Source organism: Pedobacter jaeyakensis (assembly GCF_054461315.1).
Window position 1 is genome coordinate 576,052 of sequence record NZ_CM136921.1, and the last position, 57,671, is coordinate 633,722.

Here is a 57,671-nt window from a genome sequence, read left to right on the forward strand (position 1 = left end):
CCAGGCAACTCATTGAAAATATTGGCTCCAATAAAATAAAAATTATCGATACTATTTGGGATGAAACACTAAAACAGGGAGGTGCCGTTTTCGCCGCAGAAACAGACAAAGCTTTCGATGCTATTTCTAAAGACGCGGATTGGGCATTTTATATCCAGGGGGATGAAGCTGTACATGAAAATGACCTGCCATTAATAAAGATGGAAATGGAGAGCTGCTTGAATAAAAAAGATATTGAAGGCCTTTTATTTAAGTACAATCATTTTTATGGCTCATACGATTTTATCGCTGAATCTAGGCGATGGTATAGAAGAGAGATAAGAATCGTTAGGAGAAATCTGCCCGTAAAATCTTATAGAGATGCGCAAGGTTTTCGCATTGATGGAAGAAAAATAAGAGTTAAACTGATTGACGCTCACATAAACCATTATGGGTGGGTCAAGCCCCCTGCAGGTTTGGTCCGAAAAAAGCAAAACTTCAATACATTTTATGATGAAAATGCAAAAACTGAAGTTGTGCCAGACACTGCTGAATTTGATTATGGTAATGCGGATAGTCTTGTTTCATTTTCTGGTACTCATCCTAAGTCTATGAAAAATAAGATTCAATCTGTAAATTGGAAGTTTAGTTTGGATCCCACGAAACTCAAGAAAAAATTAAGTCTGAGAAGAAAGTTGTTAGAAAAATTCTATCAGCTTACAGGTATCAGATTGGCCGAGTACAAAAATTACAAAAGAATTGCTTAGGCTTCTTTTTCAAAAGCTTCAACGAATTTATATATGTTGAAATCGCTCTTGTCTAAAGCATTGATCAGCCTTTGCTTCAATTCTATCCTATCAACATTCTTCATCCTTGCATTTTGAATCAGCTTGTAAACTTTTTCAAGATACAGGAGCAAACGTCTATCGTTGGTAACCCGTGAATCATCTGATATCCATCTAAATAGTTCATCCACACCCAGCCCTTTGTCTGCAATTGTTTTAATAACTGGAACCACATCCTCACGTTGGTGCAACATCTTCTTTAGGTTGTTAGCAAAAGTATCCGCTCCTTCTCTATCTGATTTATTTACAATAAAGGCATTTCCTATTTCCATCAATCCAGATTTGATATGTTGAATTTCATCTCCCGCCTCTGGAACTAGCACAACAATAACCTTATCGGCCAAGCCGGCAATTTCAATTTCAGATTGACCCACACCAACAGTTTCAACAATTATATAGTCGAATTTAGCAGCCCTCAGCACATCACACATTTCAATAATTTTAGCAGATAACCCTCCTACAGATCCCCGCGTTGCAACAGAACGAATAAACACATTAGGATTATTAAACTGTGCTCCCATTCTAATCCGGTCGCCCAGCAGCGATCCAAAATTGAAAGGAGATGTTGGGTCAACCGCAAGAATAGCAACATTTTTATCCAAGCTTACCATCTGCTCAATTAGCGCGTTAACCAAAGTGCTTTTTCCGGCCCCAGGAGGCCCAGTTATCCCTATGATTGGAATATTACGTTTAATACTTAAGGACTGTAAAAATTCTTCACTTCCGGAAAGCTCATTTTCTACCAAAGTCAAACCTCTAGCTAGAGATAAAAAATCACGTTGTTCAATACCTTGTAGCAATGTTTTTATAACACTCATCTCAAATCTTACTTTTATAAAAAGGTAGAAGATATTTACCTGCATAAATAATATACAATAATATAAACTCAATAAGTAAATTTGATGCTTTATGGAAAATAGTGTTTCTGTTATCATTCCTAACTACAACGGCAGGCATCTTCTTGAAGCATATCTTCCTTCTGTTTTCAAAGCGCTGGAGAACTCAATGGCCATTTACGAAGTGATCGTGATTGATGATGGTTCTAACGATTCAAGTATCGCCTTCTTAACACAAAACTACCCAGAAGTAACGCTTTTAATAAATGATGAAAATCGAGGTTTTAGCTATACCTGCAACCACGGCATCCAAAAGGCAAAATATACGTTAACCCTTCTGCTTAATTCAGACGTAAAACTTGACCCAGATTATTTTAAAAATCAATGGCAGTATTTTAAAAAAGAAGATACTTTCGGAGTAATGGGTAGAATAATGAGCGCAGATGGATCGCATATTGAAGATGCTGCAAGGATATTATTTTACAAAGGCCCACGGCTAAAAGCAAATAAGTTCTATTACAGCAGCAAAAATGATGACCATGAAGTTTATACGGCCTATTTATCTGGAGCGAATGCTTTAGTCAATACGGCTAAACTAAAAGAGCTTGGGGGGTTTGATGAAATTTACTCTCCTTTTTCTTCTGAAGATTCTGACTTAAGTACCAGGGCTTGGCTTTTGGGGTGGAAATGTTATTACGAGCATAACGCCTTGTGCTACCACCAAGTGAGCGGTAGCACCAAAACTCAAATCAAATCTGATTTTATTAAGAAAATCTATTTCAGAAACCGGTTCATATTTAATTCCATCCATTTAAGTGGAGTCAGAGCGATCGTATGGCCTATCTATTTAGTGTTATTTGAGTTGATTCCAAAAATTATCCTTGGGAATTTCTGGGTACTCAAAAGCTATTACAACTATCTTTCTTTATTTCCTTTGATTAAGCAGTCAAGAAAAAACATAGCTACACTAAAAAATAAATATCAGTCAACTAGAAACGCAAACTCTATAATTGATGTGATCAATGCGTCTGTGCAATCCAAATCTATTGAACTGTTGTAACCTATTAAAGGATTGAATAAGAAAATGTAACTTTGCTCATTAAATTCATTTAATGAAAACTTATTTCAGATTACTTTCTTTTGCCAAGCCCATTGAAAAGTTTGCAATACCTTATGTAATCACCACGCTACTTGCAATTTTCTTTAATACATTCAACTTTGCCCTATTATCCCCATTGCTGGATACACTCTTTGCGGGTGATAAGGCACCTTCTTTACAGGATAAAGTAACATCTTCAATAGATATTCTTTCCAAATTCAGGGAATATATTAATCACTCCATAGTAACTAATGGCAAAAATGACACACTGATTGTCGTGTGTGCAGTTATACTTGTATCTGTATTGCTGTCAAACTTCTTCAGGTATTTCAGCCAGCGTTTTATGGAAGATTTACGTGTTCATACCTTATTAAATCTCCGTAAAACTGTATTTAATAATGTGATGGACCTACAAGTTGGTTACTTTAACAATGAACGTAAGGGCGACATCATTTCAAAGGTTGCATCAGATGTACAGGTAGTTCAATTTTCAGTTACCAACACCTTACAGGTAATTTTTAAAGAACCCGTTCAGTTGCTTTTTTACGTGTTCCTTCTTTTATCAATATCAATTAAGCTCACATTATTCTCTTTATTGGTCATCCCTATTTCAGGTTTTATCATTAGCAAGATCGTAAAAAGGCTTAAGAGGCAGGCAACCCAAGCGCATGAATCATTTGCAAAGATGATCGGCTTTTTAGATGAATCTTTAAGCGGAATTAAGATTATTAAAGCATTTAATGCTACGGAGAGGATAAAAAATAAATTTCATCAGGAAAACGTATTCTATTCTGATTTGGTTAGAAAAATGGTCCGCAGGCAACAGTCAGCCTCACCAGTATCACAATCCTTAGGTGTATTGGTAGTCGTTAGCATTGTCATTTACGGCGGTTCACTCATCATAAATAAACAATCTGGAGCCCTTCAACCAGCAGATTTCATTGCTTACATAGCAGCCTTTTCACAGGTTATGCAGCCAGTAAAAGCATTAACCGAGGCATTTAGCGGGATACATTCTGGAATCGCGGCAGGTGAACGGGTGTTAGAAATGATAGATACAAAGCCGGAGCTTGTTAACAAGCCTGATGCCGTAAAATTAGATGGCTTCAATAATGCATTAGTACTTCATAATGTTTCATTTGATTACGGACAAAAAGAAATCCTTAAAAACATTTCAATCGAAGTTAAGAAAGGCCAAACTGTAGCACTTGTCGGGCCATCTGGTGGTGGAAAAAGCACATTAATGGATTTGATACCCCGCTTTCACGACCCAAAAAATGGCACTATCACGATCGATAGACACAAGTATTCAGATCTTCTTGTTGAAAGTATTAGAGACCAGCTGGGTATCGTAAACCAGGAATCTTTCCTTTTCAACGATACCATTTTCAATAATATTTCTTTTTCAAAACCAGAAGCTACCGAAGAAGAAGTCATCGCTGCCGCTAAGATTGCCAACGCCCACGAGTTTATCGTAAATACTCAGGATGGCTATCAAACATTTGTAGGAGATAGAGGTGGAAGACTGTCCGGCGGTCAGCGTCAGAGAATCTCTATTGCAAGAGCGATATTGGCTAACCCCCCTATTATGTTATTAGATGAGGCTACCTCTGCCTTAGATACCGAATCTGAAAAACTGGTTCAGGAAGCTTTAAATAACTTAATGAAAAATAGGACTTCTATTGTAATTGCCCACAGACTTAGCACTATACAACACGCAGATGTTATTGTGGTACTCGACAATGGGGAAATTAAAGAAACAGGGACACACGTGGAACTGATGGCCCAGGGTGGTCTATATGCCAGGTTAATAAACATGCAAACCTTCAGTAGTTAATATGGATTTTTCTTTTCTAAATCAGGTAGAAAACAATTGCACCTATGAATTTGAATATTCAATAGGAACACTTACTACCAAGATAGAAGAATATCAGGAAATGGTCCAGTCATTTATACAAGCGGGCTTTCAGACAGACGATTGCGAGTTTTTGTATATCGACAATTCAACCGGCAATAGCGTTGATGCATTTGAAGGACTTAATATCCTTTTAGAACGGGCCAAAGGAAAATATGTGATCCTCTGCCACCAGGATTTGCTAATTAATAAAGACAGAAGGTCTGATCTTGATCAACACTTAAAGAACCTGGATGATATTGACCCAAATTGGGCAGTTTGCGGAAACGCTGGTGCAGCGGGGCCAAACTATATAGTTTATCATATCTCTTATCCAAATGATGTATTTAAACATAAAGGCACCTTCCCTTTAAAAGTATCATCTCTTGACGAGAACTTTATCTTGGTAAAGAACTCCTCAAGATTGGCCTTATCGAACAATCTTTCCGGTTTCCATTTGTATGGAACAGACCTCTGCTTAAATGCAGAGTTACGTGGATTTACCAGCTATGCCATCTCATTTAATTTGACCCATAAAAGTTACGGAAACCGAGATGAGTCCTTTTATACAATCAGAGAAAAGCTGATCAATAAATACAACCACTTTTTTAGGAACAGGTGGATACAATCTCCATCAACTGTATTCCATCTCTCCGGGTCTTATTTTGGCCGACTGCTCGCCAACCCAATATCTTTGTTTGTTGTTAGGATGATAAATGGCATTAAGAAGAGGAGAAACAATGGCTGATGACCTCATTTCTGTAGCGCTCTGCGTATTCAATGGTGAGCATTATCTGGCGGAACAATTGGATTCCATTCTTAGGCAGGACTACAAAAACATGGAAGTTATTATTGTAGATGATTCCTCCACAGATGGCTCCTGGAAATTACTTGAAAAGTTTAAACAAGAATATCCCCAAATACAGCTTTTTAAAAACACAGAAAACATTGGCTTCAACAAAAACTTCCAAAAAGCGCTTTCACTTTGCAATGGACAATTTATCGCTATTGCAGATCAGGACGATGTATGGCATTACGATAAACTATCCATTCTATACCAAAAAATTGGAGAGAACTTACTTATTTACCATGATTCAGCATTAATCATTGAAGGAAAATTAAGTGAGAAAAAAATAAGTGACAATCATAATTTTGTAGCCGGCAAATGTGAGCAATACTTGTTATATGACAACTGCGTTTCAGGCCATGCTTGCTTGATAAACAGGGAACTTTTAAACTATATAACCCCATTCCCAAACGATTTATATTATGATTGGTGGATGGGATATACCGCTGCAAATCTTGGCAGATTAGCATTTACGAATCAATCCTTAGTTCAGCATAGGCGCCATGCAACAAGCTCTACCAGTAATGATAAAACCACAGGCAGGCAGAAAAGGATTAACAACCTTCGTATCTTTAAGGATCATAAATTAAATAGCGAAGAAACTAAGCAATTAATAACAGAACTATTAAAAGGATACCACGAACTGGCTCAAAAGAATTTTTCATTGAATTTGTTTAAACTGCTTACTGCAAATGCAAATACGTTTTTCTACGCAAGGCGTAAGTCGCTTTATAAAAAGATCCGATTTATAGTTAAAGAATGTATACGCTGATGAAAAAAATTATTAAAAAACTAGCTTCATTTTTTTTCTCCAGGCAACCTCCAAAGACACCCATAATAGGGGCTGAAAAAACTATTCTGGTAATTGACGACTATGTTCCCTACCATGATAAATCTTCAGGCTCTAAACGCCTGTTTGAATTATTAAAACTTTTTAAGTCGCTGGATCTAAACATAATCTTCCTGCCGGATGATGGAAAGCTTACGCAACCTTATGCCACAGACCTTCAAAGTATAGGAATTGAAATCCTCCACTTCGAAAATAAAAACGATTTAATCAAGAAACTCAATTCGAAGCTAAATAGTATTCATTATGCCTGGATTTCACGGCCTGCCCTCAATGAAAAATATCAAAACATTTTAAACATCAACACAAAAAAAATATTTGACACGGTAGACCTTCATTACCTCAGGATGCTAAGGCAGGCAGCGAACGAACACAACCAAAAGTTAAAGGCCAAGGCTTTAAAAACTAAGTCCATAGAACTAAGCTTGGCAAAAAAAAGCGATGCAACCATAACTGTTATTGCAGTTGAAAAGGATACTTTGAAGCAGGAAGGCATCAATAACGTCTTTGTGATTCCGAATGTTCACTATAGTAGTGTCGAGAAAGAACAACCTGAATTCATTAATCGAAAAGGACTTCTGTTTATTGGAGGCTATAAACACACCCCAAATATCGACGCCGCAAGGTGGCTTGTTAACGACATCATGCCGATGATCTGGAAAACAGACCCAACAATACATTTAACATTACTTGGCAGTGATCCTACTCCTGAAATTCAAGGATTTAGCGCGCCAAATATCTCAGTGCCCGGCTATATCCATGATGTCTCCCCATTCTTTAATAACAACAAAATCTTTATTGCTCCATTAAGATATGGAGCTGGAATGAAGGGCAAAATAGGACAAAGTCTGGAATTTGGATTGCCAGTAATATCAACTGATATCGGAGTAGAAGGAATGGATTTACATGACGGCAAAAATGTACTTTTAGCAAATACCACTGAGGAATTTGCAGAGAAGGCTTTAACGTTGTACAATTCAGAAGTACTCTGGAACCAAATTAGAGACAACTCTATACAAGCTATATCAGATTATGCCCCAGCCGCAGTGACACGAATGTTAAAACTCTTATTTGATACTATTGATGAGTAGCCTATCTATCATTACTATAAATTATAACAATCGGCAAGGTTTGGAAAAGACCATAGAGAGTGTCTTAAATCAAACCTCAAATGATTTTGAATTCATCATTATTGATGGAGATAGTAACGATGGCAGTAGACAACTAATAGAAGAAAACGCCGAACACTTCAGTTATTGGGTAAGTGAAGCGGATACAGGTATCTATAACGCAATGAACAAGGGCATTAGAAAATCTACGGGCGATTACTTGTTGTTTTTAAATAGCGGCGATACCCTTCATCAAAAAAATACCCTTTTTCAAGCAAAGAAAGCTATGATTGGAAGTGCTGATATCTATTACGGCGATATCATATACGTTGAAAATGATGTAAAAACAAGGAGATCCTTTCCAAATGAACTAACTTTCTCTTTCTTTTTAGAACACAGCATCTCTCATCAGGCCAGTTTTATCAAAAGGTCCTTATTTGAGGATGTCTTTTATTACAACGAACAATATTCCATCATTTCTGATTGGGAATTCTTTATTTATGCGATCTGTAAACTCAATGTTCGTACACATCACTTAGATCAGATCATCAGCAACTATGACACGGAGGGATTGTCTTCAGATATCAATAACCATCCGAAAATGCATCATGAAAGAAACATGGTTATCGAGGAATACTTCTCTGCATTTAAGGAGGATTATAAAGACATTGGATTCCTCCAATCAAAAAGGGGAAAGCAGCTACTTATTATTAAGAAGCACAGCTTTACTTGGAAACTTTTAAAAGGGTTCATCAGCATACTTTTGATATTTTTACCCAAGAATAAAAATTAAAATGTGTTTTTTGAGATTAAACGATAAGAACAATTACAAAATTGATCATTGCAAATGCCACAGGTCTCAGTAATAGTACCCAACTACAATCACGCAAAGTATCTGAATAAGAGAATTGACACTATTCTAGGCCAAACCTATCAGGATTTTGAGCTCATTCTATTAGATGACCATTCAACTGACAACAGCGTTACAATCTTAGATGGTTATAGAGACAATCCAAAAGTTTCGCATATCATTTTCAATGAACAAAATAGTGGCAGTACCTTTAAGCAATGGAAGAAAGGCGTAACGTTAGCAGCTGGAAAATACATTTGGATTGCAGAAAGTGATGACTGGTGTGAACCAACTTTACTGGAAACACTTATTAATGGTATAGAACAAGATAAAGATTGTATTATAAGCTATTGCCAATCATACTGCCTTAATGATGATGGTAAAATTATTTTTCAGTCCATCCATCCAGTCCTTTCTGAACTAGTTGATGGTCATAATTTTATCCAGAAATATATGTCTACTTCAGTATCAATTTTCAATGCTAGCATGGCATTATGGAGAAAAGATAAATTCAGCCTGATATCCGAGAATGAATTAATATCATTCAAGTTTTGTGGAGACTGGTATTTATGGGTTCACTTAGCGAAAATGGGAAAAGTTCACATAAGTGCAAAGCTCCTTAATTATTTCCGTAAGCATGATAACGACGTTAGTGGAAAGTCATACAAAAGCGGACTAAATTTTATTGAGGAACTGAAGATTATTAACATCATGTACAATGATAGGCTTATTGATGAGCGTACCTATTATAAAATATATAAGAAAAAATTTATTGATTACTGGAAAGTGAAAGATAGTATAGATCAAAATAACAGGTTAATAATTAAAAACCTATTCAATACTTCTTTATCACCAAAAACGAATATCAATAAATTGAAAGTCATCGCCTTATGGGACGACTTCAGAAAAGGTATAAAAAGAAAAAAATAATTAACAATGGAAACGGGAATATCTGTTCTAGTTTGTACGTACAATGGATCCAAAAGGCTTCCAAAAACTCTTGAATATTTGTCTAAGCAAAAAGTAGAAAATGGAATTAGATGGGAAGTTATCTTAATTGATAATGCTTCAACTGATAATACCGCTGAAATAGCCGAAATCGAATGGAATAAGTATGAAGTAAAAGCAGTTAATTTAACATTATTGAAACAAAATAATCCCGGAAAAATCAATGCATTACAACTTGGGTTATCTAAAGCTAAGTTTGAATTTTTTGTCATTTGTGATGATGACAATTGGTTGGAGGAGGACTATATCCAAAATGTATATGATATACTTAAAAATGATCCAGATATCGGGGCTGTTGGAGGACAAAGCATAGCAGTCACATATTCTGGCGAATTGCCTAATTGGTTTGAAGACCATCAAGCTGGATATGCAGTTGGGCATCAGGGCAGATCGAGCGGAGATGTCACTGAAAGAGGCCATTTGTGGGGTGCTGGTATGGGAACAAGAACACAGCTTTATAAAGAAATTTATAGAAATGTTCCTTCACTACTCATTGGGAGATCGGGGAAAAAACTCACTGCAGGCGAAGATTCTGAATACTGCCAAAGACTAATCTTAAAGGGGTATAAATTATACTACGATTCTAGGCTTAAATTTACGCACTACATGCCTGCAAACAGGCTAACTGTTGAATATAGGACAAAGCTATTTGAGGGTCTTCAGGAAAGTAATCAAGTCTTAGATAAGTATGCTTTGGCAATAAAAACTAGACTAAAATACAATAAAAACATTTTCAGTAAATTCAGACTTATTTTAGCCACCAAATTAAGAATTTTGATTGCGGGGTCGTCAAAAGAAAAACAAAAACAAAGAGACGTCTTAGTATTCGCATTCTCACCAACTAAAAATCCGGACCCAATCTCACTCAAAATTCAAGAGTTTATTAAATCTTGAAATCACATATGCATATACATTAAACTTCAGGCAATATCAAATAATTGAATGAAAAATTATCATACTAAATCTCCTGTACTTTTGTTAGTTTTTAACAGACCCGATTTATCAGATCAGGTATTTGCACGGATCAGAGAAGCACGACCGCATTTGCTCTACATAGCAGCAGATGGACCAAGAAAAGATAAGCCACTTGAAAAAGACTTATGTGATAAAGCTAGAAAAGTCAGTTCTAAAGTTGACTGGAAATGTGAGGTAAAAACACTTTTTCGAACCGAAAACTTAGGATGTAAAGAGGCTGTTTCTTCAGCCATTGATTGGTTTTTTGATCATGAAGACGAAGGTATAATACTCGAAGATGACTGTCTACCTGCTCCATCTTTTTTCAGCTTCTGTGACGAATTGCTAGAAAAATATAGAGAAGATAGTAGAGTACGTCACATCACGGGGAGCAATCTACAGCTAGGGAAAAAATGGGGTGATGGTTCAATTTTCTTTTCAAACAATACAGGCGTTTGGGGTTGGGCTACTTGGAGAAGGGCGTGGAAAGACTATGATAAAGACCTTAAGAATTATTCTGAACAAGACATAAGAACACAGTTCACTAAAATCTTTGATGATCGTTTCATAGTCGATTCATGGGTAGATACTTTTAATGCCTTAAAGTCAGGTAAGATAGATACCTGGGATTTCCAATTAACAATTATTAATTACCTCCACTATGGTTTGTCCATAAACCCAAATGTTAGTTTAATAAAAAACATTGGATACAGACCTGATGCCACGCATACGCATACTGATCAAAATATATACGAAAATGTACCTTTAGAAGATATATACGAAATCATCTATCCAAAATTCATATTACCAGAAAAGCAAGCGGATTACGACATTTTTAAAAGAGAATTCAGCTTAGAAGAAAGGTGGAGAAAGCACAATCTTTTACGAAGAAAATTCAAACGATGGCTAAAGAGTAAGTTTCTAACTACGAGCCAATAGACCAACGAAGTTTAGTTTTTAAGATTAAATTAACGATTACAAAGGAAATAAAGTAAGTGAGAACGTACCTACCAACACTATATAAAATCGCTTCCACCAATGTCATCGTAGAAACTTGCAGGTTGAAGGGCCTGAATATTTCCGAAAGCACTTTAAGTATAATAATTTGGTGCAACAGGTAAATTCCATACGTGGTTTTACGAGGTTGAAAAATCCTGTTCACCTGATTTATAGATCCAACTTTTAATAAAATTACGAAGAACGATAGCGAGTATAATATGTTCGTTATTCTTAAGGTATTATAAGCATCCTCGCTGCCCACAGACTTCAGATAAACGATCTCAAGATTGGATAGTATAAATAATGCTGTCGTTAATCCAATTAACCATATATATGAGGTCTTCTTAATGAAGGCAAATACTTCATCTATATGCCTGTTCATAAGAGCGCCAAGCCACAAGAAAAAGACAAATCCGAATAAAGCAGTAGTATGCTGAGTGCGAATCCACCCGTAATGTAAATTAACGCTATAAAAAAGAGAAGCCAAACCAAGTATTATCCCAAATCGCAAGCTGTATAGGTATTTTTTAAAAGCCAGCAATATCCCAATACAGATTAAGAAGTTTGGGATAAACCAAAAACTTGTCGTAAATATTACGTTGTAATATTCCGTACCCAAATAGTCCATAAAAGGAGATGGCATATGCCGTTCACCATTGTATTTGAAGTAAGCAACGTACAGTAACCCCAATACATTTATCAGTATAAACATGTTAAGCCAGAATGCCCATGGACCAATAGTACTTTTAAGCCTGTTCTTTAAATATTGAACGGCTGTGTAATCAACAAATTTATGGTTGATCAGAAAACCTGCAATCAGAAAAAAAGCAATCGTTGCAAACTTAAAGAACTGCATAACTGCCGCTTGCGCAAAACTGGTATAAAAAGACCCATAATTAGCCGCCCCAAAAACTTCTGTATGTTCAAACACAATACCCATCATAGATAAACACCTAATTGTGTCAACAAAATCGAAATTCTTTTTTATAGTCTCCATTCCCTTAATGATAGATTACAAGCTTTTTAGACATTTTGATATCTGTACCCTCGTAATATAACAGATATATTCCGGCGGCATATTGTGTAGTTGAAATATCTTCTTCATGGTAGCCTGCATTTCTGTAGTCGTCAAAAACAATTGCAACCTTTTGTCCAGCCATGTTGTACATCGTAACTTTTATGCGTGATGCACCTGACAAATTAAAGCGCAATTTTGTACTGTCATTGGCAGGGTTAGGCGCGTTTTGCAGCACCGTCGATACCTGAAAGTAGAGTGCAATTTCCTGGTTAATCGCATCAAACCATACCAGTCCTAATATGTTGTAGCCCCTGGCATTTGGATGGATTCCATCAGCATACAGTTGCTTATTCTTACCAATTACTGCATTTATATCTGCCACCCGTACATTCTCTTCCTTGGCCAGGGTTTTATAGGCATTATTTACCAACGTAATAAATCTGTTTCTCCTTTGTGACAGGAGCGCCTCAGGCGTTCTTCCGGGAATCTCCACAAAATATTGGAGTGTCCCAAGGATAACGTCCAGATTACTGGCTTTGGCCCGTTGGATCATTATTCTCATGTTATCGACCGTCGTACTAACCCGGCCATTTCCATTCGCCAATTGAATAACATCATTAGCACCCATTAAAATAAGTAGAAACCCCGTTTTATTGGCAATGGCTGCATCAAACCTGATCAGACCCTGAGCGGTGGTTTCTCCTGCTATTCCATAATTATCAATATTAACAGGAATATCTTTAAAGCAGTTGTTGAGAAATGATTTTAACGGGGTTTGAAAATTAAGAGGAGCCGGAATCCCCTGCACAGTACTAGCCCCAAAAGTGGTGATGTCAATAGATTTCTTACTGTAAAAACTAGAGAAAGCTCCACATACCGGAAATTGCTGCTGACTATAACCGCAAAAACCAATTAGAAGTAAATAAATTAAAACCAGATGCTTCCCCAAGACGAACTCCCTACTATTGTGTTTCAAAGATATTTATTTAGAGAGCGGTGTGCAAAAAATAATCGAAAGCAATTAGTAGTATATTATAGCCGTTTTGGAAGCTCTAATTTTAAGATAGATTTCAATTGCTTTTTAACGCTTGTTTTACCAAAGCTCTTTAACGCATATTCCTTCACAGCTTGACTATAACTAAAATATGTCTCATCATCCAAACCAATAACTACATCAACCATATTACTTATACATTCAACTGAAAGTTCTTGAAATTGGAATATAAACTCAGCTTCACCAAAGCCACAATACTTACTCACTAATGGCAGCAAACCGGCAGACATAGGCTCTATCGTTCCTCCCGGTAAACCGTCTACGTAGCTAGGAGTAAGCACATAATTACACTCCTCAATAATTTCCTTCATCTCAGGTGAGTCCATCCGGAGGTCTTTATGCAGATATACATTACCTTGCCTAAATACTTCTGCGTAATAGGCTTCAAGTACGGAATTCAGACGAGGTACCACAATATAAAAATTGATGTCCCTACGGGTCTTTGCCAGTTCCAATACCAATGGCAAACCCTTTGTTAACTGTTTTCCCCCGCTTAAGAACAAAAAGTTATGTGTCCTTCTGCTTTTATAGGCGAACCTGGAAAATGTGCCCAGTATATTATTATTCAACGTATAGAGGTTATTTTTAAAAACCGCTTTGCAATTTTCAAATACATAACCTTCGGCCATAATCAAACCTGCATCAGCTTCATACATCGCGTAATAATGGTTTTCTGTCATGATATTTGTCTCATCACTTAACCAAACACCAGATAACTTGTAAAAATCTCTGATACTTTTAAGACCATTTGTATTGTGTAAATCCTGATGTGTCCCTGTAATTAAATGTATCCTTGGGATACTTCTGTCATTGCTGTAAAACGACTTCTCAAAGTTATCCCCTATGCCGAATATTACATCGTAAGTATCATAAGGGATATCCATGCTGGTTAGATAGTCGTAAACATCAACGTTATAACCTAAGTCCCTGAATGTTTCGGCAACGATATGTGAGGTTACGAAATTCTGATGCTTAAAGTGGTTTGGTTCTAAAAAGGGTCCCGTTAAATAAGACACGCAAACATTGAATTTAAAGTCTGTATCATAGAGGTTAATGATGCGGTGCCCATCAACTATTTCCTTTCTTCTTTTTAAATAATCCTTAACCCTTCTTTTAAGACCCATAACCATAAAAAAAGGCTGTCTAAAAATTCATCAGACAGCCTTTCAATAAATTTGTATTTCTATTTATAATTTCCTTTTAACTTCAACTTGCTCGTAGGCCTCAACGATGTCACCAACCTCAATGTTATTGAAGTTATGGATGTTCAACCCGCACTCGTAGCCTCTTGATACTTCTTTCACATCATCTTTATAACGTTTCAATGAAGCAAGCTCACCGGTATAAACCACCACACCGTCTCTAACTATGCGGATTTTGCTGTTCCTGGTAATCGTTCCATCAAGAACCATACATCCCGCAATTGTACCAACTTTAGTGATTTTAAAGGTCTCTCTAATCTCCACATTCGCAGTGATCTTCTCTTCAAACTCTGGAGCAAGCATACCTTCCATTGCAGCCTTGATTTCGTTGATCGCGTCATAAATGATCGAATATAAACGAATGTCAATCTGTTCTGCCTCGGCAAGCTTACGCGCACCTGGCGAAGGACGAACCTGGAAACCGATGATGATTGCATCAGAAGCTGATGCCAGCAATACGTCAGATTCTGAGATCTGACCAACGGCCTTACCAATAATATTGATCTGTATCTCTGGTGTAGAAAGTTTCAATAATGAGTCAGATAGTGCCTCAATTGATCCATCCACGTCACCCTTAACAATTAAATTAAGCTCCTTAAAGTTACCAATTGCCAAACGGCGACCAATCTCATCCAGAGTAATGTGTTTCTGAGTACGAAGACCCTGCTCACGCATTAGTTGTAAACGTTTGTTAGCAATCTCTCTTGCTTCAACTTCACTTTCCAGTGCATTGAAACGATCACCCGCTGTAGGCGCACCCTGCATACCCAATACTTGTACCGGCACGGATGGACCAGCCTTATCAACTTTCTGCCCACGTTCATTAAATAACGCTTTAACACGTCCGCTATAGCTACCAGCTAAAATAGGATCACCAATTTTCAAAGTACCTGCTTGTACAAGAACAGTAGTAACAATACCACGACCCTTATCCAATGTAGCCTCAATAACGCTACCTGTTGCACGCTTGTTAGGATTAGCTTTTAAGTCAAGCAATTCTGCTTCTAACAATACTTTTTCAAGCAATAAATCTACGTTCAAACCGCTCTTACCAGAAATCTCCTGCGACTGGAAGTTACCTCCCCAATCCTCAACCAGGATATTCATAATAGATAGTTGTTCGCGTATTTTATCGGAATTAGCTCCCGGCTTATCAATTTTAGTAAAGGCAAACACCAATGGAACACCAGCTGCCTGAGCATGATTGATGGCCTCTTTTGTTTGAGGCATCACCGCATCATCCGCAGCAACAACGATGATCGCAATATCCGCTACCTTTGCACCCCTTGCACGCATCGCGGTAAACGCTTCGTGACCTGGTGTATCCAGGAAGGTTACTTGTTTACCTGTAGAAGTAGTTACCATATAGGCACCAATGTGCTGGGTAATACCACCGGCCTCACCCGCAACAACATTTGCTTTACGGATATAATCCAATAGGGAAGTCTTACCATGATCGACGTGACCCATGATCGTTACTACAGGAGCACGCGGCAATAGATCGTCGTCAGTATCTTCTTCCTCAATCAGGATATCACTTTCATCATCAGGTTTAACGAATTGAATCTCGTAACCAAACTCATCCGCAACAATTGTCAATGTTTCAGCATCCAACCTTTGGTTAATGGAAACGAACATACCTAAGCTCATACATGTGGCAATGATCTTGGTAACTGGTTCATCCATCATGGATGCAAGCTCATTTGCAGTAACAAACTCTGTTACCTTCAGTACCTTAGACTGAAGTTCTTGTTCCATTGCCGCTTCATCAGCCGACAAGGCAACATCATCACGTTTTTGACGACGTAATTTAGCACGCTGAGCAAACTTACCAGATTTACCAGCTCCACTTAAACGTGCAAGTGTTGCTTTAATCTGATCTTGTATTTCTTTTTCTGTAGGTTCTTCCTTAGGGCCTCCTGTTGGAGCTCCCGGTTTAGCATTCCTAAAATTAGGCCTGTTTGCTGTATTATTGGTGTTGTTCCTAAAATCTGGTCTGTTACCAATTGGCGCAGCTGGTCTAGCAGGAGCTTGTCCACCTTGACCACCAGGCTGTCCAGCAGGATTTTGTCCTGTTGTTTGTCCGGGATGCTGTCCAGGTGTTTTTTTACGTTTACGTTTTCTCTTCGCATCAGCACTATCTGCAGATGATGCTACTGGCTGAGACTTACGCTCAGGCGTTACCGGTAAAGTTATTTTACCAATAATATTTGGGCCAGATAATTTTACAGATCTTGCCTTGATAACCTCATCTTCAGGTTTTTCCACCGGTTTTGCTGGCTCCACAGGAGTTTGAGCAGCAACAGGAGCTGGAGTGGGTGTTGGCGCAGTAACTGCAACAGGCTCAGATTTAATCTCAGGCTTATCAACAGGTTTAATTTCCTCTACTGCTTTTGCTTCCGCAACTGGCTCTGGCTTAACAGTTGCAACAGGAGCAGGCGTTTCTTTAACCTCCTCAACCGGCACTTCTTGTTTAACGGGAGCAACTGGTTCTGGCGCTGGAGCTTCTTCCTCTTTCTTCGCAGGGCGAGACTTAGAATTAAGATCATCTAAATTGATCTTTCCCACTATCTTAACGCCTGGTAGTGAACCTTCTTCAGCTTTTACTTCTTGTGCCTGAACAGGTGCAGGAGGAGTGACAGCAGCAGGTTTAACTGGTGCTTCTTCCTTAACTCGTTCTACCGGAGGCGTATAAGACGAAAGGTTCTTAATTAAAATACCTTCGTTCTCAAATTCAATATTTTTCCTAGGTGCCTCAGTAACTTTCTCAGTTACTTCAGGCTCATCACGACGAATTTTACCAATAACTATCTGATTGGCTTCTTCTTTAACGATTTTGTCGCCCTGAAACTCCTTCAGCAATGCGTTATACATATCGCGAGAGAGCTTGGTAGTAGGTTTATTCTCCACAGAAAAGCCTTTCTTTTCCAGAAAGTCAACAGCCGTAGCAATCCCTACGTTAAGTTCTTTAACTGCTTTGAATAAAATTATTGGTTTGTCGTCTGACATTGATTATCCTATTTTTTCTTTAATTCTTATACAAAAGTAACGTTTATTCTTGTTTATTTCATGTGTAAACAGCCAGTTTTTGTGTTATTCAAACTCTGATTTTAAAATACTCATCACTTCTTTTATTGTTTCTTCTTCAAGATCGGTGCGTTTTACCAGTTCATCCACGGAAAGCGCTAAAACACTCTTGGCAGTATCACAACCGATAGCTTTAAGCTCATCGATGATCCAGCTGTCAATTTCATCCGAGAATTCTTCAATATCCACATCCTCATCTTCTTCGCCAGCTTCACGATAAACGTCGATTTCATATCCCGTCAATTTACCTGCCAGTTTAATATTGTGTCCGCCACGGCCAATCGCTAATGAAACCTGATCTGGCTTCAAATAAACTGCAGCATGCTTAGTTTCGTCATCCAACTTGATAGAGGTGATCTTTGCCGGACTCAAAGCCCTTGTAATATATAGCGATATATTCTGTGTAAAATTGATTACATCGATGTTCTCATTTTTCAATTCCCTAACGATACCATGGATACGTGAACCTTTCATACCTACACAGGCACCAACCGGATCAATCCTGTCGTCATAAGATTCAACAGCAACCTTTGCTCTTTCGCCCGGTTCACGAACAATTTTCTTAATGGTAATTAAACCATCAAAAATCTCAGGAACCTCAATTTCAAACAAGCGCTGCAAGAATTCAGGTGCAATTCTTGAAATGATGATCTTAGGTGTACTGTTCACCATATCAACTTTAAGGATTACCGCACGAACAGCATCTCCCTTTTTGAAATAATCTGCAGGAATCTGCTCAGATTTAGGCATCATTAATTCGTTGCCTTCATCATCTAAAACAAGCGTTTCTTTCTTCCAAACCTGGTAAACTTCACCTGTTACGATTTCACCTACCCTATCTTTATATTTTTTGAAGATCTCGTCTTTTTCTAACTCTAAAACTTTAGAAACCAAAGTTTGGCGGGCCGCTAAAATTGCCCTTCTTCCAAAGCTTTCTAAGGTAATCTGCTCAATGTAATCGTCGCCAACTTCCATATCGGCATCCAGCTGCTTAACTTCAGCAAGTTCAATCTCTAGATCATCGTCTTCAGAGAAACCATCTTCCATTACCTTCCTGGTGCGCCAGATTTCCAAATCCCCGTTATCAGGATTTACAATCACGTCACAATTCTCATCGGTACCATATTTTTTACGCAGCATGCTACGAAATACTTCTTCCAATACGCTAATCACCGTCGGACGGTCGATGTTCTTGAAGTCCTTGAACTCCTGAAATGAATCGATTAAATTAATATTGCTCATTTTTATTTAAATGAAATTAAAACCTTTGTTTCTGTTATATCACTAAAGCTCAAACTGGTTTCTACCAATTGAACTTTTTTACCTTTTTCTTTTACTTTAGCTTCGATAACGATGCCTTCATCGCTCACAGAAAGTAGTTCTCCTTCTTTCTGCTCACCACCTGCAAGTTTAACACCTACTTCTCTGCCAATGTTCTTTTCATATTGCCTCTTTAACCTCAACGGCTCGCCTACACCCGGCGAAGAAACCTCAAGATTATAGGCTTTTTCAATCGTATTCTCTTCCTCCAAATGAAACCCCACATGCCTGCTTATTGCTGCACAGTCCTGAATGTTTATCCCCTCATCGCCGTCAACATGTATAATAAGCTTGTTGTTGGGTAGCATTTTTACTTCAACCAAAAACAGCTCAGGCCTGTCAGAGATTTTCTCTTCCACTAACTCTATAACTCTTTTTTCTATCTGCATAACCAATTGCATAGTAACAGAAAAGAGGGGACATCTGCCCCCTCTTGCCCACTATTATCGTGCAAATGTAAGAAATAAAAATGTAATATAAAAATGAAAAGCCCGAACACTTATTTATATTGGGAAACATTTAACGGCTTATCATCCAATGCATATAATGAAATTTAAACTATTGCTGCCATGCATGTTCTTAACCACAATTGCCGTGTGCCAAATTCCGGAAAAGAAAACCGTGAGGACATCTTCTGTTATTGCTAAAGGCAGCGACCTAATTAATAGGCTGGGCGACTTAAACATTACTGATGAAAACGTTTATGATGAGGAAGGTAATTTTGTATCACCCGCAGATGTAAAAGCCAAATTAAGAACCTACGAATACATCATGTCCGTAAGGAAATTGAATAAATTTTCTGACTTTAAACATGTCATCTCCAAAATAAATTTGAAAATCCAGGCCCAGAGAGATTCCATGACTAAATTGATGCTGCAACCAGAGAACCCTAAGTTAATAGAGGGACAAATTTTGGATCTAAAGCCACTCCAAAAATACATGAGTGAAGATCAGCTTAGCGGCAAGGCCATTGCAATTTTCTTCTGGTCTTCTGGCTACAATGGCTCAGGCAGTAATGTATATAGTCAACTTAACGAGGTTTTTGAAACCTACAGAAATCCTGATAAATTTGAAATATTGGTTGTAAACAATCTTCCAACTGAACAAGCATTGCGTTTGTTAGAAAAAAGTCCGATAGTTAATACCCGGCTTATTCTGAATGCACAAGATGTAATCAATGCTTATCAAACGAAAAACAACATGTTAGTTTTGCTAACTGATCAAAACCATAAAATCCTTTATTCAGCAACTAGCAGTGCAGAAATGACTCCAAGGCAACTTAACGGCTATCTAAAAGCAATGTTCAAATAACCTATTTGGCAGGCACCACAATCTTCCCCATATATAAGCTATGTGCCTGGCTGGAGCGATCTCTTGCCACGAAACCCATATAAACATGGTATTCAACGGCTTCATTGTCGCGAGTAAGCTGCAATGAATCCGTGCCAGTTTTCCTGAATGCACCAGTAGGCTGACCAACTTTTAATCCGTTTAATAATCCATCCTCAACGGGCGAATAGGCCAACATAAATACCTGATCATAATCATTTCCATTTTCGCCAATTTCTGTGCTCCAGGTAAATGTAAGCACATCATCTAAACCTAAAGCGACCGCAGCAGTTGCAGGAAAATGCAAATCTCCGCCACTTACCCTTACCTTCTCCGGATTAACAAATTGGTTTGGATATTCTCCATCTATTGCGTTGTTCAATGCATAAGACACTGCTCCTCTGTACCCACCGGTTTTTGTACCGTAATCTTTATAGCCTATCCTTAAATATGTCTTTAAGGGCTTCATGAAATGCTGCACCTTAGAAAAACCGTCTGTGTTAGATTTCTCTTTCTTTGTTTTTTTTCCTCTTCTTTTCCTCGGTCTGGAACGCACAAATCCTTCTCCATTTACTACATAGAATACTGCGTTTCCTACTTTGCCCGAAACCGAACCATTTACTCCATTTGTTGCTTTTCCCATAACGATTAATACTAGATTGGTTTTAAACCAAAGCAAAATTAATAATGTTTTTAAACTTTAACAAAACATCATTTAAACAATAATTGATTGTATAAGCATTGTATAACCAATGTTTAAATATTGTATAAATATTGTTTTAGCTTATAACTAAACCCAAGCTTCACTGCACTCATAAAGTAGATTGAAGCCTATTAATTTTTTATCTAGTAAGATTCTTTTGCACTGGTTTAACCCCTGTACTTAGGCTTCCTTTGGCAATGCTTTCGGCGTCGCCGAATTTAGCATTGATATGAGTGATGATCAGATAATCCCTGCCTTTTACAAAAGGTTGTTGGGGCGTAAATACTACACTGCTGTCGGTAGTTAAATACTTTCCCTCAATAGGCTCTTCTTTCAAAGTAGAGTCTTTTGCTGATGGTGTTTGCAGAACGGAAATTAGTTCCCGGTAAACTGAGTCTGTGCTTTCAAGATTTTTTAGTGCCAACAAGCCCGGCTGATCAATATTATCAATGACGATACTGCTGCTATCTGCTGAAAAATGAATAGATAGTGGCTTATTATTTGATGTGGAACAAGCCAACATGCTTACTGATATAATTAAAACTGATAACTTAGCGAAACACTTAACCATTCCACTAAATTAAACAATATGAGACTGATTATAGAAATATTAATAATGGGACTTGCAGTATTTCTTGGCGCAAGATTAGTACCCGGGGTAAATGTAGACGGTTTTGGAACCGCAATTATTGCTGCTTTGCTGATTGCGCTGGCCAATGCTACTATAGGCTTTATTTTAAGGCTGCTTACTTTTCCTATTAACTTTCTAACACTTGGCTTAATGTCTTTCGTGATCACGGTGTTAATGATCATGTTGGTTGCCAACGCCATGCAGGGTTTTAGTACTACAGGATTCTGGGCATCCGCTTTTCTTGCGATAGCGATAGCGCTGATAAAAGCGATACTAGGCAGTTTAATTGGATCTGGAAAAAGATAGTTACTTTAGGATATCCCTGGAAATAACCAGCTTCTGAATCTCTGAAGTGCCTTCATAGATCTGAGTGATTTTAGCATCGCGCATTAATCTTTCTACATGGTATTCTTTAACAAAGCCATAACCTCCGTGGATTTGTACCGCTTCTACAGTTACGTCCATAGCAACTTTTGAAGCATACAATTTAGCCATTGATCCCGCAAGGGTATAGGGTTGACCCTGGTCTTTAAGCCAGGCAGCTTTGTAAACTAACAACCTTGCGGCTTCAATGTTGGTGGCCATATCTGCCAGTTTAAAAGCGATAGCCTGATGATCTGAAATGGGTTTGCCAAAGGATTTACGGTCTTTGGAATAGGCCAGGGCCAATTCGTAAGCACCAGCGGCGATGCCTAAGGCTTGGGCAGCGATACCAATGCGACCACCTTCTAAGGTTTTCATGGCAAACTTAAACCCAAACCCTTCCTCACCTATCCTGTTTTCTTTTGGAACTTTAACGTCGTTAAACATTAAAGAATGCGTATCCGAACCACGGATTCCCATCTTGTTTTCTTTCGGACCAATCGTAAATCCCTCCATGCCTTTTTCTACAATAAAAGCATTGATGCCTTTATGTTTCAAAGACCGGTCGGTTTGCGCGATCACTAAATAAGTAGATGCGGTACTGCCATTGGTGATCCAGTTTTTAGTGCCATTGAGCAGGTAATAATCGCCTTTATCTTCTGCGGTAGTTTGTTGCGAGGTGGCATCAGATCCGGCTTCGGGTTCCGACAAACAAAAGGCACCAATTTTTTCTCCGGCAGCAAGTGGTTTTAAGTATTTTTCTTTTTGCGCTTCGGTTCCGTAGGCTTCTAAACCATAACAAACTAAAGAATTATTTACGGATACAACAACTGAGGCGGAGGCATCAACTTTAGACAACTCTTCCATTACCAATACATAGGAAATGGCATCCATGCCGCTCCCATTGTATTTTTCAGCAACCATCATCCCCAGAAAACCAAGTTCACCAAGCTTTTTAACTTCCTCTGCAGGAAATTTCTGGTGCTCGTCTCTTTCGATTACGCCTGGCTTCAGTTCTTGCTGTGCAAAATCCCTTGCAGCCTGCTGGATCATCAATTGTTCTTCAGTTAGTTGAAATAGCATAATTTTATTAATCAAATAATAAGTTAAGCCAAATTTAACTAATCTGAATGAAATTACTATGGCTGCATAGTAAATATTTAATGAGGGGTAATACGACTACTTTAGGAGGCGGTTGTTATCATCTGGAAACACCAATATAGGATGGTAGTTTCTGGCTTCTTCCTGCGAAAGGGAGCCATAAGACATAATAATCAATATATCTCCAACCTGAACTTTACGTGCCGTTGCACCGTTCAAACAAACAGTACCGGTACCCCGTTCACCTTTAATCACATAGGTTTCGAAACGCTCGCCGTTATTGTTGTTAACGATCTGTACTTTTTCGTTTGCAATAATGTTTGCGGCGTCCATCAAATCTTCATCAATGGTAATGCTGCCAACGTAGTTAAGTTCTGCCTGTGTTACTTTAACACGGTGTATCTTCGATTTTAATATCTCGATAATCATGGAGCAAAGTTACTTAAAAAAGTAGCACATTATCAATTAAGCGCGTTTGGCCAACTTTAGCGGCTACCAGGGCTACAAGGTTACCTTCCGTTTTATCCTTTGCAGGAAGCAGGGTATCCTGATTGGCGATGGTAAAATAATCAAGTTCTACATCTTTGACCCCGTTTATTATTTCCTTCGCTTTATCCAGCAGTTCGGCTATACTGAATTGCTGAAAATTATCTTTTACAAAATTAAGTGCCTTACTTAAAACTAAGGAATGAGCCCTATCGGCATCGCTCAAATGGATATTACGGGAGCTCATGGCCAACCCGTCTTCCTCCCTTATAATAGGGCATGAAAAGAGCTCGACATCCATGTTAAACTTCGCAACCATATTGCGGATCATTAATACCTGCTGAAAATCTTTTTGACCGAACATGGCTACGTCTGGCTGCACGGCATCAAACAGTTTTTTTACAATTTGGGTAACTCCCTGGTAGTGACCCCTGCGAAATTCTCCTTCCAAAAGGAACTCTGCCGGACCAAGATCGATATGCCATTCCTCTGGTGATGGGTACATCTCTTTCACAGAAGGCATGAAAACAAGATCGCAACCTGCACTTCTTAGCATCTCAATATCGTGTTCTAATGGCCTGGGATATTTTTCCAGATCCTTTGGATCTGTAAACTGGGTTGGGTTTACAAAAATGCTGCAAACGATCACATCGGCGTGTTGTTTAGCAATGTCAATTAAGGAGACATGGCCTTTATGGAGTGCGCCCATTGTTGGTACAAGCGCAATTTTCTGCTTAGCCAATTTAATTGGACTTAGCAGCGACTTTAGCGCTGCAATAGTGTGTATAACTTTCAAACCAGCTAATAAAATTTCAGGGAGTAAAGTTGGTTATTTATATATTCTGAACAAAACATCTTGCGTATTATCTTGATAAATGTTATAATTATGCTTACCTTTGCCCCTTGATAATCTTTTCTTTAACATAAATTTTTATTTACGAATATGGAGATGGCAAAAACGAAGCTACTGATTGTTACACACGAGATGTCGCCTTTCCTTGAACTCACAAAGATTTCAGAAATTACCCGCCAGTTACCTCAGGCAATGCAGGATAAAGGATTTGAGATCCGCATCTTAATGCCAAGGTTTGGGAACATTAATGAAAGAAGGAACAGATTACACGAGGTGATTCGCCTGTCGGGTATGAACATCATTATTGACGACAACGACAACCCACTGATCATCAAAGTTGCTTCTATTCCTGCTGCCCGCATGCAGGTGTATTTCCTTGATAACGAAGATTATTTTCAGCGCAAGTATGTTTTCAGAGATAAAGAGAACAAATTTTATGCTGACAACGATGAAAGAACAATTTTCTTTTGCAAAGGAGCGCTTGAGACCGTTAAAAAATTAGGCTGGTCTCCGGATATTGTTCACTGCCATGGCTGGATGACATCACTTGTTCCTGCATATATTAAAACTACGTATAAAAACGACCCTACTTTTAAGAATTCTAAAGTAGTATATTCTGTTTACGAAGACTGTTTCACCGAAACCCTTAACACAGATCTTTACAAAAAAGCAGTAATGAGCGCTATGACAATTGAAGATACGAAAGTATTTGAAAAAGCAGATTGTGCAGCATTGCATATGGGTGCTATAACTTACTCTGATGCAGTAGTTTTAGCTGATGAAAAGATCAATTCTGATGTGTTAAAATTTGTTAAAGATTCCAATAAACCAACTTTAGCTTTTAATTTAACCGAAAATTTTGAAAACTTCTATGCTTTATATGAAGAGATTTCAAATGAAGAATTGGTTTCAATAGCATAAACTCAGGTACTTAAATATGAAATTTATAAAACAAGACTTATTGACACTGTTGATAGGTCTTTTTCTTTTGTCTTCTTGCAAAGACGCTAATACAATTGGTTTTGAACTTGACCCTACCCTTGCTACTAAAGGGACATTAAATAATACCGTTACCGTAAAAGCAGTTACCGAAAAAGATGTTCCAACAAGCTCATTGGGCGTTGCAAGACATCCATTAGGGTATATTAGCGGTGATGCTACTTTCGGCACTACAGAAGCTAGTCTTTCAATGGCGGTTTCACTACAAACAGCAGGTTATAGTTTTGGTAAAAACCCTACTATAGATTCGGCCATTCTGACTTTACCGTATCAAAGAACGATTAAACCAATAACAGGAGTTGTTATAAATGAATTTTATGGAGATACCGCAACGACTGTTTACAGTCTTAGGGTTCAGCAATTAAAAGAAGACATTACTTTTCAAACTAATTTTTCAAGCGATAGGGATTATGCTGTTGAAACACCTGTTATTGGAACGTTTACCGGAAAGATCAGTCCGAATACCCCAGTTAGGATTTTTGATATAGTGGTGGGCAAACCCGATACATCTCGATATGTTGTTCCTGAATTAAGGATTAAGCTGGATAATGCATTTATTCAAAATAACATACTAAACCTGGATTCTGTAACGCTTGCCAAAAATTCACGTTTTTCGGCGGCATTTAAAGGTTTGCGTATCAGTGTTGATAAAGCAACCTCAACAGGTAAAGGCGGAATTATGATGATTGATTTTGCTGGCACAAATGCAAACCTCCAGCTTTACTATAAAAAAGACATTACCAATTCGGTTTCTAAGGATACAGTTGGCGTAAGTTTTCCAATTTCCATAACAACGGGACCAGTTGCTGCTACGATAAAACATGACTATTCAGGAACGCCTGTTCAAACACAGCTGACTGCCCCAAATCCAGTAACGCCGTATAGCGTAAGTTATCTTCAGGGGTTAACAGGATTGCGTACCAAGCTTTCTTTCCCAGATCTCGCTGCTTTTGCAAGTACTGTTAAAGGAACTGGTACAAACTCCAGAATTGTGGTAAACCGGGCTGAACTTGTGGTCAACGTTGCCTCAGGATCTGATGTAGCACCATTTACACCTGCCAGGAGATTAGTCCTGTATAGAAACGACATTGCCGGCAATCGGGTTAATTTGATTGATTACACCGCTACTAACGGCAATTTCTATGTTGGCGGCAGTGATTCTATTTACGGACAGTATGATTCTGTAAACAAAAGATATGTATTTGTGCTAACAGGTTATTTGCAAGATTTGATTGATGGAAAAACGGAAGATTATGGAACATACCTTTCAGTTGTAGGTCATGATGAAACGGTACTAACGCCTAATCTTACTTCACCATCACGTTCGGTTATTTCTTCGTCTAACCCTGCTACAGGCGACAAAGCAATCAAACTAAATATCTATTACACAAAGGTGAACTAGATATTTCATTAACTATACTTTTATATCCTCCGAGATTACTTAATTTCGGAGGATTTATTTTTTTAATACATAAATATATGTGCGGAATAGTTGGTTATATTGGCCACAGAGAAGCCTGGCCTTTAATTATAAAAGGACTTAAAAGATTAGAATACAGAGGCTATGACAGTGCCGGTATCGCACTGATAGCTGACCATCAATTAAACATTTATAAAAAAGCTGGAAAGGTTACCGAGCTGGAAGCCTTTGCTGAAGGGAAGAATTTAAGCGGTACTATTGGTATAGGGCATACCCGCTGGGCTACACATGGTGCTCCTTCGGATAGAAATTCTCATCCACATACTTCTAATAACGGCAAGCTTACCATCATCCACAATGGAATTATAGAAAATTATGCCACCATTAAAGAAGAACTGCTGAGTCGCGGTCACCAATTTAATAGCGACACAGATACGGAGGTATTGATTCACCTTATTGAAGAAATTTATAAGAATGAGCAAACCGACTTGTTGGAAGCTGTACGTTTGGCACTGAGAGAAGTTAATGGTGCCTATGCTATTGTGGTAATGGATGAAGACCAGCCCGATCAGCTTATTGCAGCAAGAAAAGGTAGTCCGATGGTTATCGGTGTGGGTGAAGGTGAATACTTTATTGCTTCTGATGCGACACCAATAGTTGAGTATACCAAAAACGTGATCTACTTGAACGACAATGAGATCGCTTTTGTAAAGCGAGACGACCTTTTGATCAAGCGATTAGACAATGTGGTTCAAACCCCTTATATACAAGAACTGGAGTTAAAACTTGAGATGCTTGAAAAGGGAGGTTACGAGCACTTTATGCTTAAAGAAATTAATGAGCAACCTCGTTCTGTTAGAGATTGCCTTCGCGGTAGGATCTATCCCAACGAAGGAAGAGTTCAACTTGGCGGTATAAGTGAGTATGCACATAAGCTTAAGAATGTTGACAGGATCATTATTGTTGCCTGCGGAACATCGTGGCATGCCGGTCTTGTTGGGGAGTACCTGATTGAAGAATATGCAAGGATACCTGTGGAAGTAGAATATGCTTCTGAGTTTAGGTATAGAAATCCAATAATCACAGAAAAAGATGTAGTGATTGCCATTTCACAATCTGGCGAAACAGCAGACACAATGGCTGCCATAGAGATGGCAAAAGAAAAAGGCGCTACCATATTTGGCGTTTGCAACGTTGTTGGCGCATCTATTCCAAGAATTACACATGCTGGGGCTTATACCCATGCGGGACCAGAAATTGGTGTGGCATCTACAAAAGCATTTACTGCACAGGTTACTGTGCTAACGTTAATTGCGTTCCATCTTGCGCAGCAAAAAGGTACACTGACGAGTTCTAAACTTGCAGAATTACTTACTGAATTAGATAATATTCCTGCTAAGATTGAAAAAGCTCTTCAATCAGATGCATTGATAAAAGAGATTGCCTATAAATTTAAAGATTCCAGGAACTGCTTATTTTTAGGTAGAGGAAGTGGCTTCCCTGTAGCCTTAGAAGGTGCGCTTAAACTAAAAGAGATTTCTTACATCCATGCGGAAGGCTATCCGGCTGCAGAGATGAAACATGGTCCGATTGCCCTTATTGATGAAGAAATGCCAGTAGTGGTTATTGCGACAAAAAATTCATCGTATGAAAAGGTAATCAGCAATATTCAGGAAGTTAAGGCAAGAAAGGGTATTGTATTGGCCATTGTTACTGAAGGAGATGTGGATGTTAGGAATATGGTAGATTACTGTATAGAAATACCTGATGCGAGTGAAGCATTTTTACCATTGCTTGCCACCATTCCTCTACAACTACTATCTTACCATATAGCGGTAATGAGGGGTTGCAACGTAGATCAGCCAAGGAACCTGGCGAAATCTGTAACTGTAGAATAAAAAAAGAGGGCTCGTGCTTAAGCGCGAGCCCTCTTTTTTGAATGCTTTAAATGCTAAAAAGGTAAATCTCCTGAAGGATCACTATCCAGGTAATCGCCCTCACTCTTTGGTGTGCTGTTCTCAGTAGTTGAAGGTGTGTGCTCAAAATCACTTTTACGACCCAGGATGGTAAAGTTCTCCGCTACTACTTCTGTTACATATTTCTTAATTTTTTCACGGTCTTCAAAAGATCTCGTACGAAGCTTTCCTTCTATATAAACCAGCTTACCCTTCTGTAAATATTTGGAAGCCACCTCTGCCAAACCCCTCCATAGCACAATATTGTGCCACTCGGTTTGCTCTACCCTTTTTCCATCCTTATTATAGGTTTCTGATGTAGCCAAAGGAAAACTGGCTACAGTAACACCTCCATCTAAATGTCTTACTTCTGGGTCCTTCCCCAAATGCCCGACTAAAATAACTTTGTTAATACCTGACATGCAATCTCGTTTTTTTATACTTGGTTAGTAAAATGCTTATTAATAAAATTAGCGATAACTTTAGGTTGAGGTAACTGTTCAAATTCAACTAAAGTAACCCATTTTATATCTGCATTCTGATTAAAGTTAATGATATAATTATCTAAAGCAAAAAAATCAACATATATAGTTTGGTGCGTAAGCAAGTGTCGTTTTTGCTCCAAATGCGTAATGTTAACACCAGCTCCATAGCTTTTGTTTAACTGTACGCCGAAGAATTCCACATCATCCAGATAGTTTTTTTCAGTCTCTATAAGTGGCAGATCAAATAGCTCCTGCCAGATATCAGAACTGGTTCTTTGGTGGACTAAAATCTGCTGTTCCTTAACGCATAAAAAATAGTTAAAGTAACGGGTGCGCTTCTTCAATTTTTTTTCCTTAACAGGAAGAACATCCACAAGATGATGAGCAAGCGCATAACATCCGGATTGAAGCGGGCAGATCTGACAATTTGGAGATCTTGGCTTACATTGCAATGCCCCAAATTCCATGATGGCCTGGTTGTAGAGAGAAGGTTTTTGTCCGACGATCAGCTCCCGCGCAAGCGCAATAAACTCTTTCTTCCCATCAGTACTATTGATCGGAGTGGTGATACCAAAATAGCGTGACAATACCCGGAACACATTGCCATCCAATACTGGTTTTAGCTCATCAGCAGAAAAAGAAGATATCGCAGCAGCAGTATAATCACCCACCCCCTTTAATTGGATTAACTGATCATAACCGGTAGGAAAAACATTTTGATATTCTGTGGAAATCTGCTGAGCAGTATACAGCATATTCCTTCCTCTGGAATAATAACCGAGGCCCTGCCAAAGCTTTAATATTTGTGTTTCGGATGCCGCGGCAAATTCAGCAACAGTTGGAAAAGCGTCCAAAAATTTTGTGAAATAAGGGAGGCCCTGCTCTACGCGAGTTTGCTGTAAAATAATTTCGGAGAGCCAAATTACATATGGGTCTCGGGTATTCCGCCAGGGGAGGTCTCTCTTATTTTGTAAATACCAGGTAATAATTTCGATCTGGAAACTCATAAAAACAAAAATACGGCGTTATTGAATTGGTTTTTTATAAAACTTGCAATAGGCTGATACATGGTGCGACAAATAAATCATCTTTTATTTTCCTATCTCGTTAAAAAGCAATACTTTTGCAACCCCAAAACACTTATAATAGTAACAAACACAATAATTTAAATAACATAAAATATGACTAAGGCAGATATTATTTCAGAAATATCAACGAAAACAGGAATTGAAAAAGTAGATGTACAGGAAACCGTTGAAGCATTTTTCAAAGTGATCAAGTCAAGCATGATCAGTGGGGAAAATGTTTATGTAAGAGGTTTTGGAAGTTTTGTTGTTAAGAAGAGAGCACAAAAAACTGCAAGAAATATTTCAAAGAATACAGCAATTATCATTCCTGAGCATTTCGTACCTAGCTTTAAACCTGCAAAAGTATTTGTAGATAAAGTAAAAAGTAACTCTAAGAAAGTAAGCGTAGAAGCTTAATCATTATGCTCAACAGTATCCGTTCAAAACAGTTAGTAATAATAGGGGCAGTTTTCCTGCTCGTAGCTTTCTTGTTTACGCGTGATATTAAAGGGCTGGTAAAGCCGAAAGAGCAAAACGGGAAAGGGCCGGCCGCCAGCGGACAGATGGCTCCCCAATCAGCAACACCTATTAATCTTGCAGAAGTATCAGCCTCGGCTAAAAATGCTGTAAGCCCAAGTATTGCTTCAGAGATCACATCTTTGGAGCAATCTTATAATGCTGCCTCCGGGAGCGAGAAAGCTACTGCGGCAAAAGCGCTTGCACAGAAATGGGATGATGTAGAACAAATAGTACCAAGTTCATTATACCTCGAGATCTTTGCAAATGAAGATAAGTCGCTTAAAAGTTGGCTTGATGCTGGAGATAAATTGTCAAAAGCATTTGACAACACCCGTGACAGCTTACTGCAACCTGCCCTTTTGCAGAAAGCAAATACGGCATACACCAATGCGCTAGCTTTAGACTCTACCAACATAGAGGCAAAAACAGGGCTTGGGATTACAATTGTAAATGGGATGGGCATGCCAATGCAAGGGATAGCAATGCTTCTTGATGTGGTGAAGAAGGATCCAAAGAATTTGAAAGCAAATACAAGTCTTGGAACCTTTGCAATTAAATCAGGTCAGTTTGATAAAGCGATAACTCGTTTTAAAGACATCATTGCAATTCAGCCTTCGCCGGATGCGTATTTTTACTTGGCTACTGCGTACGAGAATCTAGGTAAAAACCCGGAAGCTATCGAGGCTTACCTGCAGAGCAAAAAGCTTGCAGCGAACCCTACGCTATCCAAGTTTATCGATGATAAGGTCATCGAGCTAAAAAAATAAAAGTTAATAAACAGATTTATAAAAATATTTAAATTACAAAACTATGCCAAGCGGTAAAAAAAGAAAAAGACATAAAATGGCTACGCACAAACGTAAAAAACGCCTTAGAAAAAACAGACATAAGAAAAAATAGTTTTTCTTAGTTGAATGCCCCGGCAATCTATGATAATCATGAATTGCCGGGAGCAATTTTTTGCGTTTTTGTCCATGTGTTTATAAGGCATAAGCCTTTAATTCTGTAGCTTTTGGTAAAAGAACTAATTATAGATTCCTCTCCTCTGGGAGTGACCATAGCTTTAGTTGAAGACAAGCAACTTGTAGAACTTCATAAGGAACAGATCAATAATAACTACGCCGTAGGCGACATTTATCTTGGCCGCATTAAGAAAATTATGCCCGGACTAAATGCCGCATTCGTTGATGTTGGTTATGAAAAAGATGCATTTCTGCATTATTTTGATCTTGGTCCCCAAGTTCAGTCTTTAATAAAGCTCACTAAAATTAAGCGTAATGGCTCTGTTAATGGAACCTTATTAGATAATTTTAAGTTAGAGGGGGATATCAACAAAGCCGGCAAAATATCTGAAGTAGTCAGTAAAAACCTTATACTTCCAGTTCAAATTGCCAAAGAACCAATATCAACAAAGGGCCCGAGACTCAGTTCTGATCTCTCTATTGCAGGCCGTTATATTGTACTGGTTCCATTTTCCAACGTAATTTCCATATCTAAAAAGATCAAGAGCAATACTGAACGTAATCGTTTAAAAAAGATTATTGAAAGTATTAAGCCGAAGAACTTTGGTGTGATCATCAGGACCGTTTCTGAAAGTAAAGGCGTTGCCGAACTGCAGAAAGATCTACTGGATTCTGTGGCCAAATGGGAAAACTTCATTAAGAAGCTACCGGAGGCCGAACCTTCTAAGAGGGTATGGGGAGAAATGGATCGGACTTCAACACTAATCCGTGATATCCTTAGCTCCGACTTTACAAACGTTTATGTAAACGACGCCGGACTTTTCGAAGATATCCGCTCCTATGTTCACGAAATCTCACCTGAAATGGAAAAGATCGTGAAGCTTTACAAGCATAAAGAACCAATCTTTGAGCATTTCAGCATTGAAAAGCAAATCAAGAATTCGTTTGGCAAAACGGTAAACCTGGCAGGAGGTGCGTATCTTGTTGTTGAGCACACTGAAGCCCTTCACGTTATTGACGTAAACAGCGGCAATAGAACAGCAAGTAAAGAGAATCAGGAAGAAAATGCATTACAAGTAAACAGGGAAGCCGCAAAAGAGATTGCCCGTCAACTTCGTTTACGTGATATGGGTGGTATTGTGGTCATCGATTTTATCGATATGCACAAAGCTACTAACAGAAAAATTCTTTTTGATTACCTGAAAGACCTCATGTTGCTTGACAGAGCCAAGCACACCATATTGCCTCCTAGTAAATTTGGATTAGTTCAGATTACCCGCCAGCGTGTTAGGCCGGAAATGAATATCGTAACCAGCGAAAAATGTCCAACTTGTGCAGGTACAGGAGAGATTAAGGCAAGTATCGTTCTGATGGATGACATCGAGAATAATTTGACCTATATTTTGCAAGAGCAAAATGAAAAAAATATTACGCTTTGTGTACACCCTTACATTGAAGCTTTCATAAAAAAAGGGATCATTTCACTACAATGGAAATGGTTCTTCAAATTCGGTCAGCGTGTTAAGATCCGTTCAGTACCTTCTTACAGCCTAACTGAATTTCATTTTCTTTCTTCTAAAGACGAAGAAATCAAATTATAAAAAAACGAGCTTTGATAACAGGCCTGAATTCTACGAATTCGGGCCTGTTTATTTTTACAACTTATTACAATATAATCTAAATTCGTAAACGTTATTTAATCGAATTCAATTGGCTAAAATCAAATCAGCATATTTCTGCCAGAGCTGTGGTTATGAATCTGCAAAATGGCTGGGCAAATGTCCTTCTTGCCAGCAATGGAACACTTTTGTTGAAGAAGTCGTAGAAAAACCTACTGCTAAAGTTCCAACTTGGAAAAACAGTACAGAAACGCAGCGGGTGAACAAACCGACAAGGGTTAGCGACATCCAGATCATACGGGAAGAGCGAATGCTAAGTGGAGACACAGAACTAGATCGCGTATTAGGCGGGGGTATTGTCCCGGGCTCAGTAATTTTAATTGGAGGAGAACCTGGCATCGGTAAATCAACACTGATGCTCCAGCTGGCCCTCAACATCCCCGGCAAAAAAATCTTATACGTTTCCGGAGAAGAAAGTGAACATCAAATCAAAATGAGGGCAGAAAGGATAACGACCAGTCCGACAGCTAATTGCTTTATCCTTACAGAAACCTCTACACAAAATATCTTTAAACAAATAGAACAAACTGAGCCAGATGTGCTGATCATAGATTCTATACAAACCTTACATTCAGCGCACATCGAGTCCACTCCTGGAAGCGTATCGCAAATTAGGGAATGTGCTGCAGAATTGTTGCGGTTTGCTAAAGAGACAGATACACCAGTGTTTTTAATTGGTCACATCACTAAAGATGGAGCAATTGCAGGTCCGAAAATATTGGAGCATATGGTAGATACGGTGCTTCAATTCGAGGGGGACAGGCACCATGTCTACCGAATATTACGTGCGATAAAAAACAGGTTTGGCGCTGCTGCAGAATTGGGGATATACGGAATGCATGCCAGTGGATTAAGGCAGGTTTCCAATCCTTCAGAAATTCTTCTGTCACAGCGTGATGAAGAACTGAGTGGCATTGCAATTTCTGCAACGCTAGAAGGCGCCAGGCCAATGCTTATAGAAACACAGGCATTGGTTAGCACAGCAGCTTACGGAACGCCTCAACGATCTGCAAATGGGTTTGACACCAAGCGAATGAACATGCTCCTGGCAGTACTTGAAAAACGTTGTGGATTTAAACTAAGCATGCGTGATGTTTTTTTAAACATAGCGGGTGGGATAAAAGTTGAAGACCCGGCAATAGATTTGGCAATCCTGGCGGCAATCGTGTCTTCCCACGAAGATATCTTTATTTCCTCCAAAACCTGTTTTGCTGCAGAGGTTGGCTTATCTGGAGAGATCAGGGCGGTAAATCGCATAGAGCAAAGGATATTAGAAGCTGAAAAACTAGGCTTCGAATCCATATTTATTTCCTCATTTAACATGAAGGGCTTAGATAGGAACAAATTCGGAATACTTATTAAGGCTGCAAGTAAAATTGAGGATGTGTTCTCTGAACTCTTCGGCTAGACGCAATTCCCCAAAACGGGCAATATGTTGCATAATTACGCATTTTGGGGCTTATTTTACCTAACTAGGAATTGCCTACAACTTAAGAAAAAAGATATAATTCGCTATATTTCAACTATATAAGCCCATCATTACCTACCGGTGACATTTGGCCTATAAGTTGTATTAGTTAATTTGTTATCATTCATTTATGATTGATGACTAACAATAGGGATGATTATCCTCGTTATCGTAAGATGGCGAGGATTTTTTTATGCCATTACAAATTTTTAGCTAGCTCTATGCTAGAACATTTTTACTATATTAACGCTATCAAAAACGAATAAATAAAAAGGGCTCATGAAATTCAAAACCTCAATTATTGGCTTTACATTCTGTTTAATCACAATGTGTGCTTCTGCTCAGGAAGCCATCAAACAAATCGCTCCGAAGACGTTTGGCGAGGGAGTTAAACTGGTAAACATTAAACCTGTAGCCAAGATGGAAGCGGCGATGGGCGATAAAGATTCGGTTAACATGAAAATCTCAGGAGAAGTTGTGGATGTATGTAAGAAAAAAGGTTGTTGGATGACGTTGAAGATGCCTGACGGGGAGCCGATTGGTATTACCTTCAAAGACTACGGATTCTTTATGCCAATGGACATCGTCGGTAAAAAAGTTGCACTTGATGGAATCGCAAAAAAACAGACCATCTCCGTTGAAACTTTACGCCATTATGCTGAAGATGCTCATCAATCTGCAGAAGAAGTGGCTGAAATTACTGACCCTAAAAAAGAACTTGCTTTTGAAGCTAAAGGTGTAGTGATCCTTAATAATTAGCGAATAAGCTAATTAACGGTAAAAGAAATCCATTTTTCATTAAAGATCAATGACTTTCATGATGAATACCGAATAATTTCTTAGAAATTTATATATTAGCTGCATAACCAAATCCCAAATTATGATCATTGCAGCCATTATATTAGTTGTGGTCCTATTATTCGGCATCACATTCTATAATTCTCTTATCGGTAAGAAAAATCAGGTCACAAACGCATTTTCGTCAATAGATGTGATGCTTAAAAAGCGATTTGACTTAATTCCAAATCTTGTTGAAACGGTTAAGCAGTATATGCAACACGAATCAGCAACGCTAACTAAAATCGTAGAATTAAGAAGTCAGGCAGGAAACTTAACGTTAACTACGGAACAAAAGATAGATCTTGACAAACAACTAAGCACGGGCGTGCGGAGTTTGATGTTAAGTGTTGAAAGCTATCCAGACCTAAAAGCAAACCAAAACTTCATTAATTTACAAAGTACGTGGACTGAAAGTGAAGAACAAATTGCTGCTGCCAGAAGAACCTATAACGCAGCTGTTACTGATTATAACAATGCAATCATGATGTTCCCTGGAAGCCTTGTAGCGGGCATGCTAAATTATCAACCAATGTCTGTGTTAGCCAGCACAGAAGAAGAGCGTCAAAACATCAGTGCAAAATCTCTTTTTAATAGTTAGATGCCCGAAGCAACAATCGTTTCCAATCTTCAAAATACATTAGTTGAATTAGAAGTTCAACGTAAAGATGTTTCGAGCGCTAAGCTAAAGAGCTATTTGATTATTGGTACAGGAGTCTTGCTAGGAGTAGCAGCTTTTTTATTCAGCGATCTACTTCTACTAAGTGCAATTGGCGGAGGCATAACACTAATTGTTGGCTTTGTGTTCCTTAGTAAGGCTTCACAAAAATTTAACGAATATCGCCATGAGTTTAAGCAACGCGTTATAGGTGCCGCACTAAAATCGATTGACAATAGTCTGGAATTGCAATACGAAAAGGGACTCTCTGAAGGTAATTTCGTTGCATCTCAGCTTTTCACGCAACGTCCAGATCGTTACAAGAGTCAAGACCAGGTCTACGGAAGCGCGGGAAGTACCAAGTTCTCATTTTCTGAAGTGCATGCAGAATACAAGACAGTAACGCAAACAAAAAACGGCCGACAAGAGCATTGGCATACCATCTTGAAAGGGATTGTTTTCTGTGCAGATTTTAACAAGCATTTTAACGGCACCACAGTCGTAAGACCAAAAGACTTTGGGGCAGCAATTGGCGCCTGGATATCCGACAAAGTAAGCATCTTCTCCTCTTCAGACAAAGAGTTAGTAAAATTGGAAAATACAGATTTCTGCAATACGTTTGTTACCTATTCAACCGACCAGGTAGAAGCCAGATACATCCTTACCCCGGCAATGATGGAAAGGTTATGTGAATTGGACCATAAAACTAAGGAAACCATTTCCGTCTCTTTTACTGACAGCTATGTTTATATCGCCTTTCCGCTTTCCAAAGACTATTTTGAACCACCTGTTTTTAAAAGTTTGCTAGACGGTAATTTCCTGGAGGAAGACTTGGGCGTAATCCGATTTATGTATGAGATCATCAATGAACTTGACCTCAATACCCGGATATGGGGCAAAAATTAGGCATAAAAAAAAGTCCCTTTCGGGACTTTCAATACTATTTCGACAAGTACATCGACTTATCTTTATAAAGCTTTCTGAAGTAAGGGTCTTCCAAATCTTTAATAAATCGGATAGATTCTCCAGTTGATTTCATCTCAGGACCTAATTCTTTAGTTACCTCTGGGAATTTATCATAAGAGAAAACAGGTTCTTTAATAGCATATCCTGCAAGCTTACGCTCGATGGTGAAGTCTTTTAATTTGTTAACCCCTAACATGATTTTCGCAGCGATATTGATATAAGGAACATCATACGCCTTAGCGATAAAAGGAACCGTTCTTGAAGCCCTTGGATTTGCCTCTATCACATAAACTTTGTCGTTTTTAACCGCAAACTGTATGTTTAACAAGCCTATCACATTCAGTGCTCTTGCTATTTTCTTCGAGTAAGTTTCCATGTCGTTAATCACCTTTTCAGATAAACTAAACGGTGGCAATACCGCAAAAGAATCTCCAGAATGGATACCTGCAGGCTCGATGTGCTCCATTAACCCAACAATATGAACATCATCTCCGTCGCTGATAGAATCAGACTCGGTTTCTTCTGCCCTATCCAGGAAATGATCAATCAGCACCCGGTTACCCGGCAAGTCGCCCAACAGTTTAACTACAGCTTTCTCCAGATCTTCATCATTGATTACGATGCTCATCCCTTGTCCGCCCAATACATAACTTGGTCTAACCAATACCGGGTAGCCTACTTCATTGGCAACAACAATCGCCTCTTCCGCATTTTCTGCGACACCGTATTTTGGATAAGGAATATCTAATTCTTTTAGAAGATCAGAGAAACGGCCCCTGTCTTCCGCGATATCCATATCGTTATAAGAAGTACCAATAATCTTAATTCCAGCTTGATGAAGCTTTTCTGCCATTTTCAATGCTGTCTGTCCGCCCAGCTGTACAATTACACCTACAGGACTCTCCAGTTCAATGATTTCACGTACATGTTCCCAGAACACAGGCTCAAAGTATAACTTATCAGCCATATTAAAGTCTGTAGAAACCGTCTCAGGATTACAGTTGATCATGATGGCTTCAAATCCAGATTCTTTTGCCGCTAGTAAACCATGTACACAAGAGTAATCAAATTCAATTCCCTGACCAATACGGTTAGGGCCTGATCCCAGTACGATAATTTTCTTCTTGTCCGAAGGTATAGATTCGTTTTCTTCCTCGTACGTGGAGTAATAATAAGGTGTCTGTGCAGCAAACTCAGCGGCGCAGGTATCTACCATTTTGTAAACACGTCTGATGCCCAGTGATTTTCTGCGTTCATAAACCTCATCTTCAGTTACGTTACCCAGCAAGTAAGCGATCTGAACATCGGAGAATCCTTTTTGCTTAAGGTTGAAGAAGAAATCTTTTGGTATATTATTTAAAGAATAGCGTTTCAATTCGGTTTCCAGGAATACCAATTCCTGTATCTGAGATAAGAACCATTTGTCAATCTTGGTTACCTTACGGATAGATTCCAATGGAACACCCATGCTCATCGCATCCTTGATCAGGAACAAACGGTTCCAGCTTGGATGCTCCAAACCATGCATAATGTCTTCAATGTTACGAACATGTTTGCCATCGGCACCTAAACCTGCGCGTCCTATCTCTAAGCTCTGGCAAGCTTTCTGTAAAGCCTCTATAAAAGTACGGCCAATTGCCATTACCTCACCAACAGATTTCATCTGCAAGCCGAGCTCCATGTTGGCACCTTTAAATTTATCGAAGTTCCATCTTGGCACTTTAACAATTACATAGTCAAGTGTTGGCTCAAAGTAAGCAGAGGTAGTTTTAGTGATTTGATTTTCAACTTCATCCAGGTTATAACCGATAGCCAGTTTCGCAGCTATTTTAGCGATTGGATAACCAGTTGCTTTACTTGCCAGTGCAGATGAACGCGAAACCCTTGGGTTAATTTCAATAGCGATAATGTCATCATTATCAGGATTAACGGAGAACTGTACATTACAGCCCCCTGCGAAGTTACCAATAGCCCTCATCATTTTGATAGCCTGGTTACGCATTTCCTGATAACACCTGTCAGACAAGGTCATTGCAGGAGCAACGGTGATGGAATCACCGGTGTGAATACCCATTGGGTCAAAGTTCTCGATAGAACAGATGATGATTACGTTATCGTTGCTGTCTCTCAACAACTCTAGTTCATATTCCTTCCAGCCTAGAACCGCTTTTTCTACGAGCACTTCATGTGTTGGAGAGGCTTCTAAACCACGCTTAAGTGCTGCATCAAATTCTTCTTTTTTGTGAACAAAACCACCCCCGGATCCACCAAGTGTATAAGAAGGACGGATAACCAAAGGATAGCCGATTTCTTGTGCCGCTTCTTTACCTTCCAGAAAGGAGTTTGCGATCTTTGAAGGTGCAACACCCACACCTATATCTACCATCAACTGACGGAATGCTTCCCTATTCTCGGTCTTCTCAATTGCTGCGGTATCAACACCAATAATCCTGACACCGTATTTCTCCCAAATACCATGCTCTTCTGCCTCAATACAAAGATTTAAGGCTGTCTGGCCACCCATGGTAGGTAGTACAGCATCAATTTTACGTTCTATCAAAATCTCTTCAATAGAAGCCACTGTCAATGGTCTGAGATAAACATGATCTGCAATTACCTTATCGGTCATAATAGTAGCAGGATTGGAATTGATAATTGAAACTTCAATTCCTTCATCTTTTAACGATAATGCTGCTTGGGATCCTGCGTAATCAAACTCGCAAGCCTGACCAATAATAATTGGTCCAGATCCGATAATCAGTACTGAGCGTATGGAGGTGTCTTTTGGCATAAAATGATCTATTTATAGACAGAATCGTCCCGGGAGATACATTGATCATCAACATAGATCACCGACTCTTCTGTCGGGATGCAAAGTTACGCTTTTGCACATTACAAACCACGTATTTTTTCAAAAACAGAAAAAGGGCCCTAAAAAGCCCTTTTCTACAAAAATTAAGGAATTATTGCAGCAATTTCACTTCGCCAATATCTGTTATTGCACTATCAATAACCGCAACATTTTCTACTGAAGTATCTCTATTAGGCGCTTTTGCATGCAGCCAAATCGTATAGGTTCCCTTCTTTACATTTGAAAATGAAAAACTTCCTGCAACAACATCAGTGATTAAGGTATCCTTACCTGATATAGCCATGGCTTTATCTGCACCATCAATAGGAAAAACTTTACCTCTGATGCCGCCAACCCTTGCCGCACTAAATGCAAAAAGGATAAACATCACCATTACTGTCGCCAAAAAACTTACTCTTAACTTCTTCATATCATTTAATTTATGGGCAAAGCCCGTTAAATAGCTGATTAGTTTTGCATACAATCTGTCCGGATTAATGCGAAAGTCTGTATTAAAGACACATCAAATGGGCTATTGTTTTAAAAAAGAGCTACATACTGGTTGGAACGACATTTGTAATACCTTGCTTATGAAAAAATTAATTCCATATGTTTTTGTCGCCACCCTGCTGGTAGCAGGCTGTGCAACGGTACAATCCATTATTAAATCAACGTTTCCATATACCTCAAATATTATCATCCCGGCATCTGGCAAAGCCAATACCACTATTTCTGCAAGCTCTTCAGCTACCAGCATAGACCAGGTATTTGGCAATCAGAATGGCACGAATTACATTAAAGAAGTGCGGATTGCATCGGCTAAAATGACCGCATATAATCCTGCAAATACAAGCCTGAGTATGTTTAAGTCGGTAAAGCTATTCATCTCAAGCGGTAGCAGTGGCGAAGTGCTGGTAGCTTCAAGAAACGACGTTCAGCCAAATATTGGTTCAGATCTGGTATTGGACATAGATAACTCCCGCTTTTTGGATAGTTATGTGCAAGGAAGCAGCATTAGCTTAAGATTGGAATACGTGTTAAGAAATAACACCACAGCAGATGTGAGTATAAAAACTTCACTAAGCTTTACCTCCATCCCAAAAACGCAATAATGCTAATGATACTCCTAATTTATTAATCGTACTGCTATTGCAGAAATCGCTGCGTTCCTTACTTTTGATTTATGATTGATGCCTTAGGGGATAGCTTCCAGCAATTGTTTTTGCAAACCGGGATGTTGGAATGGTTCGGTGTTTTTACCGGAATTTTATGTGTGTGGCTGGCTGCTAAAAACAACATTTACAATTGGCCTATCGCTATTGTTAGTGTGGTCATCTACATATTTATTTTTCTGCAGTCTAAACTTTACGCAGATATGGGCCTGCAAGTTTATTTTCTTGCAACCAATTTTTATGGTTGGTACTTCTGGAGTAAAAGAAGAAACAATCCAGAACTATCTACACCTGTGACACAGATCACGCTAAGAGAAATATTATTTTCTATCTTAGGCGTTATTGCTTTCACGGGTATTATTGGTTTGATACTACATAAACAAACTGATGCTTCATTTCCATTCATAGATAGTTTTTGCACTGCTTGCAGCTTAATTGCCCAGGTTTTCTTAGCACGTAAAGTGCTGCAAAACTGGCTTATATGGATCTTTGTTGATGTTATCTATGTTGGCGTATACGTCTCCAAAGACCTTTATGCCACAGCAATCATGTATGCGCTCTATATTTACATCGCTACTGTAGGATATTTAGATTGGAGGAAAATTTACCGTGAACAAGGAAATTAAAAAGATAGCCATCGTTGGTCCAGAGAGCACCGGGAAATCTACCCTCACACAGGAACTGGCTAAACACTACAAAACCTTATGGGTTCCGGAATATGCAAGATATTATTGTGCTGCATTAACAGCTCCATGCAACTTGCAGGACGAGGTCAATATGTTTCATGGTCAGCTTGCACTTGAAGATTCTATCCTCGCTATCGCAGAGAAGCCTCTTATCTTTTGCGACACCACTTTTATTACTGTTAAGATCTGGAGCGATGAAGTATTTGGAGAAACACCTGCAATTGTTTTAGAAGCATTGCCCATTTACAAATACGACTTCTACCTGCTCATGGACATCGATCTCCCCTGGCAGGAAGATCCTCTTCGGGATTTCCCTCATAAAAGGGAACACTTTTTAAACACCTGGCACAGGGAATTAAAAGCGCTTAACGCAACCTATGAGTTAGTCGGAGGCATCAAAGACCGCACAAATAACGCAATCTCCGCTGTTGATCGTTTTTTAAAAACCACATAACACACAAAATATTATTTGGTTTAAAAATTTTATATACATTTGTCACATCAAAAAGGGGTGCCTTGTTTTGTAAAAAACACAAAAACAGGCTGAGAGCATACCCATTATATCTTTATAAGATATATGCACCTGATCCGGATAATGCCGGCGGAGGGATTGGAGTTATGGAGTTTAACTTGGCTGTAAGTGCCCCTTACTTACAGTGGTTTAACTTAAAAATACAAAAGATTGAAAAAATTAGTGATCGCACTTTCTGTGCTGCTTGTGCCATTTTTAACTAATGCACAAAACAAACCTGCTGTAAGCGTTAAAAGAGATACGCTTATCAAACTGGATGAAATTACTGTAAAAGCAACAAGGGCAGGCGCCAAATCTGCTGCTACTTACAAAAACATTACTAAAGCAGAATTGGAAGTAAACAATTTCGGGCAAGACCTCCCATTTCTTTTAAACAACACGCCTGGCGTAGTCCTCACTTCTGATGCCGGCGCCGGTGTAGGTTATACTGGTATTAGAATCCGGGGAAGCGATGCCAGCCGGGTAAATGTAACCATTAATGGAATCCCATACAATGACAGCGAAAGTCAGGGTACCTATTGGGTGAATATGCCTGATTTTGCTTCTTCTGTTGACAACATTCAAATTCAACGCGGCGTAGGCACTTCAACTAATGGCGCAGGTGCCTTTGGTGGTAGCCTGAACATTCAAACGGCATCGCTTGCAGACAATGCCTATGCCGAGCTTAACAACACCTATGGTTCTTTCAATACCTTGAAAAATACGGTTAAAATTGGAACCGGACTGATAGACAACAAATGGAGTTTTGATGGCAGATTATCTCGTATCAAATCAGACGGTTTTATAGATCGCGCTGCCTCTGATCTCAGGTCATTTTTCTTATCAGGGGCTTACCATGGCAAAAACGATCTGCTCAGGATAAATATCTTTTCAGGAACAGAGAAAACGTATCAGGCATGGAACGGTGTTCCAGAATCACGCTTAAACGGAGACAAGGCAGAAATGGATGCCTACATCGCCAGAAATTACTTATCTGATGCCGATGCTCAGCACCTCCTAACCTCCAATAGCCGCACCTACAATTCCTTTACTTATAAAGACCAGAACGACAATTATGCGCAAACCCACTACCAGGCTTTGTATGCTAAGCAATTTAATGAGAAGTTATCACTAAACGGCGCTTTACACTACACAGATGGGAAAGGATATTTCGAAGAGTTTAAATCGCAAGACCGTTTCAGTAAATATGGTCTACCTAATGTAGTAATAGGAACAACAACAATTAGCCGTTCAGACCTGGTCCGCAGAAGATGGCTGGATAATGATTTTTATGGCGCAACATTCGCTTTGAATTATAATGCGGCATCCAACCTATCATTTGTGTTGGGTGGTGCATACAATCAATACAACGGAAAGCACTTCGGACAAGTGATCTGGGCGCAATACGCCTCTACTGGCGACAATTTCCGTCACTATTATGATGGTAAAGGTGATAAAGATGATTTCAATGTGTACGGGAAAGTAAACTATAGTCCGGCGGAGAAACTTAGTCTGTTTGCCGACTTACAATACAGAAAAGTGAACTACAAGATTGGTGGGAATGATAAAAATCTGATACCATTAGACTTCAACAACAAGTATGATTTTTTCAATCCAAAAGTTGGCGCAACCTACACCTTTAATGAAGAAAACAACTTGTACGCTTCCTTTAGCGTTGCCAATAAAGAACCCAACCGTGATGACTTTACCAACATCAGAGCAGGTCTATTGCCTAAACCAGAAAGATTAAACGATGTGGAATTAGGGTATCGCTTTAACGATGGCAACCTAAATGTTGGTGCAACCGCCTACGGGATGTTCTACAAAGACCAACTTATTTTTACTGGGGAGATCAATAACTTTGCTGATGCTTACCGTCAAAATGCGGCAAAAAGCTACCGTGCCGGTATAGAGTTAGATGCTTCTTATATCATCAGTCCTAAATTTGCAGTCAATGCAAACGCCGCGTTAAGCAAAAATAAAATTAAGGATTATGTTGATTACGTTTCTGAATATGACGACAATGGTGATGTGGTGAACATCATCGCTACCAACTATGCCAACCCCGATATTTCATTTTCCCCTGCTTCAGTATTATTTGGAGAACTGGTTTATAAGCCGATAAGTGGCCTGGCCCTGGCTGTTCAAAGTAAATATGTAAGCAAGCAATTTATGGACAATACACAGAACAGCAGCAGGCAGTTGGATGCCTATTGGGTTAACAATGCAAGGTTAGGGTACGACTTTAACTTCAAAGGATTGAAAAATGTAAATATCGGATTACTGGTAAGCAACCTTTTCGATAAGAAATATGAGAGCAATGGATATACCTACAGCTCTGCTTATCAGGGTACAGTTACTACAGAAAACTTTTATTTCCCTCAGGCAGGAACAAATTTCCTACTTTCGCTTAACCTCAAATTTTAAACATGAAGAAGTTCATCGAAAAACTCCATTTCATTACGCATGACATTGAACAGCACACGCACATAGAACAGGCCAGGATTGCTTGTGAAGCAGGTGCAAAATGGATTCAATACCGGTGCTTAACTAAGGGAGATGACGAACTTTTGAAAGATATCAATGTGATTGCAGAAATCTGCGACGATTGGGGGGCAACCCTGATCGTCACAGATCACATTCACTTCAATGGAAAAGCAGATATCCAGGGTTTCCATATCGAAGATATGGACGCTGATTTCAGCGCATTAAAATTACAGCTTGGAGAAGCAATCACACTAGGTGGCTCATCCAATACGGTAGAAGGGCTAATCCGCCTGGCTCAGCAGGGAGCCGATTATGCAGGCTTCGGACCATTTAAAACAACCACTACAAAACCTAATAATGCTCCCCTGTTAGGCATTAGGGGCTATGCAGATGCCATGCTTATTTTAAAGGAGCAGCAAATTGATCTACCTGTGCTTGCAGTAGGCGGTGTTACGATTAATGATATAGATGGGCTCATGGCTACAGGCATTTTTGGTATAGCAGCATCCTCTGCTATCAATCAAGCTGATAACATGAGAAACGCTTATCTGGATTTTTACGATAAAGTCATGTAAACTCACTTTTTTAATTTATCTGCACAATTTATTTTCCTATCGCCTACATTTGTCTAAAATCTTATCCCTTTGGACAATACTGACCCCGCAGAACAACCCATACCCTTTTACGCAGCCCTCCTGTACAGAGAATTTCGCTCCTATTTGGGCATGCGTTTCTTCTTCACCTTCGCCTATCAGATACAGGCAGTTATCATTGGCTTCCACATCTACCACCTTACACATGATCCGCTGGCGCTTGGACTAGTAGGGCTTTGCGAGGCAATACCAGCCATCAGCATTGCATTATATGGTGGTTATATAGCAGACAAATCTGAGAAACGGGGGCTTCTTTTAAAAGTATTTGCCGGGGTATTTCTCTGTTCATTGGTAATGTTAATCGTTACTACCAAACAAATGCAACAGTATGTACCATCCAGCTCCATTGTACCTATCATGTACCTTATGGTATTCGGAATAGGAATTGCAAGGGGCTTTTTTAGTCCGGCTACCTTTTCGCTGATGGCGCAAATAGTTCCAAAAAAGCTATACCCAAATTCCAGTACATGGAACAGCTCCAGCTGGCAGGCGGCTTCTATTTTGGGGCCTATGACAGGAGGATTGATCTACGCCTATTATGGGATCACGGTTACCTATTACATCATTATCACATTTATCTTTATCGCACTGGTTTGTATATTCTTTTTAAAATCACATCCGCCAACCTTCATACCTGCTCAAAGTATTATTAAGAGCTTAACAGAAGGGGTTAGGTTTGTATTTAAAAGTAAAATGATGCTGGGCGCGATGAGCCTTGACCTTTTCTCAGTATTTTTTGGAGGGGCAGTAGCTTTGCTGCCAGTATTTGCTAATGACATCCTCAAGGTAGGCTCAGAAGGATTGGGACTAATGAGGGCGGCCGCCTCTCTTGGTGCAGTATTAACCATGCTTACTATGACGGTTTTCTCCCCAATGAACAAACCCTGGAGAAACTTGTTGATTGCAGTTGTAGGTTTTGGCAGCAGCATAATATGCTACGGCCTTTCCAAAAGCTTTTATCTTACGCTGGTATTCTTATTTATGGAAGGTGCATTTGACAGTGTAAGTGTAATTATCAGATCCACCATCATGCAGTTGCTTACCCCAGATGAAATGCGCGGTAGAGTTTCTGCGGTAAACAGTATGTTCATCGGCTCTTCTAATGAGATTGGTGCCTTCGAATCCGGTCTTACGGCGAAACTTATGAGAACCGTTCCCGCAGTAGTTTTCGGCGGAAGCATGACCATCATTATAGCCGGCATCACCTACTTCAAAACAAAAGAACTCACCAAGTTAAGCCTGCAGGAGATTAACGAGCAGAATCCCTAAACAATTTCTCTTTCGCCAATTTGTTGTCTCCACATGGCAAAATACAAGCCTTTTTCGGCCAATAAATCAGCATGCTTACCTTGTTCAATGATATGGCCTCTTTCTAATACATAAATCCGGTCAGCATGTCGAATAGTAGATAAACGGTGCGCAATTAAAATGGTTACATGACTTGTTAATACAGAGACATCGCGAATAGTGGCAGTAATTTCTTCCTCTGTCAAAGAATCCAAAGAAGAAGTGGCCTCATCAAATACCAAAATATCCGGATTGCGTAACAACGCTCTGGCGATAGACAAACGTTGCTTTTCTCCACCTGAAACCTTTACCCCACCTTCACCGATCACGGTATCTAAGCCTTTGTCAGCCCGCGCCAGTAAATTTTGACACGCAGCCTGGTGTAAAACACGCATACAATCCTCATCACTTGCGCCCGGTTTCACAAACTGCAGGTTCTCTCTGATCGTACCCGAAAACAGTTGGGTATCTTGAGTTACAAACCCAATCTTCTCCCTTAACAGATCAAGATCTATTTCAGTACCAGAATTCCTGTTATATAAAACCTGCCCCTCAACCGGTTGGTAAAGACCTACCAGCAATTTTACCAATGTAGTTTTACCGGAGCCTGATGGACCCACAAACGCAATAGTCTCACCATTATTCACTGAAAAGTTAACGTGGTTCAAGGCATTGGTTTTGCCAGAAAGGTGTTTAAAGCTTACATTAGAAAATGCTACTGATTCGATTTTCTCCAATTGTATCGGGTTCGCTGGCTTTTTATCTACTGGCGTATTCAAAATATTTTTAAAATTACCCAAAGATACTTCGGCCTCTCTCCAAGCCAATATTACGTTACCTAGCTCTTGTAAAGGGCCAAAAAGGAAAAAGGAATAGAACAGAAAAGAAAAATACTGCCCCGGGGTAATGGCCTTATCAAAGATCAACATCAATAAAACCACAACCATCGTACTCCTGACTAGGTTTACCGTGGTGCCCTGTACAAAGCTCATACTACGTACATATTTAACTTTTCGCAATTCCAGACCTAAAATCTTATAGGTGGTTTTATTTAAGCGATCAATTTCCTGACTGGCAAGACCTAAACTTTTTACCAGTTCAATGTTACGCAATGATTCTGTTGTTGAACCCGCCAGAGCCGTGGTTTCAGCAACAATAGACCGTTGTATGTTTTTGATTTTACGACTTAAATACCAACTTAAGAAACTAATAATGGGGATAGAAGCTGCATAGATTAGCGAAACTTTATAACTCACAGAAAGGGAGTAAACGATCACAAACACTAAACCAACTAAACTTACAAAAAGAATGCTGATAAATGAGGTAATGAATTTTTCACTATCCAAACGTACCTTTTGCAGGATACCAAGAGTTTCTCCGCTTCGCTGATCCTCAAATACTTGATAAGGCAATTCCAGGGAATGCTTCAAGCCATCGGCATACATCTTCGCCCCTACTTTTTGCACAATGATATTGGTAAAATAATCCTGAAAGTTTTTGGCAATTCTGGAAACCATAGCAGCGCCTATGGCCAGCCCTACAAGCCCTAAAACTCCCCATAAATACTCGCTTCGGCTCAGTTCATTATGTCTGTTGATGTACCTGTCTAAAATCTTACCTGTAAAGTAAGGGTCCATTAGCGAGAAACCTATGTTAAATGCGGCAAGTACCAATGCTAAAACCACAACCCATTTGTGTGTCTTAAGATATTGGAGCAGTAGATTCATTATTTTTATAATTAGGGTGGCAAAAATAAATAAAGGGAATGAAGCATTTACCTCATTCCCTTTAAATTACTTAAAAACTATAATATACCTTATACAGTCATTACATCTTTTTCTTTTGCTTCTGCATGTTTATCAACTTTTATGATGTAAGCATCGGTTATCTTCTGAACTTCTGCCTCACCCGTTTTGATCTCATCATCAGAAACGCTTTCGCCTTTTAATTTTTTGATTTTTTCATTGGCATCTTTACGAATGTTACGTACCGTAACACGGCCACGCTCTGCCTCTTCTTTTACTTTTTTAACAAGATCCTTTCTTCTTTCCTCTGTTAGCGGTGGAACTACAAGCCTGATTACAATCCCATCATTCTGAGGATTGATGCCAATATTGGCTTCCATAATAGCACGTTCAATTGGAACTAACAAAGACTTTTCCCATGGCTGAATAATCAGCGTTCTTGCATCGGGAGTGTTAATGCTGGCAACCTGGCTAAGCGCAGTCGCGCTGCCATAATAATCAACCATAATACCATCCAGCATTCCTGCGGATGCTTTTCCTGCGCGAATTTTTGTTAGCTCTGTTTCGCAATGCGAGATTGCTCTGTCCATTGCTGCCTGGGCATCTTGTAACTGTTTCTTTATGAGGTCATTCATACTATCAATGTTTACCTAAATATATCTTGGGGTATTTATCTAACTAATGTTCCTATCTCTTCACCGTTGGCAATCTTCATAAAATTACCTGCTTTGTTCATGTCAAAAACAATAATGGGAAGTTTGTTCTCCTCACACAAAGTGAAAGCAGTCATGTCCATTACATTCAAACTTTTAGCATAAACCTCTTTGAAAGAAATTTCGGCGTATTTCGTTGCAGAAGGATCTTTTTCTGGATCCGCAGTGTAAATTCCATCTACACGCGTACCTTTCAACACCACATCAGCTTTGATTTCAATTGCGCGAAGTGCTGCAGCAGAGTCTGTTGTGAAATAAGGATTACCCGTTCCGGCGCCGAAAATAACAATACGCCCTTTTTCTAAATGTCTTACTGCCCTTCTGCGAATAAATGGCTCACAAATCTGCTCCATTTTAATGGCAGTAAGCAACCGGGTCTTTAATCCTACTTTTTCCAGAGCATCTTGAAGTGCCATACTATTGATCACTGTTGCCAGCATTCCCATATAATCAGCCTGTGCCCTGTCCATTCCGGATTTTTCTGCACTAAGTCCTCTAAAAATATTACCGCCTCCTATTACTATTGCAATTTCAAGACCTTCGTCATGAACAGCTTTAATGTCTTCGGCGTATTTTCTTACAACCTCATTATCAATTCCGTATTGCTTGTCGCCCATTAGCGATTCGCCACTTAACTTTAGCAGGATCCTTTTATACTTCATGGCCTCAAAAATAGCTATTTAATTTCTGATGCCCAAATGTTCAACCCCCGCAACATAAACTTTCAGTAATTGCAAATTATCGTCTAAAAACACCAGATTGGCAGGACTTCCAATTGGAAAACCATCCTTATTACTATAAAGTGCCATCAACTTAGCGGGATGGTAAGACGCCATTCGAAGTGCGGCCGCAAGCGGTATATCACACTTGGTTACACAGTTTTGCACTGCCTGCAATAGCGTAATGTTTGACCCAGAAAGCGTTCCGCCCGGGGTAATAAATTTATCTCCTGATAGCTGGTGCTGGTAAGGTCCAATATTGCAAGCGGTAACCGCGTCTGTAATCAAAAAAAGCCGGTCGCCCATCAGTTTATAACTCAGCTTCACCATTTCAAAATCTACATGTTGCCCATCTGCAATAATACTTGCCATCGCTGTTTTGTGATTAAGCACTGCCGCAGGTAGGTTTGGCGATCTATGATGTATCGACGGCATCGCATTAAAGAGATGTGTAGTTGTAGTAAATCCCTTGGCATATGCCTGGTTGGCCTGATCAAATGTTGCATCGCTATGTCCCAGCGAAAGAGTAATATCCTGACCGGCTAAATATGACAGCACCTCATCATCCTGTACCTCCGCAGCTATGGTCATCATTTTAACCACACCATCTGCATCTTCCACCAGTTTCTTCACTTCATCAAGTGTTGCCCTTTTTATATACTTTTCCAAGTGCGCACCTAAGCGCTTTGGATTAAGATATGGTCCTTCCAAGTGCAATCCTAAAAAACCTTTAGCTTCACTACGATATTCTTTAGCGGCTTCAACTGCCTTAATCACAATCTCAGGAGAATTTGTGGCCACACAGGCCAGGAAATCTGTAGTTCCCTTGCTGATCAGATCAGCATCCATTTGTCGCAATGTTTCCGATGTTGGATACGCTGAAAACAAATTGCCACCAGAACCATAAATTTGCAGGTCTATAAAACCCGGACTAACGTAAGCGCCTTTCGCATCGATAATTTGACAGTTATCGAGCGTCACATCCTGACCGATCCTGATAAGATTACCATTTTCTATGAAAATAGTATGGTCTGTAACCAGTACATCATCATTAAAAAACTTACTGTTTGTTATTGCGATCATAAGGCCCAAATATAGAAAAAGGCCTCCGTTTTTTCGGGAGACCTTTTCAATAAGATATCAGGGCTGTAATTAAGCGCCCAATTGGATGCGTTTAAATGAAGTAACAGTTAAACCTTTAACCGTATTATTTAAGAATTTACGAACATCTACTGAACTGTCTTTTACAAACTCCTGGTTTAATAATGTACTGTCCTTGTAGAATTTATTCAATTTACCTGCAGCAATTTTTTCAACCATTTCTTCTGGTTTGCCTTCTTGACGGATTACATCTTTGGCAATTTCAATTTCGCGTTCAATAGTAGCAGGATCAACACCATCTTTATCAACAGCAACAGGGTTCATTGCAGCAATCTGCATGGCAACATCCTTACCAGCTTCAGTAATATCTACACCATTAGTGCCTTCAAATACCACCAAAACACCCATTTTACCATTAGAGTGGATATAAGAAACGATTTTTTCACCAGATACATTTGCATACTCCTGAATAACGATTTTCTCTCCGATTTTACCGGTTAGTTCAGTAATCGTTTCGGCAACTGTACGTCCATCTTCCAAAGAAACTGCTGATAATTCTTCAACAGATGCAGAATTGTTGGCAACTGCTGCTGCCAAAACAGCCTGAGCTAGATTACGGAAATCTTCAACTTTAGAAACTGGCTCAGTTTCACAAGCTAAAGCCACTAATTTACCATTTGTACCATCTGCTGAAACATGGATCGATACCAGACCTTCAGAAGTAGCATTGCCAGAACGAGCGGCAGATACCTTTTGACCTTTTTTACGCAATAAATCAACTGCGGCTTCGAAATCGCCGTTAGCTTCTACTAATGCTTTTTTGCAATCCATCATACCGGCACCGGTTTGTTGGCGTAATTTATTTACATCTGCAGCAGTAATTTGTACTGACATTTTAGTTTTTTTTAAGTTATGATTTAAAAATTATGGGTTGTACAGTATTGTTGTAAGTAAACCCTGCAACGCACCATACAACCCAAATTAAATTATTTTAAGCTTCTTCGCTTGTACCTTCTTCGGTATCAGCCTCAACTTTTTTTCTTCTTGCACCAGGAGCAGCAGCTTCCGGAGCATCAGCAGCAGCTTTAGCAGCTACAGCTTCTTTTTCAGTTTCTTCGTCTTTCTCACGTTTGCGCTCATCTAAACCTTCTTCAATTGCTTTGATGATCACATCAGTAATTAAAGAGATAGATTTAGTAGCATCATCATTCGCAGGAATTGGGAAATCGATGTTAGAAGGATCAGAGTTGGTATCAACCATTGCAAAAGTTGGAATGTTTAATTTCAACGCTTCGCTAACAGCGATATGCTCTTTTTTAACGTCAATTAAAAAGATAGCAGCCGGTAAACGGTTAAGATCCGCAATACCACCCAATAAGCTTTCCAATTTAATACGCTCACGCTGAATCATTAAACGCTCCTTTTTAGAAAGGATTGAATAAGTACCGTCTTTAGTCATCTTATCGATGGTAACCATCTTTTTGATTGACTTGCGTACAGTTGCAAAGTTGGTTAACATACCACCTAACCAACGCTCGGTTACGAAAGGCATGTTTACTTTTTTTGCTTGCTCAGCAACAATTTCTTTAGCTTGTTTCTTAGTAGCTACAAATAAGATCTTGCGACCCGATTTCACGATTTGTTTAATCGCTGAAGCAGCTTCTTCAGTTTTAGTTAAAGTTTTATTTAAATCTATAATGTGGATACCATTGCGTTCCATAAAAATATATGGTGCCATTTTTGGGTTCCATTTACGGGTAAGGTGACCAAAGTGTACACCTGCATCCAATAAGTCTTGATATGTAGTTCTTGCCATTGTTTTGTCTCCTTAAGATTAACGTTTACTGAATTGGAATTTCTTACGTGCTTTCTTGCGTCCTGGTTTCTTACGCTCAACCATACGCATATCACGGGTCATTAACCCTTTAGCGCGTAATGCTGGTTTTTTCTCAGCATCTAATTCAACAATAGCTTTAGCAATAGCCAAACGAACTGCTTCTGCCTGGCCTTTAACACCACCACCTGCTACATTTACGCTTACATCATACTGACCAACCAATTCAGATACTGTGAATGATTGATTAACGATATATTGTAATGGCAAGGTTGGGAAATATTCTTTGTGATCTTTACCGTTAACGGTAATAGTGCCGCTGCCTTCTTTTAAATAGATACGAGCAACAGCAGTCTTTCTTCTTCCTGAAGTATTAGTAACTGACATTTCTTCTTTAATTAAAGTGTAATGGTTTTTGGTGATTGTGCTGCATGAGGATGTTCTGCACCTGCATAAACATAAAGGTTGGTGTACAATTTAGCACCAAGTTTAGTTTTAGGTAACATACCACGTACTGCTTTTTCGATAACACGTTTTGGATGTTTCGCCATTAACTCTTTCGGAGAAATGAAACGCTGACCACCTGGGTAACCAGTATAAGAAGTATAGATCTTCTCACTGAATTTGTTTCCGGTCAACTTAATCTTGTCTGCATTGATAACGATCACATTATCGCCGCAGTCTACGTGTGGGGTGTACTCAGGCTTGTTTTTACCACGGATGATCATTGCGATCTTCGATGACAAGCGCCCCAAAATCTCGCCTTGTGCGTCAACAACAACCCACTGTTTGTTAACAGTTTTTGCATTGGCAGAGACAGTTTTGTAACTTAACGTATTCACTTGCTTGTATTTAATTTGTTAAACAATTATTTATTCCCCCTAATTTTAGGGACTGCAAAGATAGCGTAATATCTTTAATTGTCAAACACTTGATGAAAAAAAGTGAATCTTTCTAATTGCGTTGTTCCATTTCCTTAACGACCTAAAAAAACTAAAGTCACCAACAAGAAGACAAATTCAAGTGCAGGACAAAGCGCATCTTTTTCCGATCTCCTTTTTGGGTTGGTTAATCCTTGGTAGGTCCTTGACAGGTCCTTGGTTAGCCCTTAGCTCGTCGATTGACGATGCAACGACTACAGAAGGGCTATTTAAGACACCATCATTTAACTCTGCAAGTTGTTCTCACCCTTTGGGCAGTATAATAGTAGATTTGGTTTAGGTTTGCTGTAGGTTTGTTCGGAGAAAAGGGCCATATCTCCGAACAAACCTCAAGCGAATCTTTTCTAATGGCAGATCGAATCAAGCACAGACCCATGTGCAAAGTACACCACTACTTTGCAACAACAAAAAACAATGGTAATTTCAGGAATTAAAAGCGCACGTGGCGCAGATACTTATTGTTTCGGAACTCGCTTTTCAGAAGTTAATTTTTGTATTACCGCTGCAAGCTTTACAGGATCTTTCGCATACTTCTCAAGATCGATGATTTCTACTTTTCGGAAATCAATTGGGTGACTTTCACTTTGTAATGAAATAGAACCAGATTTCAACAATTCACCCTCTTCCTCATTTCCTTTTGGATCTTTTTGAGGATGCTGATAACGCAAGACTTCTACCCCGTTAATATAATGAACTACGAGAGAATCACCCAATACCAGTACCTCAGCGCGAACCCACTGGGGGCCGTTAAAAGTGTCCGAATTTGAATCCACGCAATGTGTTTTAATTACCTTGCCATTTTTTACAAATTGTGTTCCCGGCGTACAAATATTGGCAGTTGAGCGTTTTCCATCTCCATTTCCTCCAAGCAACTGTACTTCAATTGAATTTGGAAAATCCTGGTCCTTCCTCATTTCTGCAGGAAGTTGTCCGTGGATCATAATTCCACTATTGCGTAAAGCCCAACCCTCACCGCCTTTTGCCTGATCACCAACAAACCGATACTCTACTCCGATCAAGTAATGCGAATACGTTTTTTTATAAAATAGGTGCCCATACTGTTGATCGAAACTAGTATACTGATCGTACCTCACTTCAATTTTACCGTCTTCCACTCTAAAAGTGTTTCCAAAATTATCATTCAAATCATGGTTTCTGATCTTCACTTCCCAGCCCTTAAGGTCTTTTCCATCAAACATCTGTTTCCATTTAGGGACAGTCACCTCTGGCGATTTAAAAGTGTAGCTCAATAACATCAATGGCAAAACTGCAATTGCAGCCATCCTGATTGCAGAATATTTTAGATTTAGTTTCATTGTATTTGTGTGTTTTCGAGTTGAATTTACAACAATTAAATATAATAGTCTAACTGCATGCTAGAATTTATCACGTGGTATTAAATCCGACTAACTATACTATTCTAGATGCGCCAATTATGCAAGGACAGAATATGCATTATAAGTTATATTTTTGCTTTTATGGACAGCTATAAAGAAACGTTTGAGACCTGGAATAAAGTGGCCAAAGTATATGAAGACAAGTTTATGGACCTTGATTTATACAATGACACCTATGATGCCTTCTGCGAAAACATCGGCAAAAAGGACGCAAGCATTCTTGAAATCGGATCTGGGCCTGGTAACATCACTAAATATCTACTTTCTAAAAAGCCCGATTTGAAGATTGAAGGGACAGATGTTTCAGAAAACATGATCGAATTAGCTAAGAAAAACAATCCGGGAGTAATGTTTAGTATATTAGACTGCAGAAACCTGGATCAACTTACCCAAAAATTCGATGGGATCGTTTGCGGCTTTTGCATACCTTATTTATCGGAAACAGATACTTTAAAAATGGTTGACGACTGCGCAGGATTACTTAACAACAATGGCATTTTATACCTCAGTTTTGTTGAAGGAGACTACCTTAAATCAGGTTTTCAAACCAGTAGCAGCGGGGACAGGGCCTACTTCTATTTCCATTCGACGCAAAAGTTAATTTCAGAACTCAAAAACCATGGATTTGGCTTAATAAACCTGTTTGAAAAAGTTTACAAAAGAAGTATAACCACTGAGGAAATCCACAGCGTTGTCATTGCCAGAAAACTCTCACTTATTTGACCTCGTTATCCTTATTTGTTTTTTTAACATTTTCAAAACACTCTCTGCCTTGTAGTAAGTAAAAGCAATTAAGCCAACTTTGTTAAAACTTTGTATACACAGCAACCTGTACAACATTGTTATTGATATTATTTGTTGCGCCTTTAACAGCTTGATTCATATAGCCAAGCTCAAGATCCAGCTTGTTACTTACGCGGTAACCGGCCGCAACATAAGCCCTGTTCTGATCAAAAAAACTGCTGTTTATCTTGTCTTTGTTTTGAACGTTTAAAAACACCTCATTTTGCAAGGCAACAAATAGGCCTTTTTCGAAAGACTGGATGTCCTTCTTTAATGGAATTAAAAATCTTAAGAAATACCTGAAGCGCTGAGCAAATACATCATCTGAGGCAATCTTTTCAATAAATCGTTGCTCCAATCTAAGCCTGTGAGTCACATTTACTGTACTGATTTTATGCCTGTGAATATATTGCTCCCAAGCCCTGTTCTCTGTAATTGCCGGCGCGCCGGGTGTATAGGTTTGTGTGAATAAATAGCCGATAGTAAGGTCGTTGTTTTTGTTTAAAGAGTACGTAAGCCCTGGTCTGATCAATAAGTTCCTGAGATTTTCCCAATCGTTTGCAGACCGCAATTGTACATCAAAATGTACGCCCCATTTATCGTTTATTTTGTGGGTATTCATTAAAAATAACCAACCTGAATTCTGATGTGCCGTTTGAGAAAATGCAGATACCGCCGCGCCTAAAATCAAGAACAGAACCAAGAAAAATTTTCGCATAATCTATTTTTTATCCGCTAAAATAAAATATTTATCTGCATTTATTGCTGACAAAATAAGAAAGCGTGCCAGCGTTTGCCGCTTTGAATAAGGAGATCTAGAATTAGTGTGTAACGCCTTGTCTAAACTTCCTAAAAACTAAAACAAAGTGCAGTAGTATACAAATGATAAAGGAAATGGATAACATGATGTACAGCCAGGAGTTTCCAAAATAATCGTATCTTAAGGAGGACAAGACTACATGTGTTACCCAGAGGATTAAAAAACCGGCGAAGAAAACATTGGTCGCACCGATTATAAAATGCACTAGTTTAAATGCTTTCTGTTGTTCTATGTTCCTAAGCACAAGTGAATTAAAGACAATAACTACCAATATTCCCGCCATTGCATATGACGTGCTGTTGAGTAGATAGAGCAAGAAATAGAGTATCGCAAAAGCGATATTTAAATAGGACAAAGTTTTCAGCATCATCATAAATATAGTCATTCCCAGAACTATTCGGTGCTGTTGTTGTTTTATAACTAACAGTGCGCAGGATCTAAAAATCTTACAAAGGTCTCACTGAATTGAAAACTTAATCGTACAAAGATGAAAAAGGAAACAAAAATAGTTGCAGGAATATTAGCAGGAGCTGCGCTTGGTG

The 57,671-nt window shown here is 39.0% G+C and carries 57 protein-coding genes (2 of these 57 only partly in view); 30 read left to right on the forward strand and 27 right to left on the reverse strand.

Annotated elements, in window-relative coordinates; translation table 11 throughout:
* On the forward strand, nucleotides 1-746 hold the end of the coding sequence (locus tag ACXZ1K_RS02660; RefSeq protein WP_458971836.1) for a glycosyltransferase. The gene continues 781 nt to the left of window position 1, outside the view; 746 of the gene's 1,527 nt are visible here — the last part of the coding sequence; the start codon falls outside the window, past its left edge; its stop codon occupies nucleotides 744-746.
* Here the strand turns inward: ACXZ1K_RS02660 and meaB are convergent.
* Nucleotides 743-1,642 (reverse strand): methylmalonyl Co-A mutase-associated GTPase MeaB, encoded by a 900-nt coding sequence (gene meaB / locus ACXZ1K_RS02665; RefSeq protein ID WP_458971837.1) that lies wholly within the window; start codon nucleotides 1,640-1,642, stop codon nucleotides 743-745. The genes ACXZ1K_RS02660 and meaB overlap by 4 nt on opposite strands.
* A 91-nt stretch (nucleotides 1,643-1,733) precedes the next feature.
* Between meaB and ACXZ1K_RS02670 the strand changes: the two genes are divergently transcribed.
* The 9 genes from ACXZ1K_RS02670 to ACXZ1K_RS02710 are packed head-to-tail and all read left to right on the forward strand — an operon-like array spanning nucleotide 1,734 to nucleotide 11,207.
* Nucleotides 1,734-2,720: a glycosyltransferase family 2 protein gene (locus ACXZ1K_RS02670; RefSeq protein ID WP_458971838.1), complete on the forward strand. Its 987-nt coding sequence runs from the start codon at nucleotides 1,734-1,736 to the stop codon at nucleotides 2,718-2,720.
* A gap of 52 nt (nucleotides 2,721-2,772) precedes the next feature.
* Nucleotides 2,773-4,596 carry an ABC transporter ATP-binding protein gene (locus ACXZ1K_RS02675; RefSeq protein ID WP_458971839.1) on the forward strand — a complete coding sequence of 608 codons (1,824 nt, stop codon included), beginning with the start codon at nucleotides 2,773-2,775 and terminating at the stop codon, nucleotides 4,594-4,596.
* Nucleotide 4,597: 1 nt separating this feature from the next.
* Nucleotides 4,598-5,401, forward strand: a complete 804-nt coding sequence (locus ACXZ1K_RS02680) for a hypothetical protein (RefSeq protein WP_458971840.1) — start codon at nucleotides 4,598-4,600, stop codon at nucleotides 5,399-5,401.
* Complete coding sequence (locus ACXZ1K_RS02685) at nucleotides 5,370-6,272, forward strand: glycosyltransferase (RefSeq protein ID WP_458971841.1); 903 nt, start codon at nucleotides 5,370-5,372, stop codon at nucleotides 6,270-6,272. Before ACXZ1K_RS02680 ends, ACXZ1K_RS02685 begins: the two co-directional genes overlap by 32 nt.
* Complete coding sequence (locus tag ACXZ1K_RS02690) at nucleotides 6,272-7,438, forward strand: glycosyltransferase (protein ID WP_458971842.1); 1,167 nt, start codon at nucleotides 6,272-6,274, stop codon at nucleotides 7,436-7,438. The genes ACXZ1K_RS02685 and ACXZ1K_RS02690 overlap by 1 nt, the downstream gene beginning before the upstream one ends.
* Nucleotides 7,431-8,249: a glycosyltransferase family 2 protein gene (locus ACXZ1K_RS02695; protein WP_458971843.1), complete on the forward strand. Its 819-nt coding sequence runs from the start codon at nucleotides 7,431-7,433 to the stop codon at nucleotides 8,247-8,249. The genes ACXZ1K_RS02690 and ACXZ1K_RS02695 overlap by 8 nt, the downstream gene beginning before the upstream one ends.
* 54 nt (nucleotides 8,250-8,303) lie before the next feature.
* Nucleotides 8,304-9,236 carry a glycosyltransferase family 2 protein gene (locus ACXZ1K_RS02700; protein ID WP_458971844.1) on the forward strand — a complete coding sequence of 311 codons (933 nt, stop codon included), beginning with the start codon at nucleotides 8,304-8,306 and terminating at the stop codon, nucleotides 9,234-9,236.
* A gap of 6 nt (nucleotides 9,237-9,242) precedes the next feature.
* Nucleotides 9,243-10,208, forward strand: a complete 966-nt coding sequence (locus ACXZ1K_RS02705; RefSeq protein WP_458971845.1) for a glycosyltransferase — start codon at nucleotides 9,243-9,245, stop codon at nucleotides 10,206-10,208.
* Nucleotides 10,209-10,256: 48 nt separating this feature from the next.
* A complete protein-coding gene (locus ACXZ1K_RS02710; RefSeq protein WP_458971846.1) occupies nucleotides 10,257-11,207 on the forward strand; it encodes a nucleotide-diphospho-sugar transferase in 951 nt (316 codons plus the stop codon).
* On the opposite strand, the gene ACXZ1K_RS02715 is transcribed toward ACXZ1K_RS02710, so the two are convergent.
* From ACXZ1K_RS02715 to rimP, 6 genes are all read right to left on the reverse strand, one after another.
* The gene (locus tag ACXZ1K_RS02715) at nucleotides 11,194-12,264 is read right to left on the reverse strand and encodes an acyltransferase family protein (protein ID WP_458971847.1); all 1,071 of its coding nucleotides are present in this window, start codon (nucleotides 12,262-12,264) and stop codon (nucleotides 11,194-11,196) included. The two genes, ACXZ1K_RS02710 and ACXZ1K_RS02715, sit on opposite strands and share 14 nt — an antisense overlap.
* A gap of 4 nt (nucleotides 12,265-12,268) precedes the next feature.
* The gene (locus tag ACXZ1K_RS02720) at nucleotides 12,269-13,261 is read right to left on the reverse strand and encodes a GDSL-type esterase/lipase family protein (RefSeq protein WP_458971848.1); all 993 of its coding nucleotides are present in this window, start codon (nucleotides 13,259-13,261) and stop codon (nucleotides 12,269-12,271) included.
* A 56-nt stretch (nucleotides 13,262-13,317) separates the two neighbouring features.
* Entirely contained in the window at nucleotides 13,318-14,463 is a 1,146-nt protein-coding gene (locus ACXZ1K_RS02725) for a glycosyltransferase (RefSeq protein WP_458971849.1), read from the reverse strand.
* A 63-nt stretch (nucleotides 14,464-14,526) separates the two neighbouring features.
* Nucleotides 14,527-17,550, reverse strand: a complete 3,024-nt coding sequence (gene infB / locus ACXZ1K_RS02730) for a translation initiation factor IF-2 (protein ID WP_458971850.1) — start codon at nucleotides 17,548-17,550, stop codon at nucleotides 14,527-14,529.
* Between the two features lie 84 nt (nucleotides 17,551-17,634).
* Nucleotides 17,635-18,870, reverse strand: coding sequence for a transcription termination factor NusA (gene nusA, locus ACXZ1K_RS02735; RefSeq protein ID WP_458971851.1), 1,236 nt, complete (start codon nucleotides 18,868-18,870; stop codon nucleotides 17,635-17,637).
* Nucleotides 18,871-18,872: 2 nt separating this feature from the next.
* Nucleotides 18,873-19,337, reverse strand: coding sequence for a ribosome assembly cofactor RimP (rimP, locus tag ACXZ1K_RS02740; RefSeq protein WP_458971852.1), 465 nt, complete (start codon nucleotides 19,335-19,337; stop codon nucleotides 18,873-18,875).
* Nucleotides 19,338-19,494: 157 nt separating this feature from the next.
* On the opposite strand from rimP, the gene ACXZ1K_RS02745 reads away from it, so the two are divergent.
* Entirely contained in the window at nucleotides 19,495-20,259 is a 765-nt protein-coding gene (locus ACXZ1K_RS02745; RefSeq protein ID WP_458971853.1) for a hypothetical protein, read from the forward strand.
* 1 nt (nucleotide 20,260) lies between these two features.
* On the opposite strand, the gene ACXZ1K_RS02750 is transcribed toward ACXZ1K_RS02745, so the two are convergent.
* Both ACXZ1K_RS02750 and ACXZ1K_RS02755 read right to left on the reverse strand, forming a co-directional pair.
* On the reverse strand, nucleotides 20,261-20,920 hold the full coding sequence (locus ACXZ1K_RS02750; protein WP_458971854.1) for a DUF6266 family protein: 660 nt from the start codon (nucleotides 20,918-20,920) through the stop codon (nucleotides 20,261-20,263).
* A 199-nt stretch (nucleotides 20,921-21,119) separates the two neighbouring features.
* Nucleotides 21,120-21,551, reverse strand: coding sequence for a hypothetical protein (locus ACXZ1K_RS02755; RefSeq protein ID WP_458971855.1), 432 nt, complete (start codon nucleotides 21,549-21,551; stop codon nucleotides 21,120-21,122).
* 18 nt (nucleotides 21,552-21,569) lie between these two features.
* Here ACXZ1K_RS02755 and ACXZ1K_RS02760 point away from each other — a divergent pair, with 18 nt between their 5' ends.
* Nucleotides 21,570-21,917, forward strand: a complete 348-nt coding sequence (locus tag ACXZ1K_RS02760) for a phage holin family protein (protein ID WP_458971856.1) — start codon at nucleotides 21,570-21,572, stop codon at nucleotides 21,915-21,917.
* Here the strand turns inward: ACXZ1K_RS02760 and ACXZ1K_RS02765 are convergent, their stop codons facing one another.
* The 3 genes from ACXZ1K_RS02765 to panC form a co-directional block, all read right to left on the reverse strand.
* Complete coding sequence (locus ACXZ1K_RS02765; RefSeq protein WP_458971857.1) at nucleotides 21,918-23,057, reverse strand: acyl-CoA dehydrogenase; 1,140 nt, start codon at nucleotides 23,055-23,057, stop codon at nucleotides 21,918-21,920.
* A gap of 96 nt (nucleotides 23,058-23,153) precedes the next feature.
* The gene (gene panD, locus ACXZ1K_RS02770) at nucleotides 23,154-23,504 is read right to left on the reverse strand and encodes an aspartate 1-decarboxylase (RefSeq protein WP_458971858.1); all 351 of its coding nucleotides are present in this window, start codon (nucleotides 23,502-23,504) and stop codon (nucleotides 23,154-23,156) included.
* 13 nt (nucleotides 23,505-23,517) lie between these two features.
* Nucleotides 23,518-24,357 carry a pantoate--beta-alanine ligase gene (panC, locus tag ACXZ1K_RS02775; RefSeq protein WP_458971859.1) on the reverse strand — a complete coding sequence of 280 codons (840 nt, stop codon included), beginning with the start codon at nucleotides 24,355-24,357 and terminating at the stop codon, nucleotides 23,518-23,520.
* 153 nt (nucleotides 24,358-24,510) lie between these two features.
* Between panC and ACXZ1K_RS02780 the strand changes: the two genes are divergently transcribed.
* From ACXZ1K_RS02780 to glmS, 3 genes are all read left to right on the forward strand, one after another.
* Nucleotides 24,511-25,335, forward strand: a complete 825-nt coding sequence (locus ACXZ1K_RS02780) for a glycogen/starch synthase (RefSeq protein ID WP_458971860.1) — start codon at nucleotides 24,511-24,513, stop codon at nucleotides 25,333-25,335.
* Nucleotides 25,336-25,351: 16 nt separating this feature from the next.
* A complete protein-coding gene (locus ACXZ1K_RS02785; protein ID WP_458971861.1) occupies nucleotides 25,352-26,815 on the forward strand; it encodes a DUF4270 family protein in 1,464 nt (487 codons plus the stop codon).
* A 77-nt stretch (nucleotides 26,816-26,892) separates the two neighbouring features.
* A complete protein-coding gene (glmS, locus tag ACXZ1K_RS02790; RefSeq protein WP_458971862.1) occupies nucleotides 26,893-28,731 on the forward strand; it encodes a glutamine--fructose-6-phosphate transaminase (isomerizing) in 1,839 nt (612 codons plus the stop codon).
* 53 nt (nucleotides 28,732-28,784) lie between these two features.
* Here glmS and ACXZ1K_RS02795 read toward each other — a convergent pair whose 3' ends face one another.
* Entirely contained in the window at nucleotides 28,785-29,210 is a 426-nt protein-coding gene (locus ACXZ1K_RS02795; protein WP_457287250.1) for a single-stranded DNA-binding protein, read from the reverse strand.
* Nucleotides 29,211-29,224: 14 nt separating this feature from the next.
* Nucleotides 29,225-30,280: an A/G-specific adenine glycosylase gene (gene mutY / locus ACXZ1K_RS02800; protein WP_458971863.1), complete on the reverse strand. Its 1,056-nt coding sequence runs from the start codon at nucleotides 30,278-30,280 to the stop codon at nucleotides 29,225-29,227.
* Between the two features lie 174 nt (nucleotides 30,281-30,454).
* On the opposite strand from mutY, the gene ACXZ1K_RS02805 reads away from it, so the two are divergent.
* The 7 genes from ACXZ1K_RS02805 (at nucleotide 30,455) to ACXZ1K_RS02835 (ending at nucleotide 37,369) form a co-directional block, all read left to right on the forward strand.
* Nucleotides 30,455-30,757, forward strand: a complete 303-nt coding sequence (locus tag ACXZ1K_RS02805; RefSeq protein ID WP_458971864.1) for an HU family DNA-binding protein — start codon at nucleotides 30,455-30,457, stop codon at nucleotides 30,755-30,757.
* Nucleotides 30,758-30,762: 5 nt separating this feature from the next.
* A complete protein-coding gene (locus tag ACXZ1K_RS02810) occupies nucleotides 30,763-31,626 on the forward strand; it encodes a tetratricopeptide repeat protein (protein ID WP_458971865.1) in 864 nt (287 codons plus the stop codon).
* Between the two features lie 245 nt (nucleotides 31,627-31,871).
* Nucleotides 31,872-33,422 carry an Rne/Rng family ribonuclease gene (locus tag ACXZ1K_RS02815; RefSeq protein WP_458971866.1) on the forward strand — a complete coding sequence of 517 codons (1,551 nt, stop codon included), beginning with the start codon at nucleotides 31,872-31,874 and terminating at the stop codon, nucleotides 33,420-33,422.
* A gap of 109 nt (nucleotides 33,423-33,531) precedes the next feature.
* Nucleotides 33,532-34,908 (forward strand): DNA repair protein RadA, encoded by a 1,377-nt coding sequence (radA, locus tag ACXZ1K_RS02820; protein ID WP_458971867.1) that lies wholly within the window; start codon nucleotides 33,532-33,534, stop codon nucleotides 34,906-34,908.
* Between the two features lie 339 nt (nucleotides 34,909-35,247).
* On the forward strand, nucleotides 35,248-35,727 hold the full coding sequence (locus tag ACXZ1K_RS02825; protein ID WP_458971868.1) for a DUF4920 domain-containing protein: 480 nt from the start codon (nucleotides 35,248-35,250) through the stop codon (nucleotides 35,725-35,727).
* Between the two features lie 121 nt (nucleotides 35,728-35,848).
* The gene (locus tag ACXZ1K_RS02830; RefSeq protein ID WP_458971869.1) at nucleotides 35,849-36,406 is read left to right on the forward strand and encodes a LemA family protein; all 558 of its coding nucleotides are present in this window, start codon (nucleotides 35,849-35,851) and stop codon (nucleotides 36,404-36,406) included.
* Nucleotides 36,407-37,369: a DUF3137 domain-containing protein gene (locus ACXZ1K_RS02835; RefSeq protein WP_458971870.1), complete on the forward strand. Its 963-nt coding sequence runs from the start codon at nucleotides 36,407-36,409 to the stop codon at nucleotides 37,367-37,369.
* 34 nt (nucleotides 37,370-37,403) lie between these two features.
* Here the strand turns inward: ACXZ1K_RS02835 and carB are convergent, their stop codons facing one another.
* Together carB and ACXZ1K_RS02845 are read right to left on the reverse strand one after the other, a co-directional pair.
* Complete coding sequence (carB, locus tag ACXZ1K_RS02840) at nucleotides 37,404-40,220, reverse strand: carbamoyl-phosphate synthase large subunit (protein ID WP_458971871.1); 2,817 nt, start codon at nucleotides 40,218-40,220, stop codon at nucleotides 37,404-37,406.
* Nucleotides 40,221-40,392: 172 nt separating this feature from the next.
* Nucleotides 40,393-40,710 (reverse strand): carboxypeptidase regulatory-like domain-containing protein, encoded by a 318-nt coding sequence (locus ACXZ1K_RS02845; RefSeq protein WP_458971872.1) that lies wholly within the window; start codon nucleotides 40,708-40,710, stop codon nucleotides 40,393-40,395.
* 160 nt (nucleotides 40,711-40,870) lie between these two features.
* Here ACXZ1K_RS02845 and ACXZ1K_RS02850 point away from each other — a divergent pair, with 160 nt between their 5' ends.
* The 6 genes from ACXZ1K_RS02850 to ACXZ1K_RS02875 all read left to right on the forward strand — a co-directional run bounded on the left by ACXZ1K_RS02850 (nucleotide 40,871) and on the right by ACXZ1K_RS02875 (nucleotide 47,058).
* A complete protein-coding gene (locus tag ACXZ1K_RS02850; protein ID WP_458971873.1) occupies nucleotides 40,871-41,392 on the forward strand; it encodes a hypothetical protein in 522 nt (173 codons plus the stop codon).
* Between the two features lie 71 nt (nucleotides 41,393-41,463).
* The gene (gene pnuC, locus ACXZ1K_RS02855; protein ID WP_458971874.1) at nucleotides 41,464-42,078 is read left to right on the forward strand and encodes a nicotinamide riboside transporter PnuC; all 615 of its coding nucleotides are present in this window, start codon (nucleotides 41,464-41,466) and stop codon (nucleotides 42,076-42,078) included.
* Nucleotides 42,062-42,592, forward strand: a complete 531-nt coding sequence (locus tag ACXZ1K_RS02860) for an AAA family ATPase (protein WP_458971875.1) — start codon at nucleotides 42,062-42,064, stop codon at nucleotides 42,590-42,592. Before pnuC ends, ACXZ1K_RS02860 begins: the two co-directional genes overlap by 17 nt.
* Nucleotides 42,593-42,820: 228 nt before the next feature.
* Nucleotides 42,821-45,076, forward strand: a complete 2,256-nt coding sequence (locus tag ACXZ1K_RS02865; RefSeq protein WP_458971876.1) for a TonB-dependent receptor — start codon at nucleotides 42,821-42,823, stop codon at nucleotides 45,074-45,076.
* A 2-nt stretch (nucleotides 45,077-45,078) separates the two neighbouring features.
* A complete protein-coding gene (locus tag ACXZ1K_RS02870) occupies nucleotides 45,079-45,711 on the forward strand; it encodes a thiamine phosphate synthase (protein ID WP_458971877.1) in 633 nt (210 codons plus the stop codon).
* A gap of 69 nt (nucleotides 45,712-45,780) precedes the next feature.
* Nucleotides 45,781-47,058, forward strand: a complete 1,278-nt coding sequence (locus ACXZ1K_RS02875; RefSeq protein ID WP_458971878.1) for an MFS transporter — start codon at nucleotides 45,781-45,783, stop codon at nucleotides 47,056-47,058.
* On the opposite strand, the gene ACXZ1K_RS02880 is transcribed toward ACXZ1K_RS02875, so the two are convergent.
* From ACXZ1K_RS02880 to ACXZ1K_RS02920, 9 genes are all read right to left on the reverse strand, one after another.
* A complete protein-coding gene (locus ACXZ1K_RS02880) occupies nucleotides 47,055-48,803 on the reverse strand; it encodes an ABC transporter ATP-binding protein (protein ID WP_458971879.1) in 1,749 nt (582 codons plus the stop codon). The two genes, ACXZ1K_RS02875 and ACXZ1K_RS02880, sit on opposite strands and share 4 nt — an antisense overlap.
* A gap of 89 nt (nucleotides 48,804-48,892) precedes the next feature.
* The gene (gene frr / locus ACXZ1K_RS02885) at nucleotides 48,893-49,456 is read right to left on the reverse strand and encodes a ribosome recycling factor (protein ID WP_458971880.1); all 564 of its coding nucleotides are present in this window, start codon (nucleotides 49,454-49,456) and stop codon (nucleotides 48,893-48,895) included.
* Nucleotides 49,457-49,491: 35 nt separating this feature from the next.
* On the reverse strand, nucleotides 49,492-50,196 hold the full coding sequence (gene pyrH, locus ACXZ1K_RS02890) for a UMP kinase (protein ID WP_458971881.1): 705 nt from the start codon (nucleotides 50,194-50,196) through the stop codon (nucleotides 49,492-49,494).
* A gap of 18 nt (nucleotides 50,197-50,214) precedes the next feature.
* Entirely contained in the window at nucleotides 50,215-51,336 is a 1,122-nt protein-coding gene (gene nagA / locus ACXZ1K_RS02895) for an N-acetylglucosamine-6-phosphate deacetylase (RefSeq protein ID WP_458971882.1), read from the reverse strand.
* Nucleotides 51,337-51,405: 69 nt separating this feature from the next.
* The gene (gene tsf, locus ACXZ1K_RS02900; protein ID WP_458971883.1) at nucleotides 51,406-52,248 is read right to left on the reverse strand and encodes a translation elongation factor Ts; all 843 of its coding nucleotides are present in this window, start codon (nucleotides 52,246-52,248) and stop codon (nucleotides 51,406-51,408) included.
* Between the two features lie 97 nt (nucleotides 52,249-52,345).
* Nucleotides 52,346-53,170 (reverse strand): 30S ribosomal protein S2, encoded by an 825-nt coding sequence (gene rpsB, locus ACXZ1K_RS02905; protein ID WP_136837796.1) that lies wholly within the window; start codon nucleotides 53,168-53,170, stop codon nucleotides 52,346-52,348.
* A gap of 18 nt (nucleotides 53,171-53,188) precedes the next feature.
* Entirely contained in the window at nucleotides 53,189-53,575 is a 387-nt protein-coding gene (gene rpsI / locus ACXZ1K_RS02910; RefSeq protein ID WP_458971884.1) for a 30S ribosomal protein S9, read from the reverse strand.
* Between the two features lie 11 nt (nucleotides 53,576-53,586).
* Nucleotides 53,587-54,030: a 50S ribosomal protein L13 gene (gene rplM / locus ACXZ1K_RS02915; protein ID WP_458971885.1), complete on the reverse strand. Its 444-nt coding sequence runs from the start codon at nucleotides 54,028-54,030 to the stop codon at nucleotides 53,587-53,589.
* 554 nt (nucleotides 54,031-54,584) lie between these two features.
* Nucleotides 54,585-55,445, reverse strand: a complete 861-nt coding sequence (locus ACXZ1K_RS02920; protein WP_458971886.1) for a 3-keto-disaccharide hydrolase — start codon at nucleotides 55,443-55,445, stop codon at nucleotides 54,585-54,587.
* A gap of 162 nt (nucleotides 55,446-55,607) precedes the next feature.
* On the opposite strand from ACXZ1K_RS02920, the gene ACXZ1K_RS02925 reads away from it, so the two are divergent.
* On the forward strand, nucleotides 55,608-56,249 hold the full coding sequence (locus tag ACXZ1K_RS02925) for a class I SAM-dependent DNA methyltransferase (RefSeq protein ID WP_458971887.1): 642 nt from the start codon (nucleotides 55,608-55,610) through the stop codon (nucleotides 56,247-56,249).
* Between the two features lie 82 nt (nucleotides 56,250-56,331).
* Here the strand turns inward: ACXZ1K_RS02925 and ACXZ1K_RS02930 are convergent, their stop codons facing one another.
* Together ACXZ1K_RS02930 and ACXZ1K_RS02935 are read right to left on the reverse strand one after the other, a co-directional pair.
* Nucleotides 56,332-57,027: a DUF2490 domain-containing protein gene (locus ACXZ1K_RS02930; RefSeq protein WP_458971888.1), complete on the reverse strand. Its 696-nt coding sequence runs from the start codon at nucleotides 57,025-57,027 to the stop codon at nucleotides 56,332-56,334.
* A 103-nt stretch (nucleotides 57,028-57,130) separates the two neighbouring features.
* Entirely contained in the window at nucleotides 57,131-57,514 is a 384-nt protein-coding gene (locus ACXZ1K_RS02935) for a hypothetical protein (protein WP_458971889.1), read from the reverse strand.
* 102 nt (nucleotides 57,515-57,616) lie between these two features.
* Between ACXZ1K_RS02935 and ACXZ1K_RS02940 the strand changes: the two genes are divergently transcribed.
* On the forward strand, nucleotides 57,617-57,671 hold the beginning of the coding sequence (locus tag ACXZ1K_RS02940; protein ID WP_458971890.1) for a YtxH domain-containing protein. It continues 152 nt past the right edge of the window; only the first 55 of its 207 coding nucleotides appear in the window; the start codon lies at nucleotides 57,617-57,619; the stop codon falls past the right edge of the window.

Coding starts and splice junctions, on each gene's coding strand:
- carB (WP_458971871.1), bottom strand. CDS start 40,220: ATGCCAAAAGACACCTCCATACGCTCAGTACTGATTATCGGATCTGGA.
- ACXZ1K_RS02810 (WP_458971865.1), top strand. CDS start 30,763: ATGCTCAACAGTATCCGTTCAAAACAGTTAGTAATAATAGGGGCAGTT.
- infB (WP_458971850.1), bottom strand. CDS start 17,550: ATGTCAGACGACAAACCAATAATTTTATTCAAAGCAGTTAAAGAACTT.
- ACXZ1K_RS02795 (WP_457287250.1), bottom strand. CDS start 29,210: ATGTCAGGTATTAACAAAGTTATTTTAGTCGGGCATTTGGGGAAGGAC.
- glmS (WP_458971862.1), top strand. CDS start 26,893: ATGTGCGGAATAGTTGGTTATATTGGCCACAGAGAAGCCTGGCCTTTA.
- ACXZ1K_RS02710 (WP_458971846.1), top strand. CDS start 10,257: ATGAAAAATTATCATACTAAATCTCCTGTACTTTTGTTAGTTTTTAAC.
- ACXZ1K_RS02825 (WP_458971868.1), top strand. CDS start 35,248: ATGAAATTCAAAACCTCAATTATTGGCTTTACATTCTGTTTAATCACA.
- ACXZ1K_RS02780 (WP_458971860.1), top strand. CDS start 24,511: ATGGCAAAAACGAAGCTACTGATTGTTACACACGAGATGTCGCCTTTC.
- ACXZ1K_RS02750 (WP_458971854.1), bottom strand. CDS start 20,920: ATGGGAAAAGCAACAAATGGAGTAAATGGTTCGGTTTCGGGCAAAGTA.
- pyrH (WP_458971881.1), bottom strand. CDS start 50,196: ATGAAGTATAAAAGGATCCTGCTAAAGTTAAGTGGCGAATCGCTAATG.
- ACXZ1K_RS02835 (WP_458971870.1), top strand. CDS start 36,407: ATGCCCGAAGCAACAATCGTTTCCAATCTTCAAAATACATTAGTTGAA.
- rpsI (WP_458971884.1), bottom strand. CDS start 53,575: ATGTCAGTTACTAATACTTCAGGAAGAAGAAAGACTGCTGTTGCTCGT.
- ACXZ1K_RS02925 (WP_458971887.1), top strand. CDS start 55,608: ATGGACAGCTATAAAGAAACGTTTGAGACCTGGAATAAAGTGGCCAAA.
- ACXZ1K_RS02685 (WP_458971841.1), top strand. CDS start 5,370: ATGGCATTAAGAAGAGGAGAAACAATGGCTGATGACCTCATTTCTGTA.
- ACXZ1K_RS02705 (WP_458971845.1), top strand. CDS start 9,243: ATGGAAACGGGAATATCTGTTCTAGTTTGTACGTACAATGGATCCAAA.
- ACXZ1K_RS02690 (WP_458971842.1), top strand. CDS start 6,272: ATGAAAAAAATTATTAAAAAACTAGCTTCATTTTTTTTCTCCAGGCAA.
- nusA (WP_458971851.1), bottom strand. CDS start 18,870: ATGAGCAATATTAATTTAATCGATTCATTTCAGGAGTTCAAGGACTTC.
- ACXZ1K_RS02755 (WP_458971855.1), bottom strand. CDS start 21,551: ATGGTTAAGTGTTTCGCTAAGTTATCAGTTTTAATTATATCAGTAAGC.
- ACXZ1K_RS02830 (WP_458971869.1), top strand. CDS start 35,849: ATGATCATTGCAGCCATTATATTAGTTGTGGTCCTATTATTCGGCATC.
- ACXZ1K_RS02680 (WP_458971840.1), top strand. CDS start 4,598: ATGGATTTTTCTTTTCTAAATCAGGTAGAAAACAATTGCACCTATGAA.
- ACXZ1K_RS02715 (WP_458971847.1), bottom strand. CDS start 12,264: ATGGAGACTATAAAAAAGAATTTCGATTTTGTTGACACAATTAGGTGT.
- ACXZ1K_RS02870 (WP_458971877.1), top strand. CDS start 45,079: ATGAAGAAGTTCATCGAAAAACTCCATTTCATTACGCATGACATTGAA.
- ACXZ1K_RS02805 (WP_458971864.1), top strand. CDS start 30,455: ATGACTAAGGCAGATATTATTTCAGAAATATCAACGAAAACAGGAATT.
- ACXZ1K_RS02845 (WP_458971872.1), bottom strand. CDS start 40,710: ATGAAGAAGTTAAGAGTAAGTTTTTTGGCGACAGTAATGGTGATGTTT.
- frr (WP_458971880.1), bottom strand. CDS start 49,456: ATGAATGACCTCATAAAGAAACAGTTACAAGATGCCCAGGCAGCAATG.
- ACXZ1K_RS02785 (WP_458971861.1), top strand. CDS start 25,352: ATGAAATTTATAAAACAAGACTTATTGACACTGTTGATAGGTCTTTTT.
- ACXZ1K_RS02850 (WP_458971873.1), top strand. CDS start 40,871: ATGAAAAAATTAATTCCATATGTTTTTGTCGCCACCCTGCTGGTAGCA.
- pnuC (WP_458971874.1), top strand. CDS start 41,464: ATGATTGATGCCTTAGGGGATAGCTTCCAGCAATTGTTTTTGCAAACC.
- ACXZ1K_RS02695 (WP_458971843.1), top strand. CDS start 7,431: ATGAGTAGCCTATCTATCATTACTATAAATTATAACAATCGGCAAGGT.
- ACXZ1K_RS02670 (WP_458971838.1), top strand. CDS start 1,734: ATGGAAAATAGTGTTTCTGTTATCATTCCTAACTACAACGGCAGGCAT.
- ACXZ1K_RS02765 (WP_458971857.1), bottom strand. CDS start 23,057: ATGCTATTTCAACTAACTGAAGAACAATTGATGATCCAGCAGGCTGCA.
- meaB (WP_458971837.1), bottom strand. CDS start 1,642: ATGAGTGTTATAAAAACATTGCTACAAGGTATTGAACAACGTGATTTT.
- ACXZ1K_RS02760 (WP_458971856.1), top strand. CDS start 21,570: ATGAGACTGATTATAGAAATATTAATAATGGGACTTGCAGTATTTCTT.
- ACXZ1K_RS02745 (WP_458971853.1), top strand. CDS start 19,495: ATGAAATTTAAACTATTGCTGCCATGCATGTTCTTAACCACAATTGCC.
- mutY (WP_458971863.1), bottom strand. CDS start 30,280: ATGAGTTTCCAGATCGAAATTATTACCTGGTATTTACAAAATAAGAGA.
- ACXZ1K_RS02700 (WP_458971844.1), top strand. CDS start 8,304: ATGCCACAGGTCTCAGTAATAGTACCCAACTACAATCACGCAAAGTAT.
- ACXZ1K_RS02935 (WP_458971889.1), bottom strand. CDS start 57,514: ATGACTATATTTATGATGATGCTGAAAACTTTGTCCTATTTAAATATC.
- ACXZ1K_RS02675 (WP_458971839.1), top strand. CDS start 2,773: ATGAAAACTTATTTCAGATTACTTTCTTTTGCCAAGCCCATTGAAAAG.
- ACXZ1K_RS02725 (WP_458971849.1), bottom strand. CDS start 14,463: ATGGGTCTTAAAAGAAGGGTTAAGGATTATTTAAAAAGAAGAAAGGAA.
- tsf (WP_458971883.1), bottom strand. CDS start 52,248: ATGTCAGTACAAATTACTGCTGCAGATGTAAATAAATTACGCCAACAA.
- rpsB (WP_136837796.1), bottom strand. CDS start 53,170: ATGGCAAGAACTACATATCAAGACTTATTGGATGCAGGTGTACACTTT.
- panD (WP_458971858.1), bottom strand. CDS start 23,504: ATGATTATCGAGATATTAAAATCGAAGATACACCGTGTTAAAGTAACA.
- rimP (WP_458971852.1), bottom strand. CDS start 19,337: ATGCAGATAGAAAAAAGAGTTATAGAGTTAGTGGAAGAGAAAATCTCT.
- ACXZ1K_RS02920 (WP_458971886.1), bottom strand. CDS start 55,445: ATGAAACTAAATCTAAAATATTCTGCAATCAGGATGGCTGCAATTGCA.
- ACXZ1K_RS02930 (WP_458971888.1), bottom strand. CDS start 57,027: ATGCGAAAATTTTTCTTGGTTCTGTTCTTGATTTTAGGCGCGGCGGTA.
- ACXZ1K_RS02880 (WP_458971879.1), bottom strand. CDS start 48,803: ATGAATCTACTGCTCCAATATCTTAAGACACACAAATGGGTTGTGGTT.
- nagA (WP_458971882.1), bottom strand. CDS start 51,336: ATGATCGCAATAACAAACAGTAAGTTTTTTAATGATGATGTACTGGTT.